The organism is Pseudomonas sp. NY11955, assembly GCF_048068035.1.
Lineage (GTDB): Bacteria > Pseudomonadota > Gammaproteobacteria > Pseudomonadales > Pseudomonadaceae > Aquipseudomonas.
This window is the reverse complement of the sequence record NZ_JBLUPS010000007.1, coordinates 281924-325796: the sequence shown is the minus strand read 5'-3', so window position 1 is coordinate 325796 and position 43873 is coordinate 281924. Positions and strand designations below refer to the sequence as shown.

Here is a 43873-nt window from a genome sequence, read left to right as displayed (position 1 = left end):
CGGGAGTACGCGCTGCAGGCCCCATCCATGGGGCCTCAGCGCTTGACGGGCATCCATGCCCGTCACCTCCCTCCGCAAGCCCTTCGCTCGGCCTCCTGAAGTCGCAATCGGCGTCGCCTGAACTACCGCGCGCTTAGAAGCCACAGCCACAGCAACAGCAACAGCAACAGCAACGACTGAATTTAATCAGCGATCCTTGAACTGCGCTTCGCGTTTGGCGATGAAGGCGGCCATGCCTTCTTTCTGGTCTTCGGTGGAGAAGGCCGCATGGAACACCCTACGCTCAAAACGCACCCCTTCACTAAGGGTCACTTCAAACGCTCGGTTGACGCTTTCCTTGACCATCATGCTCACCGGGATCGATTTGCTGGCAATGGTCGCCGCCACCTTCAGCGCCTCTTCCACCAGCTCCGCCTGCGGCACAATACGTGCAACCAACCCAGCACGCTCGGCCTCTTCAGCCCCCATCAGGCGGCCAGTCAGGCACAGTTCCATGGCCTTGGCCTTGCCTACCGCACGGGTCAACCGTTGGGTACCGCCCATGCCCGGCAGCACACCAAGGTTGATTTCCGGTTGCCCGAACTTGGCGTTGTCAGCAGCGAGGATAAAGTCACACATCATCGCCAGCTCACAACCGCCGCCCAGGGCGAAGCCAGATACCGCAGCGATGATCGGCTTGCGGCGGTTGGCAACACGGTCAGCATCGCTGAACAGGTCATCGACATAGATCTGCGGGTATTGCAGCTCGGCCATTTCCTTGATGTCGGCGCCAGCGGCAAAGGCCTTGGCCGAGCCTGTCAGCACCACGCAACCGATGTTCGGGTCGCGCTCAAGCTGGTCAAGGGCCTGGTTGATTTCCCCAACGATCTGCGCGTTCAGCGCATTCAGTGCCTGCGGGCGGTTGAGGGTGATCAGGCCGACCTTGCCGTGAATGTCCAACAGGATGGTTTCGAATGCCATGCAGTCTGCTCCTTCAAAGATTGCGCGCAATGACCATGCGCTGAATATCGCTGGTGCCTTCGTAGATCTGGCAAACCCGAACGTCGCGGTAGATCCGCTCCAGCGGGAAGTCGCTCAGATAGCCATATCCGCCCAGGGTCTGCAAGGCATCCGAACAGACCTTTTCGGCCATTTCCGAGGCAAAAAGCTTGGCCATCGACGCTTCTACCAGCGCCGGGCGCCCGGCGTCACGCAGCGCGGCGGCGTGCAGCACCATCTGCCGGGCCACGGCAATTTTCGTCGCCATGTCGGCCAGCCGGAAGGCCACGGCCTGGTGCTCGATCAGCGCTTTGCCAAAGCTTTGCCGCTCGTTAGCGTAGTCACGCGCCACTTCAAACGCCGCGCGGGCCATGCCAACGGCTTGAGAGGCGATGCCGATGCGGCCACCTTCAAGGTTGGCCAAGGCTATCTTGTAGCCCTCCCCTTCTGCACCCAGGCGGTTGGCCAGCGGCACACGCACGTTGTCGAAGACGATTTGGCAGGTGTCAGAAGCGTGCTGACCGAGCTTGTCCTCCACCCGCGCCACCTGGTAGCCCGGCGAATCGGTAGGCACGATGAAGGCGCTGATCCCGCGCTTGCCGGCATCCGGGTCGGTCACGGCAAACACGATCACCACCCCGGCGTTCTGCCCGGAGGTAATGAACTGCTTGCTGCCATTGAGCACATAGTGGTCACCGTCCAGACGCGCACGGGCCTTCAGGCTACTGGCATCGGAACCCGCCTGCGGCTCGGTCAGGGCAAAGGCGCCGAGCATCGCGCCGCTGGCCAGCGGGGTGAGGAACTGTGCTTTCTGTTGCTCGGTGCCAAAACGCAGGATCGGCACGCAACCTACCGAGTTGTGCACGCTCATGATGGTCGAGCAGGCGCCATCACCGGCGGCGATCTCTTCCAGGGCCATGGCATAGGCCACATAGCCGGTGTCGCTGCCGCCCCACTGCTCCGGCACCAGCATGCCGAACAGGCCCAGTTCGGCCATCTCGTCGATGGCCTCTTTCGGGAAACGATGCGCTTTATCCCATTGCTCGGCGAACGGCTTCAAACGCTCTTGGGCGAAGGCTCGTACCGCGTCGGCGATCTGTTGTTGCTCGTCAGTTACCGGCATGGTTCACCTCAGTACAAGCATTCGACAGCCATGGCCGTGGCCTCGCCACCGCCGATGCAGATGGCCGCCACACCTCGGCGCAGGTTGTTCTGGCGCAGGGCCGACAACAGGGTTACCAGGATGCGTGCGCCAGAAGCGCCGATTGGGTGGCCGAGCGCACAGGCGCCGCCATGGATGTTGACCTTTTCGTGTGGCAGGTCGAGGTGCTTCATGGCCGCTAGAGTGACCACGGCGAAGGCCTCGTTAATCTCGAACAGGTCGACTTCGGCCAGGCTCCAGCCGGTGCGTTTCAGCAGTTTGTCGATGGCTCCGATCGGCGCGGTAGGGAACAGCGCCGGGGTGTCGGCGAAGGCGGCATGGCCGTGGATGACAGCCAGCGGCTTGAGGCCGCGCTTGTCGGCTTCGGAGCGGCGCATCAGCACCAGCGCCGCAGCGCCATCGGAAATCGAGCTGGAGTTGGCCGCGGTCACCGTACCGCCTTCGCGGAAAGCAGGCTTGAGCTGCGGGATTTTGTCCAGGCGCGCCTTGGGCGGCTGCTCGTCATCCTTGATGACGCGCTTTTCCTTGCCCTCGGTGACTTCCACCGGCACGATCTCGGCGGCAAAACGGCCGCTGCTGATGGCATCCTGGGCGCGGGTCAGCGAAGCGATGGCGAACTGGTCCTGGGCTTCACGGCTGAAGGCATTGGCCTGGGCGCAGTCTTCGGCGAAGGTGCCCATCAGGCGGCCCTTGTCATAAGCGTCTTCCAGGCCGTCCATGAACATGTGGTCGATGATCCGGCCATGGCCCATGCGGTAACCGCCACGGGCTTTGTCCAGCAGGTACGGGGCGTTGGTCATGCTCTCCATGCCCCCCGCCACCACCACGTCTGCGCTGCCGGCCAGCAACAGGTCATGGGCCATGATCGCAGCTTGCATGCCCGAGCCGCACATCTTGTTCAGGGTGGTGCAGGTGGTGTGCTTGTCCAGCCCGGCGCCCAGCGCAGCCTGGCGTGCCGGGGCCTGGCCCTGCCCGGCCGGCAGTACACAGCCGAACAGCACTTGCTCGACACTGGCTGCATCGATGCCGGCGCGCGCCACGGCGCCACGAATGGCCGCACTGCCCAGTTGTGGCGCGGTCAGGCTCTTGAGGTCGCCTTGCAGCCCGCCCATGGGCGTGCGCACGGCGCTGACGATAACGATCGGGTCATTGGCGAGGGTCATGTTCGTTCTCCTTACTTGGCAGCCATGCGCAGCGCGCCGTCGAGGCGGATCACCTCGCCGTTGAGCATGCTGTTCTCGATGATGTGGCGGGCCAGTGCGGCGTATTCCTGCGGGCGGCCGAGGCGCGGCGGGAACGGCACGCCGGCAGCCAGCGAAGCCCGCACTTCCTCGGTCATGCCGGCCATCATCGGCGTTTCGAAGATGCCCGGGGCGATGGTCATCACGCGGATACCGAAGCGTGCAAGTTCACGGGCGGCCGGCAAGGTCAGGCTGGCAATGGCACCCTTGGAGGCCGCGTAGGCGGCCTGACCGATCTGGCCATCATAGGCAGCGATGGAGGCCGTGTTGATGATCACGCCACGCTCGCCACTTTCATCGGCCGCCCCTTCGGCCATGGCCGCCGCCGCCAGACGCAGCAGGTTGAAGCTGCCGATCAGGTTGACGTTGATGACCTTGGCGAAGCTGGCCAGGCCATGTGGGCCCTGCTTGCCCAACACCTTCTCGGCACCGACGATGCCGGCGCAATTGACCAGCCCCTGCAAGCTGCCAAAGGCGCTGACGGCCGCATCGACCGCCGCTTGGGCAGCCTGCTCGTCGCTGATGTCGGCCACCGCGAAACGGGCGTTGTCGCCCAGCTCGCGGGCCTTGGCTTCGACGGCCTGGGCATTGAGGTCGACCAGCATGACCTTGGCGCCGGCCTCGACCAGCATCTGGGCAGTAGCGGCGCCCAGCCCGGAAGCGGCTCCGCTGACGATGAAGTGTTTGTTGGCTATGTGCATGATCGGTTCCTTTCAGGCGCTGGCAGGGGTGGCCTGTTGCGCGTTTTGTTTGGCGACTTCCTGGTTGCGCAGGATGAAGCGTTGCAGCTTGCCGCTCGGGGTCTTGGGCAGCTCGCTGACGAATTCGATTTCTCTGGGGTAGGCGTGTGCATAAAGGCGCTGGCGCACATGCTGGCGCAAAGTTTCTTCCAGCTCGGCGCTGCCGGCGAAGCCGCTGGCCAAAACCACGAACGCCTTGATCAACTCGGTGCGCTCCGGGTCCGGTTTGCCGATCACCGCCGCTTCGATCACCGCCGGGTGTTCGATCAACGCGCTTTCCACATCGAACGGCCCGACCCGGTAGCCAGAGGTGGTGATCACGTCGTCGCTGCGGCCGACGAAGCTGATGCTGCCATCCTGGTTCAGCTCGACGGTGTCGCCGCTGAGGTAGTACTTGCCGACGAACGATTTGGTCGGCAGCCCGTGGTAACCACCGAACCAGCACAACGGCGACCGCTCGCGGTCGACCGCAAGGATGCCCGGCTGGCCGGCGGGTAGTTCGTTACCCTGCTCGTCCAGCACGACGATGCGGTGACCGGGGATGGCGAAGCCGGCCGAGCCCAGATGCACCGGGTGCTGCAGGCCATGGTGGTTGCACAGCACCATGCCCAGTTCGGTCTGCCCGTAATGGTCGTGGATGGTGACCCCCAGCTCGTCGGCGAACCAGCGGATCACTTCCGGGTTGAGCGGTTCACCGGCACTGCTGACGACGCGCAGGCAGCCTTTGACAGGGGCCGAGAAAGCGCTGCCGGCGGCTATCAGCAGGCGGTAAGCGGTGGGCGAGCCTGCCAGGTTGGTGATGCCCAGCTTGTCGATTACCCGCGCGCAGCTTTCGACGCTGAACGGGCCATCGTAGAACGTGGTGGCATGGCCCAGTGACAGTGGGCCAGTGACCGCGTAATACAGGCCATAGGCCCAACCCGGGTCGGCCAGGTTCCAGAAGTTGTCTTCGGGGCGCAGGTCAATGGCATCGCGCATGTATCCCTGAAACGCGACAATGGCACGCAGGGGCACTTCCAGCGGCTTGGCCGGACCGGTGGTGCCTGATGTGAACATCAGCAGGAACGGGTCGTTACCTGAGCGCATTACCGGCTCGCAGTCGTGCGCGGCGCTGTCCAGACACTGCTGGAAGTCCAGCTCGCCAACGCGGGCCTTGACCGTGATGATGGTCGGGCAATCATGTACATCGTCCAGCTTGCCACGGTTGTGGCTGTCGGTGACGACTACACGGGCGTGCGACTGCTCGAGGCGATGCTCGATGGCCTTGGGGCCGAACGCAGTGAACAAGGGCTGATACACCGCCCCCAGCCGCCAGGTGGCAAGGATGGTGACAAGCAACTCAGGTGTACGTGGCATCAGACCCGCCACACGGTCCCCGGCGCACACACCTTGCGCCTTGAGTACATTGGCAAAACGGGCAGCCTGCACCTTGAGCTGATCGAAACTGTACCGCGCACTGTTGCCGTCACGGTCTTCGTGGATCAGCGCCAGCTTGCCGTCACCGGCATGGCGGTCGCAGCATTCGACACAGGCATTGAGGGCTTCGAGGTTGCCATGCAGTGCCGCAGTAGCGGCCTGCGCAAGGTCGAACGCTCGAGCGGCCTCGGCGTAATCACGCATCGTCGGACTCCTGGTTTCTTGTTTTTGGAGTTAAACCATCGGTCCGACGATGTTCGCGCCGCTCAAGCACGGCGGCAATGGCCAAAGCTGTCAATCTCGATGACCGGTTTGGCCGCCTTGCAGGTCAGCCTGCGCCTCGGCCCAGGCCTCGCAAGTAGGACTCGGTCAGGCCCGCCAGCAGTCGTACTCTATCGCCTTGTTCCTGATCCTCCAGGCCTGCGACCCGCGCGCGGAGCTGTTCAGCCGAGAGCGGTGGCTGGATAACGCGCAAGTTTGCCCTGCGCTGGAGATAGTCGATTCTGAGCGCCTCGAACAAGGTCCGGTGCTGCTCACCAAGAAAAGTCTCCCAGAACGTTCGACTTACCAGGCTTTGAGTCTGCGCCTCGATCGTTTCGCTGGCGAGGACAGCCGCGGCCACATCGTTGATTTGTTGATCGCTCAGCGCAACAGCGTTCGGGTAACGCATCGCCCATGGCTGACCAGGCAAATCAAGGCGCTCGCGCAGGCGCACACGGTATGCCAGTGACCAAGCCGAGCGCCCCACCTGCTCACCCTCGACAGCCTGGCGCAGTATCACCTGGCTGGCCTTCTGCTGTACTTGATCAAGCCGAAACAACTGCCGGCCGAATGCCATCAGTTGCGCCCGTTGCGTCGGGTCTCGCGCATCGGTCTCGGCCTTGGCCAGCAAGACCTCGACATTCATGCGACTGAAACGATCGCTGACCATGTCCGAGCAGGAAATCGGTTGGTTGGCCGCTTCAAACAGGCGTAACCGCAGCGCTGGGCTACGGTCAATCGCCTGCAGCATGGCCCATACATCACGCACAAGCGCTTCCCGGCTGCCCCCGACAAGTACCGAGGTGTAATCAGCCGTCTGCTCCAACCACGCCAAGATGCGGAACAGACCTGAACTGCCTGGTTCAGCCAGCAGACCGTCCCAGAGCACCGCATGCGCAGCGCGGTCGTTCTGAGCCACATGCTGCAGCCACAGGGAACGCGCATGAGGCAGGTCGGCCTTGCTCATCGGCTCGGGCAAATGTCCATGTTCCTCAATGGGATCCATCGCGTACAAGCGTTGCAGTTGAACCCCGCGCAGCGGGTTGCGGTCGACGATAAGCGCCCGGCGCCAGGCGTAGGGCATTGCGACTACCGAATCTGGTGGGGCCGGTAACTGGTTGTCGCGCAGGTCACAGTGCACCAGCAGGCCGCACAGCTCGATCCGGTAGGGCCAGGCCCCCAGCCGGCAGTGACGCAGGTTCAGGTGAGTCAGGGCCGAGAGATGGTTGAAGCGCAGGTCGAGGTCTTCCAGCCGGTTGTAGCTCAAGTCAAGATGCAACAAGCCAGGCAACGCCTGCAGAATGTCGACTGTTTGCGCGTCGAGGCGGATCTGGTTGTGTGCCAGGCGCAAACGTTGCAGCTTCGTCAGGTAAGCAACCCCGAGCGGAATGTTGCGCAGTTGGTTGGAACTCAGGTCCAACTCGGTCAGCGCGGAAAACGGGCACAAGAAATCCACGGGCACCGTATCAACCGCCGACTCCTGCAAGCGCAGGCCAGTGATACGGTGGAAACGGACGACTGCCGGTAGCTCCGGCAAACTCTTGAGCTGCATGCCACTCAGCGACAGGCGCTGGCCTGTCACTGTGCCCGCATTGTCGTAGATCCAATCGCCCTGCAAGCGCCAAGCACGCAGAATAGCGTCAGCTGCTCGCTGACGAAATCGCTGACGCCTTTCGCTCAGTTCTGAGCCTACCCAGCGGTTGAGGTGGCGAATCAACTGATCATGGTCGTCCTCGAGCTCGACGAGGCGCTCATAGGGAGGCTGCTGCCCATTCATCAGCAGTGCCTGTTCCTGATCCAAATGCGCCTCATCCAACCCTGGATAAAGCTGGCGCAAGCGCTCACGAACACGTGCAGCCAGTGAACGGCTGTCGCCCGTACCATGGCCACTGAGCAGATAACCGACCCGCCCGTCTGCCAGGCGTCGCCCAAGGTTAAACCACTGCACCTGGGTCGGCCATTGCAAGAGTTCAGCGATGCCCTGGTGCGTGCCCGGCAGTCGGGCCAGGAGCCGTTCGCGTAGCTGCGCGCCCATATCGTCGTGAGCCATGCCGAGCGCCGTGCGATGCTTGGGCGCCAAGGCCGCAGCAAGCACTTCGTAGAGGTCAGCCGGGTTACCAGAGCCGAGCGGCAACTCACGCCCTCGTCCATCATAGACATTGAATCGCCCCGCTTCGCGCACCACTACCCTGCGCACACGGGGGTCGACAGCGGTGCCCAAGGCTTTTATCAAACGCCCGCCCGCTCCACCTTCGCGCAACTCCAGACTGAGCGTTTCGGCAGGCACGTCTGCGCAACTTTCCACTTCACCCTGCAGCAGCGCAAGAGCCAGTTCGCCGGTTTCGTTGCAGTAGCTGGCGGGCAGGTAAAGCCCCTCGACTGAACGGTTCAATTTGGCCAGGCGCAACAGCGAGCGGGCCTTGTTCGCCAGCCCCAACGGCACCCGCCCACCTAACGTTGCCAAAAAGCGTTCGCCCTCGCTGGACTGCTCGACCAGCGCCTGCGCATAGGCTTCCGGCAAGCCGGCGAAGTCACGCTTTATCAACGTCAGCAAAGCGTCGTCAGCTGTTGGCGAACTGCTCAGGTGATCGAGAAGAGGGCCCTGCAGGGCAGCTCGCTGGCGCAGCAGGGCGTCGCTGTTGGTGCTGGCAGAACGCGCCTGACACCACTCCAGCAATGCACTGTCTTGCGTGGCAAGCGAGTAGCTGGCCAAGCGAGTGAAGAACGCCTCGATACGAGCATGGGCCTCGAAGCGCCGCAAGGTTTCTCGCAGGTTGACAGGCGCCGGCCGGTTTTCCACCAGCACGCCCCGCAACTCCTCGGCATCCACACCGGCTACCCTCAGCACTTGCGCCGCCCGCTCTGCGTCAATGGCGGGATGTTGCGGCCACAGGGTATCGAGCATCATGGCCACATCGCTCCAACGTTGCGGCTGGTCCCGCAGCAGGCGCCAGCCGCGTTCGCCGTTATGCAGCACGGCCGGCCCGTAAGCCTTGTCGCCACCTGGATGACGCAGGCGGTAAGGGGCTTCAGGCTCGCTGCGCTGCACCTCATAATACCGCTGGCCCCTGCGCATCCAGCGCCGGCTCTCATCGCCGTAGAGCCCATCGTCACGCAGGGCGATGGTGCTTGGCGTCGACTCATAGGCCGTGACGTCGTCGGAACACAACAGCGCACGCCGCCCACCCACGCTTACCGGCTGCAAGCCCTCGACAAAAGTGCTGCGCACAACACTCACACCGGCTACGGTCAATGCCGTCGCGGCCGCCGCCTCGGCAACGCCCAGCATATGCTCCAGGGCTTCGTGCTGATGCCCCCGGGCCCAATCCTTGACCCCCTCGAAAACCTCACCAAGCGTCTGCACCACCAGCTGGCCAAGCAGTAGCGCCCCTACGACAGGGATGAAAAGCCCCGCCAGATTGAGTAGATCGAGGCCGGCGGCACGCCAGGCAGCATGACGCGCACGGGCGGCGGCGGCATCGGCATCCGCGGTAGGTACCAGCAATAGGCGAGCATCATCCTTGACCCGCTGAAGCTGTTGCGCAGCCAACGCAGCGAACAGGTCCCCAAACGCCGTAGGGCCCTTCATCGCCAGGTCGGGCTGCTTATCCTTGAGGCGCATATCCAAAACACCTGCAAAGTTCGCACGCTGTCGCAAGCTGATCAGCTGGGTGAAATAGTCACGGTACCCCTTCTGTTGCAATGCTTCAGCCATCGCGGCGTTCATGGCCTCTGTGGAGTCGAAGCGGCGCAGCGCCTGCACGGGATCGCTGGGCAGGTACAGGACCACACCTCGATTCTGGCCAACACGGTCTCGCAAGCGAATGAACAGCCCGTCAGCCACGCGTTGGCCCAACATCTCCAACAAGCCAGGGTAGCCCTGCAGGTCAGTATCGGGATGGGGGCCGCTACCCACCACCTTGCGCAAGGCATGCTGCACCTCCTCATCGATATCACCCTTGAGCGTCGCGACCTCCGCAGCCAATGCCAGGCCCGAACGTTTGTCCTGAGCAAGGATGTGTTCTGTGGTCGCATTGAAGATCTGCTGCAGCTCGGCCTGGTAGAGCCCGCCCACATCCAGCGCACGGCAGGTTGCAACCACTTGCTCAGGCGTGCCGGTCAGCAAGTCATCCCGGCCTGGAGATACCAAACCGGTGCCCAGGAAAAAAGATTCGTCAGGGCCAAAATTGCCCATCAACCTCAGCAATCCATCCTGCCGAGTTGCCGAATAGTGGTAGGTCTGCAGAAGCGTCCCGGGAAACGTACCGATGCGCGGTGCTACCTGCAGCCATTCCAGCTCTGCGAGGGTCGCGCCTGCGGGCAGTGGCTTTACCAGTACGTCCTGCAGATGCTTTTGGGCGAACACATGCAGGGGTTGCAGGGCCAGCGTGAGCCCACGCAGGCGGGCCTGGCTGGCCTGATGGGCGTTGAGGCTGGCGCGCAGGGCAATGATCTGGGCCTGGCTAGCCCGCTTCAGCCAGTCAGGTAGCCTGGCGGCGATGAAATCATCAATTGCTTTTTGATGACTGGTCTTTGGCTTGGAGGTGCTGGACGTCATGGAGGCCCCGGGAGTGAAGAGTGAGGTTGGCATGCTCGCCAACCTGCTCTGGGCAAGGCACAAGGAAATGCAACCGTGCCCGTGGTACGCCCCCGGTTGTACTCAGGCGTGCTCCAGCAGCACTTCACGAGTCAAACGCAAGGCCAAGGCCTCCAGCGCCGCTTCGCGGTCCTTGCCTATCTTGTTGGCCTTTAGCACGTACGCTGCACTGCTGAGAGTCTCCTTTTGCGCATCCAGTGTTTGCAGCTTTGTGTCGAACTGCTCCTCCAACGCCTCGAAATCTTCGGCCCGCAGCGCACGCAGTACGGGCAACCAGAAATCACGTTGACTGATGAAGACCGCAAGTTCGTCGCTGGCTTCAGCCTCCTGCACAGCCTGATACACCCTGTCCAGGTCACTGCGGCTCACCCCGGCAAACGCGCGAAACTGCATGGTTCGTGGCTGACCGATCAAATCGAGCGGCACCGATAGACCGGTTCGATAAGCGAGGCTGATTTCCACCTCGTCCACAGCTTCAGCGTTCGCGGATTGCGACCGGGATTGAAAATCCTGCCGTGCCAACGCTTCCACTCGGTCCAGCCGGAAGAGGCGACGAGCCAACGACAGCCGCGCCTGCCGTGTACTCAGTGGGTCACCACCATGGGTGGCCTGGAGCACCTGTTGGCGCACCTCCAGGTGAGCGAAGCAACTGGCAACGCTGTCTACGCAGGTGCGCGGATCGGCGGCCAGTTCGAACAGTTCTTCACGCATGTGCATGTCCTGGTTGAGCGCCTCGATCATGGCCCAGACACGCCGGCTCAGGTCAGCGCGCACCAGACGATAGTCCGAGCCTTCTGTAAGCTCATCGAGCAGTTGGAAGAATGCATTGCTTCCCGGCTCCCGCTGCAAAGCTTGCCATTGGCGGCGGCGACTTTCGGTATCCTCCCCCTCCAGGGTAGAAAGCCAGCGGATATCGCCATCCCTGGCTTCTACCCCTTCGCCGCCTACGTGCACATGCACAGCATGGGCATACAGGCGTTCGGTGATCGGCGCAGGTAACGCATTCCCTTGTATAACTATCGCTCGACGCAGAGACTCCGGGGCGTTTAGCAAGGTTTCCGGTAGGTCGTCGAGCAGGTTGTTACGCAGGTCGACATGCTGCAGCATGCCCAACCACTCCATCCCTGCCGGCACCCGCTGCAAGCCGCAGCGGAACAGCCGCAACTCACACAAGCGGGACAATTGATTCAAATGAAGGCTGGTCGTACCCAGCGGATTCTCACTCAGATCAAGCGTTCGCAAATGGGGCAGCACGGCCAAGGCGTTGGACTGATTTGCCGCCACGCGGATTCTGTTGCGCCGCAGGTTCAAGTGCCGTAGGCCAGGGAGCTGGCGCAGTTGCTCAGGTAAAGCGCTCAAGCGATTGTTGCTCAGGTCCAGACGCCGCAGGCCTGGAAAGCTGCGCAGAAAACCTGCCGGCAGGTCTTGCAGGTGCAGGCCAACCAGCAGCAGATCAATCACATGAGCAAAGTCTGAACCAGCAGGTAAAGTTGGCAACTCACCCACCGGCAATCCGACGATACTCAGGCGCAACCCGGCCGTCTCACCGTGGCTATCGACTACCTGCTCGCCCTGCAGCCTCCAGGCACGCCGGAAAGCATCGGCAACCTCCCGCCGAGTGTTTCTCGCACGCCCCAGCACCGCCCTCACCCAGGTATTCAGATGCTCATCAAGGTACACATAGTTCAGTTCCATGCGCAGCAGGCTGGAGTAGGCCGAGCCGGGATATCGCATGAGAACTCGTAAGGTGCGCTCGACCTCCTGTTCGTCGAAGCCAGGGTAAAGGCTGCGAATCCGCCGACGCAAAACCTGCCCTGACGGCACGGGCGATGTGACCCGCCCACAGAGCAGGTAGCCGACCCGGCCATCGGCAAGGCGCTGCAAGGACGAAGGTAGTGCACGCGCTTCGCGCCAGCCAAGCAGGCTTAGCAGGGCCTGCCGTTGCGCGGGTACCCAACCCTGCATCGCCACCCGGATACGTGCCGGGGCATCTTCGCCAACCCAGCCCTGACGCTGCCGATAGTTTTCTGGAAGGCAAGCTGCCAACACTTCGAATATGCCTTGCGGCTCTGCCACCTCCAGCTCACTGCGCAGCCCGTTTTCGTCATAGAGATCGAACCCGCCGGCTTGCCATACCAGCACCACGCTGCGCAGACCACGTGCTTCGGGATACAACCTCGCCAGCACCGGCCCGAACTCGGACTGGTCACGCAACATCAGGTTGAAGGGAGGCTGCCCAAGCCCATGGCGCCGTAACAGCGCAAACAACAGTTCAACCATATCGCTACGGTAGCTGCCCTGCAGGTACAGCGCCTCGCGCAGCCTCACCAGTCGGGCTTCCTGCAGCAGGCTCCGTGCCCGCTCCATCAGTGCCAGTGGCAGCCGCCCTTCTGTGCGTATGCGCGTGCGCATGGTTTCATCGGCCTGTTGCAACACTTCCAGCGCATAGGCATCAGGCAATGTCGAGAAGTCTCGCTTCACCAGGCTCAGCGCCTCGTCATCGGCGAGGTACCGGGTGGAGAAATGCTCCAGCAGAGGCTGGCGCAGGGTGACTATATTGGCACGCAGCGTTGCGAGCTGTTCATCCTGGGGCAAACTTGCCAATGCCAGCCTATCGACACACCACTGCCAGAGCTCGCTATCGCTCTCGTTCGGTGTCGTCGCCTCGAAGAAGCGTTGTGCTCGCGCTTCTACCGCGAACCGTTCCAGCGTATCGCGCAAGCTGACTGGCAGGCGTCGCCCCTGCACCAGCAAGCCACGCAGGTGTGCCTCATCGACATCGGCAACCTTGAGAATCTGTGTAATACGCTCGCTGTCCAAATCCCTTGCCGATGGCCACAAACGGCTCAGCAGTTGCCGCTCGCCCTGCCATTCCAATGGGCGCTCGAAGCTCAAGCGCCAGGCGCGTTCGCCATTGCCTTGCAAGACAGGCCCATAGGTTTCCGGGTCGTTCGGATGCAAAAGACGCCAGTTACCCTTGGCATCCTGTCGCACAGGGTAAAAACCATGCTCGTCACGCCACCAATGGCCGCTACCATCGCTGTACAGCCCGTCATCCTGCTCAATCAGCGGCACGCTGGGCTTGGCCTGGCGATAGGGTTGCAGATCGTTGCGCCACAAGCGTTGCGCGCCCGCTTCGGTAGTGACCGGTTCCAGCGCATCGAAAAACGCACTGCGGGCCAGGGTTGTACCGCCTGTCACCAGCCCCGCCGTGGCAAGTTCGGTGGCCAGTTGCAGCAGGTGTTCAAGGGCTTCGTGCTGATGACCTTGGCTCCAGTCCTTGACGCCTTCATAGACCTGGCCAAGCAACCTGCGCCCCCAATCGAGCAGCAACAGCTCGCCAATGCCAGGCACAAAAAAACTCGCCAGGCCAAGTAATGCAAGGCCTGCGTTTTCAAGGTCACGCTGGCGCTGGGCAGCTGCGCCGGCATCGGCCTGCGCCGTGGGCACGGCCATGAAGCGTGCGTCGTTCTTGATGCGCTGCACATGCCAGGCAGCCATGTCACGGATTCCAGCCACCGACGCCTGTTCCACCGCAGGCTGCAGGTCGGGGCTGGTATCGAGGAGGCGCTTGCCAAGCAGTGTCAGGTACTTCACCCGGTCGTCAAGGGCGATACGGCGCTCGATAGCATGCCGGTAACTGTCATCTGCAAATGAGGCGACCAATGCCTGATTGGCCGCCTGCCACCCACCGAAGTAACGCAAAGGCTGCCCTGCGTCGTCAGGCAGGTACAGCAACACCCCCACGGTCTGTTCCGGTGCTGGAAACGGGCTGCTGGGCCGCCCCCACGAATAGAGCAGCTCAATTGCCAGCGCGCCATCCACACGGCATCCCAGCACCTTGAGCCCACCGACCACCACGCGAGCGCTACGGGAGTGAGTGACGGCTGTTTCCGCTATCACCTGGCGCAACATGCGCAACTCATCGTCACCCAGCTGTCGTTTCATGGCCGCCACCTCGACCGCCAACGCCAATTCGCAGCGTTTGTCCGCGACCAGATCACGCTCGAAATCACTGGTCAATACCTGTGCCAAATGCCGCTGGTAGGCAGCGCCTACATCGGTTTCCCGGCACAGATCGACAAGGCCTGCGATATCACTGACCCGTGTTGCTTCGGTGCCTGCCCCTACAGGGGCAGCCTGTACCAGCGCGGTGTCTGGGAAGAACGACTCAGCCTCCTTGAAGTTCTGAATCAGTTTTTGCAGCGCAGGCACTCTGACGAAGTAAGAGGTGAACTCCCTCACCGTCCCGTGCACGATATTCAAGCGCCTGCGCTCTTCTCGCCAGATCGCGAGGTCAAGGTCGAGCGTCAACCCCATCCGGGCCTGCATGGCCTGTTCGAGATGATGCTTGGCGAACCTGTGCAAAGGCTGGAGTTGCTGCGTCACGGCAGACACACGTCGCTGGCTCGCATGGTGCGCTGCCACTTTGCTGCGCAGTGCATTGAGTTGCCGTGGGCTGGCACTGCTCAGCCAGGCTGGCAGTTGCTCGGCAATGAACTCCCCAGCGGCATTCTGTTCCTTGGTATTGACTTGAGTCTGCGGCATGTCGGTCTCCTTGAGATGGAAAGACCGACAACCTGCCTGCACGCCAGCGCCAGCGGCACTGGGAATCAGCACCCTTCAGCCAGCCGCCCCCCGGGCCTGGATCAATGCACGGTAGTGCCCAGGGTTGCAACCGAACCACTTGCGAAATGCCTTGTAGAACGAACTGCCATCGGCAAACCCAAGGCGCTCGGCAATTTCCCCCATGGGCACTTCGACCTGGCTCAACCAGGCGATGGCGAGCTCACGTCGGACGCTGTCCTTGAGTACCTGGTAGCTTTGCCCCTCCTCCGCCAGCCGACGTCGCAAGGTCGACGGCGACAGGCACAATTGTCGTGCCAGGGCATCGGCATCCGGCCAACGGGACGGGTCCAATTGCAGCAAGTCGGCGCGGATACGCCGTGCCAGGCTGGCCGGATCACGGTACTTGACCAAGATGTTGCCGGGCGCCTCGGCCAGAAAACGCTGCAGGTCCTCTGGGCTACGGCGCAGCGGCAGGTCGAGGCAATCCGCACTGATGATCATGCGGGTGCGCGGCCGCTCGAACTGCAGGTTTTCCGAGAACATCACCCGGTAATCGTCGCAAAACGGTGGCTCGGCACAACGCAGCTCAATGGCCAGAATGGCAATGCGTCGCCCGGCCAGCCAGCAGGCCACACCGTGCACGATCATCCAGAAGGTGAAGTAGGTGAACGCGCGCCGTGGCTGATCACGCGGCTCATTGATGACAATTTCGGCCAAGCCCTGTTGACGCACCAGGCTCGGCTGCAGGTCCTCGAGCATCAGCGAAAGAAACGCCAGCGCGGTGTCCAGGCCCTCGCCCAAGGTTGGCTGGGCCATGCTCGCTCGGCACAGGAACGCCAGGCTGCCGCTGCGCAGGCCGCGCGGGTCCATGGCAAAGAACTCGTCGTTGCAACGCCGCGCCAGCAAGCGCCACAGCCGGGCATAAGCCTCGGCGCTGACCCGTGCATCCGGGGCTTGCAACTGCTTAGCGTCGATACCGGCGCGGGCCAGCAACGCGGCATCCGGCTCACCTGCCGGGCAGGTCTGCAACAAGGCCTCGCGCACCAGTTGCATGGAAATGGTGTCTTTCTCGCTCATCAGCAGTCCATCCGGTTAGGCCGGCATATTAGGCCGGCTCAGAGGCTGGCCGCCAGGCCCAGGAATGCCTGGATCAAGCGTAACTCACGACGCCGTTCGAGGCAGCCGACCATGTGCTGGTTGACCAGGCCCTGCCCGGCTAGCGGCCGCGCCACCACCCGTGGGTCGTTGGCCACTTCCGTGGACGACACCACACCAATGCCCAGCTGCGATGCCACCGCCTCGGTGACCGCCTCACGGCTGTCCAACTCCAGTTGCACACGCGGCTGCACAGCGGCGGTGGCGCAGGCCTTGTCGAACGTGCGCCGGGTGGTCGAACTGGGTTCGCGCAGCACCATGATCTGCTGGTGCAACGCGACCAGGGGCAAGTCGCCTTCTTCGTTAGCCCAGGCATGCCCCGCTGGTAACAACGCGCAGAGGCGCGATTCGCACAGGTTTTGCAGATACAGGCCTTTGCGCGCTTCGATTTCGGTCAGCACCGCCACATCGGCATGTTCGGACAGCAGTGCCGCCAGCGTTTCCTGCGCGTTGCCCAGGCGCAAATTGACCGTGATGCCGGGGTAGCGTTCGCGCAACTGCGCCAGCATGGGCATCACCCGGTGTGGGCCGTCGGCGGCTACCTCCAGGCGCCCGGTCAGCAACTGGCGGTTGGCCTCGAGCATGGCCTGCGCTTCTTCGGCCAGGCCGAACATGGCACGGGTGATGGCCGCCAACCGGGTTCCCTCCTCGGTCAGCTCCACTCGCCGGGCGGTACGGCGCAGCAAGGTGATCTGGTAGTGCTCCTCCAGTGCCTTCACATGCCCTGTCACCGCCGGCTGGCTGATGAACAGGCGCTCGGCTGCACGGGTGAAGCTGCCCTCACGGGCCACGGCATCGAAGGCGCGTAGCTGGAACAGGTTCATATTTATCGGCCTGACTTATAGCTGGGATAACAACAAACAATTTGATTGATGGCAGCGCGAATTGCAACCTAGGCCCCGTAGTTTCAGCCCACCGCTTGTGAGGAATAACGGAATGAGCAACGCCCCGATTCTGCTGACCCCAGGTCCCCTGACCACATCAATCCGCACCCGCCAAGCCATGCTGGTGGACTGGGGCTCCTGGGACCGTGACTTCAACCAACTGACGGCCAGTGTCTGTGAGCAACTGCTGGCGATCATCGACGGCAGCGCCAGCCACCACTGCGTGCCGCTGCAAGGCAGCGGCACCTTTGCCGTGGAGGCCGCCATCGGCACCCTGGTGCCGCGCGACGGCAAGGTGCTGGTACTGATCAATGGCGCCTATGGCCAGCGCCTGGCGAAGATCTGCAAAGTGCTGGGCCGTACCTACAGCACCTTCGAAACTGCCGAAGACCAGCCGACCACCGCCGCCGATGTCGACCGCCTGCTGGCTGCCGACCCGGCCGTGACCCATGTGGCGCTGATTCACTGTGAAACCAGCACCGGTATCCTCAACCCGTTGCCCGAGATTGCCCAGGTCATCAAACGCCATGGCAAGCGCCTGATCATCGATGCCATGAGCTCGTTCGGCGCATTGCCGATCGATGCCCGTGAAATCCCCTTCGAAGCGCTGATCGCCGCCTCCGGCAAATGCCTGGAAGGTGTGCCAGGCATGGGCTTCGTCTTTGCCGAAAAAGCCGCCCTGGCCGCCGCCGAGGGCAATGCCCACTCGCTGGCCATGGACCTGCACGACCAGCACGCCTACATGGCCAAGACCGGCCAGTGGCGTTTCACCCCGCCTACCCACGTGGTCGCAGCCCTGCATGAAGCGCTGCAGCAATATAACGAGGAAGGTGGCCTGCCGGCCCGCCACCAGCGCTACGCCGACAACTGCAAGACCCTGCTCGACGGCATGGCCGCCATCGGCCTGCGCAGCTTCCTGCCGGCTGATATCCAAGCGCCGATCATCGTCACCTTCCACGCGCCGAACGACGCCCGCTACCAGTTCAAGGACTTCTACGAGCGGGTCAAAGCCAAGGGTTTCATCCTCTACCCAGGCAAGCTGACCCAGGTCGAAACCTTCCGCGTCGGCTGCATCGGCGTGGTCGGGGCGGACGGCATGCAAGCCGCCGTGAATGCCGTGGCCGACGTGCTGCGGGAAATGGAAGTGCTGGACATCTGACCCTTTGCCCACCCGAATTCAGGAATTAGCGCACATGAACTACAGCAACCCAACCCAGCTGCAAGCCGCCATCCTCGACTGGGCAGGCACCGTGGTCGACTTCGGCTCTTTCGCGCCAACCCAGATTTTCGTCGAAGCCTTCGCCGAATTCGATGTACAGGTGACCATCGAAGAAGCCCGTGGCCCGATGGGCATGGGCAAGTGGGACCACATCCGCACCCTGTGCGACGTGCCGGAAATTGCCGAACGCTACCGCAAGGTGTTTGGCCGCACCCCGACCGACGATGACGTCACGGCTATCTACAACCGCTTCATGCCGCTGCAAATCGAGAAGATTGCCGTGCATTCCGCACTGATCCCTGGCGCACTTGAGACCTTGACGGGGCTGCGCGGGGACGGACTGAAGATCGGTTCGTGCTCGGGCTACCCGAAAGTGGTCATGGACAAGGTAGTGGAGCTGGCGGCGCAGAATGGCTACGTGGCCGACCACGTGGTGGCTACCGACGAAACCCCGAACGGCCGACCTTGGCCGGCCCAGGCCTTGGCCAACGTGATCGCACTGGGGATTGACGATGTGGCGGCCTGCGTGAAGGTTGACGACACCGTGCCAGGCATTCTCGAAGGCCGCCGTGCCGGCATGTGGACCGTAGCGCTGGTGTGCTCGGGCAATGCGCTGGGACTGACCTGGGAAGGCTTCCGGGCGCTGAGTGCGGAAAAACTGGAAAGCGAGCGCCAACGCATCCATGCGCTGTTTGCCGGCTCCCGCCCACACTACCTGATCGACACCATCAACGAACTGCCCGAAGTGATTGCCGACATCAACCGCCGCCTGGCCAAAGGCGAGATGCCACAAGCCTTCTGACCCAGCGATTGGCGCCCATCGACGGGCGCCGTACCTGTAGGAGCAGCCTTGTGCTGCGAAGAGGCCGGTAAGGCTGAAGACCCTCTTCAGCTGCAATGGCCTCTTCGCAGCACAAGGCTGCTCCTACAGATTCCGCGCTGTTTTGCATAACAGTGTCGGTAACACCATTGACCCCAACCTTGGACACGTCGGTAAACCGCTACTGCGGCAATTGCACCTGCGGTTTGCTCGCCGCGAAGATCGCCCAACTGGACACGAACAGCGCCGCAATCAATGGCCCGATCACGAAACCATTGAGGCCGAACACCGCCAGCCCGCCCAGGGTCGACACCAGGATCAGGTAGTCGGGCATGCGCGTATCCTTGCCCACCAGGATCGGCCGCAGCAAGTTGTCCACCAGGCCGATCACCAACACCCCGAATGCGGTCAGGATCACCCCCGGCAGTATCGCCCCGGTCAACAGGAAATACGCGGCCACCGGCGCCCAGACGATGCCCGCGCCCACCGCCGGCAGCAGCGATAGAAACGCCATCAGTACCGCCCACACCAGCGCGCTGGGGATATCCAACGCCCAGAAGATGAAGCCGCCCAGCGCCCCTTGGGTAATGGCCACCAGCACGTTGCCTTTCACCGTCGCCCGCACCACGCGGTTGAACTTCAGCTGCAAACGGCGCTTCTGGTGTTCGGGCAGCGGCACGGCCAGCCGCACCCGCCGGGCCAGGTCGGCCCCTTCACGCAGAAAGAAGAACAGCAAGTACATCATGATGCCAAAGCTGATCACGAACTCGAACGTGCCCTGACCAAAGCTGAACGCCTGGCTGGCCAACACCTGGCTACCTTGGGTTGCCCACTTGGTGATCTTTTCGCGCAAGCCATCGAGGTTGCCCATGCCCATGTTGTCCAGCCCATGCTGGGCGAAGGCCGGGAGCATGTCCTTGCCGCGCTCGACGTAACCGGCGATGTCCAGTTGCCCACTTTCGATGCGCTGGTACAGGGTGGCGCCCTCTTGAACCAGCAGCGCACTGGTGATGATCACCGGCAGGATCGCCACCAGCAGGCACACCAGCGTGGTCGTGGCCGCGGCCAGGTTGCGTCGCCGGCCGAAGCGGATCAGCAGGTGGCGCTGCAGCGGGGCAAACAGGATGCCGAGGATCACCGCCCAGAAGATGGCGCCGTAATACGGCAGCAGGATCCAGAAAAAGGCAATGGTCACCAGCGCCAGGAGCACTGCCAGGGCCCTGTTCTGTAGCGCGGTTTCGTTCATCGCAAGTCCTCAAGTGGCTTCTGGGATATTAGTGCTCGCCGCTTGGCTAAAAGTGCCGTTACTCCCTTGATGCAAATCAATACGCGGGTTTGCCACTGGCCCTAGGATCCGCGCCTTTTGCCCCGGTGCGCACATGAACACTACCGCCAAGCCCGAACTGCTGGCCCCCGCCGGCACCCTCAAGACCATGCGCTACGCCTTTGCCTACGGTGCCGACGCGGTCTACGCCGGCCAACCACGCTACAGCTTGCGGGTGCGCAACAACGAATTCGACCACGCCAACCTGGCGCTGGGCATCCAGGAGGCGCATGCCCTGGGCAAGCGCTTCTACGTGGTGGTCAACATCGCCCCGCACAATGCCAAGCTCAAGACCTTCCTCAAGGACTTGGCGCCCGTGATCGAGATGGCGCCGGATGCGCTGATCATGTCCGACCCCGGCCTGATCATGCTGGTGCGCCAGCACTTCCCGCAGATGCCGGTGCACCTGTCGGTGCAGGCCAACACGGTCAATTGGGCCAGCGTGCAGTTCTGGCAGCAGCTGGGCTTGAGCCGGGTGATCCTGTCGCGGGAGCTGTCGCTGGAAGAAATCGAAGAAATCCGCCAGCAGGTGCCGGACATGGAGCTGGAAGTGTTCGTCCACGGCGCCCTGTGCATGGCCTATTCCGGCCGTTGCCTGCTGTCGGGCTACCTCAACAAACGTGACGCCAACCAGGGCACTTGCACCAACGCCTGCCGCTGGAAATACGACGCCACGCCCGCCACCGAGAATCTCACTGGCGACATCGTGCGCGAAGTGCAGCCCACCCTCGGCCTGGGCGCCCCGACCGAGCAGGTATTCCTGCTGCAGGAAAGCAACCGCCCTGGCACTGAAATGCCGGCGTTCGAGGATGAACACGGCACCTACATCATGAATGCCAAGGACCTGCGCGCCATTCAGCACGTCGAGCGCCTGGCCGGGATGGGCGTGCATTCGCTGAAGATCGAGGGCCGCACCAAATCGCACTTCTACTGTGCTCGCGCGGTGCAGTCCTATCGCCAGGCGATCGACGACGCGGTGGCCGGGCGGCCATTCGACCGCGCCCTGATGGGCAACCTCGAATCCCTGGCTCAACGCGGCTACACCGAAGGTTTCCTGCGCCGCCACGTGCACGACGAGTATCAGAACTACCAGCGCGGCAATTCGGTGTCCGAGCGCCAGCAGTTCGTAGGCGAGCTGACCGGCGTGCGCGTCGACGGCCTGGCCGAAGTCAAAGTGAAAAACCGCTTCGCCGTGGGCGACCACCTGGAGCTGATGACCCCGCGCGGCAACTACCACTTCGACTTGCACCGCCTGTGCAACCGCCAGCAGCAGGCCATCGAGGTGGCGCCGGGCGATGGCCATGTGGTGTATCTGCCGATTCCGGAGCAGGTTGCCCTCGACTACGGCCTGCTGATGCGCGACCTCGGCGCCGACGAGGCCGCAAGCTGACAACGCTGTAATGTGCGCCTCAGCTACCTGACAGGCGGCGGCAGCGAACATCGTGGCTCACCCGCATGAGGCCACGCCATGTTGCGCAACCCCACCCGCCGTACCTTCGTCAAAGGCCTGGGCGCCGCCAGCACGCTGGCGGGCCTGGGGCTGTGGCGCCCGCTGGCCCAGGCCGCCGAAGGCCGTGACCTGGCCGGCCAGCACTTCGAGCTGTTCATCGGCCAAACCCCGGTCAACATCACCGGCCGCCCGCGCACCGCCCTGACCATCAACAACAGCCTGCCTGGCCCGCTGCTGCGCTGGCGCGAAGGCGACACCGTGACCCTGCGCGTGCGCAACCGGCTGGCGCAGGACACCTCGATCCACTGGCACGGCATCATCCTGCCAGCCAACATGGACGGCGTACCGGGCCTGAGCTTCGCCGGCATCGAGCCCGGCGGCGACTACCTGTACCAGTTCACCCTGCGCCAGAGCGGCACCTACTGGTACCACAGCCATTCGGGGCTGCAGGAACAGGCCGGGGTCTATGGGGCGATCGTGATCGAGCCACGCGAGCCCGAAGCGCACCGCTACCAGCGCGACCACGTGCTGCTGTTCAGCGACTGGTCGGACCAGGCGCCGGAGCAGCTGATGGCCACCCTGAAGAAACAGTCCGACGCGTACAACTACCACAAGCGCACCGTTGGCGACTTCATCGACGACGTTGCCGACAAGGGCTGGAGCCCGACCGTGGCCGAGCGCACGGCCTGGGCACGCATGCGCATGAGCCCTACCGACCTGGCGGATATCAGCGCCGCCACCTACACCTACCTGCTCAACGGCCAGCCGCCGGAGGGCAACTTCACCTGCCTGTTCCAGCCGGGCGAGACCGTGCGCCTGCGGCTGATCAACGCCTCGGCCATGACCTATTTCGACTTCCGCATCCCCGGGCTGAAGCTGACGGTGATCGCCGCCGACGGCTTGCCGGTGACGCCGGTTAGCGTGGACGAGCTGCGCATTGCCGTGGCCGAGACCTATGACGTGCTGGTGACCGTGGGCGACCAACCCGCCTACACCCTGTTCGCCCAGAGCATGGACCGCACAGGCTTCGCCCGCGGCACCCTGGCCCGCGCCGCCGGGCTGCAGGCACCAGTGCCCGCACCCGACCCGCGCCCGGTACTGACCCTGGATGACATGGGCCACGGTGGCATGGGCGCCATGGCAGGCATGGACCACAGCAACATGGCCGGCATGGACCACGCCGCCATGCCGGCCATGCAGCAACACCCGGCCAGCGAAGCCGACAACCCGCTGGTGGACATGCAGACCATGGCCCCACGCCCCAACCTGGCCGACCCTGGCATCGGCCTGCGCAACAATGGCCGCCGCGTACTCACCTACGCCGACCTGCGCAGCCCCTACCCCGACCCGGACGGCCGCGCACCGTCACGCGACATCGAACTGCACCTGACCGGCCACATGGAGCGTTTCGCCTGGTCGTTCGACGGCATCAAGTTCAGCGATGCCGAGCCGTTGCGCCTGACCTACGGCGAGCGGGTACGCATCACCCTGGTCAACGACACCATGATGACCCACCCCATCCACTTGCACGGCATGTGGAGCGACCTGGAAGACGAGCACGGCCAGTTCCTGGTGCGCAAGCACACCCTCGACATCCCGCCCGGCAGCCGCCGTTCCTACCGGGTGACCGCCGATGCCCTCGGCCGCTGGGCCTACCACTGCCACCTGCTCTACCACATGGAGACCGGCATGTTCCGCGAGGTACGCGTCGATGAATGACACTCGCAACCGCAGCATCGTGGCTGGCGTGACGCTGTTGACCTTGCTCGCCAGCGAGAGGGCGATGGCTGCAGGCATGGACCACATGAACCACGCCAGCATGGACCACGGCGCCATGAACCATGAAAGCATGGGCCATGGCCAGGCAGCCCTCAGCCAGCCTCGTACGCCCCTGTCTGCCATCACCGACGCCGATCGTCGCGCCGCCTTCCCGCCACTGCCTGGGCACCAGGTGCATGACCGGGCGCTGAACTGGGCAGTGATCGTGGACAAACTCGAATATCAAAACTTCGAGAGCAGCAGTGCCCTGAACTGGAATGCCACCGCCTGGGTCGGCGGCGATATCGACCGCCTGTGGCTGCGCACGGAAGGCGAGCGCGAACAGGGCAAGACCCACAAGGCCGAGCTGCAGGCGCTGTGGGGCCATGCCGTGAGCCCGTGGTGGGAGCTGGTGGCCGGCCTGCGCCAGGACTTCAAGCCCGCCAGTGGCCAGGCCTGGGCTGCCTTCGGTATCCAGGGCACGCCGTTGTACGGCCTGGAGTTGCAAGCCACCGCCTATGCCGGCGAGCGGCAACAGACCGCGCTGCGCCTGGAAGCCGCTTACGCTATGCTGCTGACCAACCGCTGGATACTGGAACCGACCCTGGAGGCCAACCTCTACGGCCGCAACGACGCCGGGCGCGAGCAAGGCGCGGGGCTGGCCGACAGCGAGGTGGGCCTGCGCCTGCGCTACGAGATCACCCGCGGCTTCGCGCCCTACGTCGGGGTCAGTTTCAACCGCCTGCACGGCACCCGTGCCGACCAGGCCCGCGAAGACGGCGAAGACCTGGGCCAGACCCGCCTGGTCGCCGGTATCCGCCTGCGTTTTTAAAGGAGTGCTTCACCATGCTGCGCAAACACCTGCTGACCCTGGGCCTGCTGGCCGTCACCGGCCTGGCCCAGGCCGCCGAAACCATCGACGTCTACCGCGACCCCAACTGCGGCTGCTGCAAAGCCTGGATCAGCCACCTGCGTGACAACGGTTTCACCGTCAACGACCACGTCGAGCCGAACATGAGCGCGGTCAAGCAACGCCTGGGCGTGGCGCCACGCCTGGCGTCGTGCCACACCGGGGTGATCGACGGCAAGTTCGTCGAAGGCCATGTACCGGCTGAGCAGGTACGGCTACTGGCCAAACGCAGCGACCTCAAGGGCCTGGCCGTGCCGGGCATGCCCATGGGCTCGCCGGGTATGGAAATGGGTGACCACAAGGATGCCTACCAGGTCATCGGTGTGACCCAGGATGGCCAGGACACCGTTGTAGCCAACTACTGATGCTCAGCCTGTGGGCACTGTTCCTCAGTGCCTTTGGTGCCGCCACCCTGCTACCGCTGCAATCGGAGGCCGTGCTGGTCGGCCTGTTGCTGCGCCAGCCCGAGGCCTGGGCGACGCTGCTGCTGGTCGCCACCCTGGGCAATGTGCTGGGTTCGGTAGTCAACTGGCTGCTGGGTCGGGCCATCGAGCACCTGCGTGACAAGCGTTGGTTCCCGTTCAGTGCAGCCCAGTTGGCGCGTGCGCAGCAGCGCTACCAGCGCTGGGGGCAATGGTCGCTGTTGCTCAGCTGGATGCCCGTGATCGGTGATCCGCTGACACTGATCGCCGGGATCATGCGTGAACCATTCTGGCGCTTCCTGTTACTGGTGACCTTGGCCAAGGCCGGCCGCTATGCGGTGCTGGCCATGATCACCCTGGGCTGGTTTCACGCCTGGTAACACCTTTCACGTTCCCGTCGCACGCCTGGCTGCTAAAGTCGCCCATTCCTACATGGCCCTACACGGAGTGCCCCCATGCTGCGCGCAACCGCCCTGGCCCTGGCCTGCCTGGCTGGCAGTTCGGCCATCGCCGCCGAGTCGCCCACCTATGGCCCCCAGCTCGAAGGCTTCAGCTACCCGCACCCACTCAAGCATTTCGACTTCAACTCACAGGGCCAGGCCCTGCAGATGGGCTACATGGACGTGCCTGCCCAGGGCCAGGCCAACGGCCACAGCGTGGTGTTGATGCACGGCAAGAACTTCTGCGCCGCCACTTGGGAAACCACCATCGACGCCTTGAGCAAGGCTGGCTACCGGGTCATTGCCCCAGACCAGGTCGGTTTTTGTACCTCCAGCAAACCGGCGCATTACCAATACAGCTTCCAGCAGTTGGCGGCCAATACCCATGCCCTGCTCGAACAGTTGGGGGTAAAGCAAACCATCGTGCTCGGCCACTCCACCGGTGGCATGCTCGCCACCCGCTATGCACTGATGTACCCACAGCAGGTAGAACGCCTGGCGATGGTCAACCCGATTGGCCTGGAAGACTGGAAAGCCCTGGGCGTGCCCTACCGCACGGTGGACCAGTGGTATGCCCGCGAGCTCAAGCTGGATGCCGAAGGGGTGCGTGAGTATGAGCGCAAGACTTATTACGCCGGGCGCTGGAAGCCAGAATACGAGCGCTGGGTGCAGATGCTGGTGGGTCTGAACAAAGGGCCGGGGCATGAAGTGGTGGCGTGGAACTCGGCGTTGATCTACGACATGATCTTCACCCAGCCGGTGTACCACGAGTTCAAGGACCTGCAAATGCCGACCCTGCTGCTGATCGGCGACAAGGACACCACGGCCATCGGCAGCGATATTGCACCGCCGCAGGTGAAGGCGAAGCTGGGCAAGTATGCAGCGTTGGGGCCGCAGGTGGCCAGGCTGATCCCCAAGGGCGAGCTGATCACCTTCGAAGGCATGGGGCATGCGCCGCAGATCGAAGAGCCGATACGGTTCAATCGCACACTGATCGAGTGGTTGGGCAAGTAAGCCAATCTTTGGGGGCTGCGTTGCAGCCCCCTACACTCTCCAGACCTGCGCCTCAGTCCAACCCAGCTCGGCAAAGTCGTCCGCCCGCAACCCGGCCTCTTCCTCGCAGAAAAACTCATCCAATTGTGGCGGCCTGACCGCCGTATCACTGAGCATCGCATGCACCTGGCCACGGTGATGCACCTGATGTTCGAACAGATGTGCCAGCAAGCGCAGCCGCTGCTCGCGCTGCACCCGCTCAGGCCGCACGATGCTCACATAACGGCCCAGTTCGCCATCGCTCAGCGCCTGGCAGTAGGCGATCAACCGATGGTCGGCCTGGGCCTGCTCGGCATACAGATCGGCACAGGTGGCAAACGGCTCCAGCGGGTCGAAGAAGCGCTCGCCATCGGCATCGGGCTGCTCGCCGCGCTGCTCGCACTCGAGCATGTGCAGGTAGAACCAATCCACCGTCAGCAGGTGGTTGAGCGTGGCCTTGATCGACGGGAAGAAGCTGCAGCGCGGAGCGACGAACTCATCCTGGGTCAGCTGCAGACAGGCTTTGTACAGGCGGTGGTTGGCCCAGCCATTGTTGTAGGCTTGGGTCAGCAAGTGATGCGACAACGGCTGCATGGTTCGGCTCCTTTTCAGGCGAAGCGTTGCAGTTGCATCTCCCGTAGCCGGCTCAGGGTCCGTTGGTACGGGAACGCCAGATACCCTTGAGTGTAGAGGGCATCGAGCGGCACCTGTGCCTCCAGGTACAGCGCCACACGGCGGTCGTAGCATTCGTCGACCAGGGCAATGAAACGGCGCACCGCATCGTCCTTGGGCGACAGCGCTGGCAGTTCGCGATCGCCTGCCACCACTCGGGCCGCGCCATCCTCGGTGCCACGGGCAATGCGCCCCGCCCGCTGTTCACCACCCAGCGCCGGAATGCCGGATAGCAGAATCGCCGGAAAACGGTCGCACAAGGCCATGAACTCCATCGCCGCCAAAGGTTGTTCGCACAAATCGGTGAAGCGGCACCAGATGGCCTGCTCACTGCGGCGTACTACGTGAATGTGCCTGGAGCCGATCACCAAGGGCTGATCGGTGCCGCCGTCATCCGGGCTGAGCTGGCGGAACACCTCGTCCAGCTGGCTGGCCTTTCCCAGCTCTGCCACCCAGTAGCGCTGCCGCGCTGCGCCAGGGTGCAGGCGGTGGTCCTGCTCGCCTGTTACCGGCAATACCTGCATATGCCGCTCGATAGCCGCGATGGCCGGCAGGAACCGCTCGCGGTTGAAACCGTCGCGGTAGAGCTGCGCGGGTGGCTGGTTGGAGGTGGCGACGATTACCACGCCCTGGTCGAACAGTACCTGGAACAGGCGGCCAAGGATGATTGCATCACCGATGTCGCTGACGAACAGCTCATCGAAGCACAACACGCGGATCTGCCCGGCCAGTTCCCGGGCCAAGGCCAGCAGCGGGTCGGCAGTGCCTTTAAGCTGGAACAGGCGCTGATGGACCCAGGCCATGAAGTGATGGAAGTGCTGGCGCCGACTGGGTAGGCGCAGGCAGCGGTGGAACTGGTCCATCAGCCAAGTCTTGCCACGGCCGACCGGGCCCCAGAGGTAGACGCCCTGGGCGGGACGGCCCTGTTCGACAACCTCGAAGCAGGCTTGCAAGGCCTCGACGGCGCGGGCCTGAGCAGGGTCGGCGACGTAACCCTGAGTGGCGAGGGCTTGCTGGTAAAGGGATTGGGGGTCGATAGCCATGCGCCATTCTACACGTACCGCTGTGCCAGCGAGTCAGGCCCCGTCGCCCAGGCCCACTTTCAATAGCGCGCCGTCCTTGTCATCGGTCAATACATACAGGTAACCATCCGGCCCCACCCGCACATCGCGGATACGCGCCTTCAGCTCACCGAGCAAGCGCTCTTCATGCACCACCTTGTCACCGTCCAACTGCAAGCGGATCAATTCCTGGGTGGCCAGCGCGCCAATAAACAGGTTGTGGTCCCAGGTCTTGAACGTCGGGCTGTCGTAGAACGCCATGCCGCTGATGCCCGGTGACTTTTCCCATACATGATGCGGGTCGACCATGCCATCGACATGCTTGCCCTTGGCCTCAGGGATCGGCAGCAGCGAATAGTTGATGCCGTGGGTCGCAATCGGCCAGCCGTAGTTCTTGCCAGGTTCAGGCATGTTGATTTCATCCCCGCCACGCGGGCCGTGTTCGTGGGTCCACAGCTTGCCGGTCCAGGGGTTGAGCGCAGCGCCTTGCTGGTTGCGGTGGCCGAACGACCAGATCTCTGGCCGCACGTTGTCCTTGCCGACGAAGGGGTTGTCCTTGGGCACTTCGCCGTCCGGCAGAATGCGCACGATCTTGCCCTGCAGCTTGTCCAGGTCCTGAGCAGTGGGGCGCTGGTTGTTCTCGCCCAGGGCGATGAACAGGTAGCCGTTGCGGTCGAACACCAGCCGCGAGCCAAAGTGGTTACCCACCGATAGCTTGGGCTGCTGGCGAAAGATCACGGTGAAGTTCTCCAACCGGGCACGGTCCTCGGACAACTGCCCGCGGCCGACCGCCGTGCCAGCCTTGCCGTCACTGCCCTCCTCGGCGTAGGACAGGTAAACGGTGCGGTCCCTGCCGAACTCCGGCGACAGCACTACGTCCAGCAGGCCGCCCTGGCCTTCGGCCCAGACTTTGGGCAGCCCACTGATTGGCGGGCCAACCTTGCCTTCGGCATTGACCAGCCGCAGGTTGCCGGCGCGCTCGGTCACCAGCATGTCCTTGCCGCCCGGCAGGAACGCCAGGGCCCAGGGGTTGCGCAGGCCATCGGCAAGCGTATCGACGGTCAAGGTGCCTTCTTCACTGCGAAACTGCTGCTCCCCCGCCGCATGCGTCAACAAGGGCAGCAACGCGGCGGCAGTCAGGGTGGCTAGCCAGGGTGCTCGAAGCATGCAGAATTCCTTTCGGCTGGACTTACGGCGCACGCGGGTTGTCGCGCGCAGGCCGGGTGGGTTCAAGGTTCGGGGTTTGCTGCTGGCGGCGCAAGTTGTCGCCATTGCCGATACCGCGGTTGTCCAGCGTAGGCGTGCGCTGGTACGGATCGGTGGACGGGCCGCGTACCGGTGGCGTGGCCTGCATGCTGCCCTGCCGGCTATTGGGGTTGGCGCGCTGGATCGGGCTGTTGTAGGGGTTGTTGTTGCCGGCGGCCAGTTGCAGGGGCTGCTGCGGGGCAGCGTGCGCGGGCAGGCACAAAGCCAGGCCTAGGGCCAGGATGGGCAATGTCGGGGTCATGCTTCACCTCCTGTACGAAAATGCCGCGCCTGGTGGGTTTGATAGCCTAAGGCGCGAGGGGTTCGCGGCAAAAGTGTGAATATGAATCGAGATGATTCCTGATGTTTCAGTATGCGCCCATTCGCAGCACAAGGCTGCTCTTGTAGGAGCAGCCTTGTGCTGCGAATGGGCCGCAGAGCGGCCCCAAATCACTGCCCCTTGTCCACCTTATGCCGCGCCGCATACAAGCACAGCATCTCCATCGCCAAAGTCGCCCCCGCCAGCGCTGTGATATCGGCATGGTCATAGGCCGGTGCCACTTCCACCAAGTCCATACCCACCAGGTTGATCCCACGCAGCCCGCCCAGAATCTCCAGCGCCTGCACCGTGCTGAGCCCGCCACACACCGGCGTACCCGTGCCAGGCGCATAGGCCGGGTCAAGGCAGTCGATGTCGAAGGTCAGGTACACCGGCCGCTCGCCCACTCGCTGGCGTATCGCTGCAATCACCGCCTCGGTACCCTGGCGGTGCACCTGGCGGGCATCGAGGATGGCAAAGCCCTGGCTGTCGTCATTGGTGGTGCGCAAGCCAATCTGCACCGAGTGAGCCGGATCCACCAGGCCTTCGCGGGCGGCATGCCAGAACATGGTGCCGTGGTCGATGCGCTTGCCCTCCTCGTCCGGCCAGGTGTCGCTGTGGGCATCGAAGTGGATCAGCGCCAGCGGGCCATGGCGGCGGGCGTGAGCCTTGAGCAGTGGGTAGCTGATGAAATGGTCGCCACCGAGGGTGAGCATGGCGCAACCCGCCTGCAGAATAGACTCGGCATGGGCCTCGATGCTGTCCGGTACCGACTGCGGCGTGCCACTGTCGAAGGCGCAGTCGCCATAGTCGATCACCGCCAGGTGGTCGAACGGGTCGAACGCCCACGGCCAGTGGCGGGCCCAGGCCTGCTGCACCGAGGCGGCGCGGATCGCCCGTGGGCCGAAACGCGCGCCAGGGCGGTTGCTGGTGGCGGTGTCGAACGGCACCCCGCTGACCACCACATCCACACCGCGCAAGTCGCGGCTGTAGCGGCGGCGGGAGAAACTGGTAATGCCGGCATAAGTACTTTCTGCGGCAGTGCCATACAGGCTGTCGCGCGTGATCGCCTGGTCGTTGCTTGCGGCTTGCTCCACGGTCGGGCTCCTTGGTTGTCATCAGTCACTGACGGCTGCGAAAGGCCGTCCACAGGCGGTTGCGCTGGCGCAGGTCGGCCAGAGCCATGCTGCGGTCGGCGAACAGACGTTGGCGCACCTCGGCGGGCGGATAGATGTCCGGGTCATTGCGCACCGCCTCGTCCACCAACGGCGTGGCGGCCTGGTTGGCGTTGGCGAAGAACAACGTGTTGGTCAGCGCCGCCACCGACTCGGGCTTGAGCATGAAGGCGATGAACGCCCGCGCAGCCTCGGGGTGCGGGGCATCCTTGGGGATGACCAGGTTGTCCTGCCACACCAGCGTGCCTTCGCGGGGGATGCGGTAAATCAGCTCGAACGGCTTGCCGGCACGGCGGGCCTGGTCGGCGGCCATGGCCGCATCACCGTTGTAGGTCAGCGCCAGGCACACGCTGCCATTGGCCAGGTCGCTGATCTGCCGGCCGTTGGCGACGTAGCTGATCGACGGTTGCAACTGGCTGAGCAGGGTCTGCGCGGCAGCCAGATCATCCTTGTTCTGGCTGTAAGGGTCCTTGCCCAGGTAGTTCAGGGCTACACCAATCACCTCCTGTGGCGAATCGGGCATGGCAATGCCGCAATCCTTCAGACGGCTGGCGTACTCGGGCTTGAACAGCAGGTCGAGGCTATCCAGCGGCACATCGCCCAGGCGCTGGCGTACGGCCTCCACGTTTACCCCCAGGCCCAGGGTGCCCCAGGTGTACGGCACCGCATGGCGATTACCAGGGTCTGCCTCGGCCAGCTTGGCCAGCAGGTCTTTGTCGAGGTTGTCGTAGCCAGGCATGGCCTGGGCGTCCAGCGGTTGCAGGGCATTGGCTTTCAGCGCCCGGGCCAGCACGGTGGATGACGGCACCACCACGTCGTAGCCGCTGCCACCGGTCAGCAGCTTGGTTTCCAGTACCTCGGTGGTGTCGAACGTGTCGTAGCGCACCTTGTAGCCGGTTTCCCGTTCGAAGCGCTGGAGGGTTTGCGGGGCGACATAGTCAGCCCAGCTGTAGAGATTGACGACCTTTTCTTCGGCCTGCAGCGGCAGGGCCAAAACCAAGGACAACAGGCACAACGATCGACGCATGGCGGACACCTCGGCAAATGGGTGGATGCCGCGAGCATGCCAGCCGGGTTACATTGCTGAAATGGCAAGTTTGCAAAGCTAACATTCATCGGGAGCAATGTAATGCTGGGACAAGTGCACGACCCCGACCTGCACCTGCTGCGGCTGTTCGTCACTGTAGTCGAGGCCGGTGGCTTCAGCGCCGCGCAGGGCGTGCTGGGCCTGAGCCAGCCCACCATCAGCCAACGCATGGCACAGCTGGAGGCGCGCCTGGGTTACCGGCTGTGCAGTCGCGGCAAAGGCGGTTTTCGCCTGACGGAAAAAGGCGAACTGTTACTGGAGGCGGCACGTGGGCTGTTGCTGAACATCGAACAGTTTCGCCAGCAGGCCAACGGCGTTGCCGGGCGGTTGCTGGGTACCGTGCGCATTGGCATGGCGGAAAACCAGGACAAGGCGGTGAGCCTGAAGCTGGCGGCGGCCATCGCGGCGTTTCGCAGGCGAGAAGAATCGGTGCAGTTGGAACTGATCAGTGCACCGCCGGCCGAGCTTGAACGGTTGTTGCTGGAGCAGCGGCTGGATTACGCCATCAGCTACTTTTCCGGCAACCAGGCGGCCTTCGATTACCAGCCATTGTTCGAAGAGCGGCAACGGCTGTATTGCGCCAAGGGGCATGTGCTGTTCGGCGAGTCGGGGGTTGGGCTTGAGCGGCTGCTGGACATGGACCAGGTGCGCCATCCGTACCGCTTTCTCAAGAGCGGTGAGCCGTTCCAGAGCCGGCGCAGCATGGCGGTGGCAGAGCAGATCGAAAGCGTGCTGACGTTCATTCTGTCGGGGCGGCATATCGGTTATCTGCCCTGCCATTGCGCCCTGGGGTGGGAGGCCGAGGGGCTGCTGTGGGCGCTGGATACGGGGCTGGACTTCGTGGTGCCGTTTACCCTCGCCCGGCACCGGGCACAGGGGGTGAGCGAGGCCCAGCAGGCGTTCGTGCAGGATCTGCTGGCGGCGTTTGCCTGAGCCGGCCTGTTCGCGGGCACGCCCGCTCCCACAAAAATGGTACCTGTGGGAGCGGGCGTGCCCGCGAACAGGCCGGATCAGGCGGCAACAATCAGTAAGCCATGCTCCAGGTCAGCGTGTAGGTGCGCCCACGCCCTTGGTAGTCATACAGGTACGCTGGCCCGTAGGTCGGTGAATAGAACAGCGTCGCACGCTGCCCCCAGACCGTGCTGTACTGCTTGTCCAGCAGGTTCTGGATGCCGGCGCTGAAGGTACCGAAACCGGTGTCCTGGCTGCCCAGCAGGTCGAAGGTGGTGTAGCCGTCGATTTCGTGGTCGGCATCGTCCTTCAGGCTGAAAGCATGGTTGGCCTGCAACCGCGCGCTGCGGCCATCGCCCTTCCAGCCGACGAACGCGGTGGCCTTGGACAGCGAAGCATAACGGGCGTCGCGCTTGATCCAGCCACCGTCTGCAGCCTCTTCTTCGGAGCGGGTCAGGTGCAACGTGCCGCCGGCTTCCCAACCGGTCTGGAAGTGCCGGGTCAGCGCACCTTCAAAGCCGAAATCGCGGCTTTTCTGCTCTTCCACGTTGATGGTCAGCGTTTGCGAATCGACGTTGATGATCTTGTCCGACCAGATGTAGTACAGCGCTGCCTGCGCATCCCAGTCCAGGTCGGCATAGCGCCAGCCCAGCTCCACCTGGCGGCTCTTGATGCCGGCCAGCGGGTTGTCGGCTACGCTCAGGCCCGGCTTGCCGTAGTACTTGGCCGGGTCGGGCAGGTCGAAGCCTTCGCCATAGTTGGTCCACACCTGGTGGCCGTTCTTGAAGTCGTAGATGGCACCGACGTTGAACAGGTTGACCTGGTAATCGTTGCTGCCGCCGGGCACGCCCTTGAAATCGCTGACATCCACGTCCATTTGCTGGCGCCGGGCGCCGCCCGAGAAGGTCAGGTTGTCGGTGGCGTGCCAGTCCAACTGGGCATACACCGACACACCATCGACCCGATAGCTGGGGTAACGCGCGGCCTTGCTGTCTTTGTCCATCTCCAGGCCGCCCGATTCGGACGAGGTCAGGGCGTTGAACGTGGTCTGCTCGGCATTGAAGCGCTCACGGTCAAGGTCGACGCCGTAAGTCAGCTTTAACGTGTCCCACTGCTTGGCGAACAAGCCTTTGAGGCTGGTGACCTCGAAGTTCTGCTGCGAGGCTGCGAAATACACCCCACGCGACCCGGTGGGCGTGGCGCGGTTGTAGTACGGGAACGGGTAGAAGTTGTCGTCTTCCTTGCGGTACGACGCCTGCAGGTAAAAGTCTTGCCCCAACACGTCGGTGTTGTGGTAGTTGGCATTGAGCAGCAGGCGCCGGGTACGCGGCTCCAGGTCCGACGAATAGCCGCTGCGCAGCTCGGCGTCTTCCAGGTCGGATGGCGCGTTGTAGTTGAGGTTGGGGAAGTAGATACCCGTGCTGCCGTGGTTGCCCGAATCGTAATACTGGGCCAACAGGTCGAGGCTCTGCTGATCGTTCAGCTGCAGGCCCAAGGTACCGAGCACGTCGATGGTGCGGTTGTACTGCAGGTCGGTCTGGGTGTTGTCGATGAAGATCTGATCGCCAGCGCCATCGTAAAAGGCTTCGTTCTGCTCGCCGGAAATGCCCAGCCGGGCATTGACCCTCTCGTTGCCGCCGCTGATCGACTGGGCAAAGCGGGTAGCCAGGTCGTCGCTGTTGTTGAAACCGCTGCTGGCGCCGAGCTGGGTCTCGAAGCGCGCCGGGCCGGGCTCGCCCTTCTTGGTCACGATGTTGATGATACCGCCGGTGGCGCCGCCGCCGTAGATGGCGCTGGCCCCCGACAGCACTTCGACGCGCTCGACGTTGAACGGCGAAATGCTGTCGAACTGGCGCGACAGGCCGCGCGAGCTGTTCTGGCTGACCCCGTCGATCATCACCAGCACGTTGCGCCCGCGCATGTTCTGGCCGTAGTTGGTGCGCCCTTCCGGCGCCAGGTCGAGACCTGGTACCAGCTTGCCGATGGCTTCCTTCAAGCTGACACCGCTGTCGATCTGCTCGCGCAACTGCTGCTGGTCGACCACCCAGACGGTGCCGGGGATTTCGCTGATGGCGGTGCTGGTGCGCGAGGCCACGCTGACTTCGATCGGTTTGAGGTTGACCGCCTGCGGCACGGCCTCGGCTTTACGCAGGGTGACCGTACGGGCATCGCTGAACTGCCAGCTCATGCCGCTGCCGGCCAGCAGCTGCTGCAGGGCCTGCTCGACACTGTAGCTGCCCTGCAACGCTGGGCTGGTTACGCCTGCGGCATCGCCCGTGGTGTACAGCAGGTGCAGGCCGGCCTGGTCGGCGAAGGTGGTCAGGGCCTGGTCCAGTGGCTGGGCTGGCAGGTCGAGCTGGACCTGGCGAGCCTGCATCTGGGTCTGTTCGGTGGTCGTCGCGGCCCATACATGCAGTGGACCGACCAGCATGGCCAGGGCACTGCAGGACATCAGGGCGTGGTGAAGAGGACCGCGACGGCGGTGCAAGGGCTTGAGCATCAGAGGCACGAATGAGCTTCCTGACAAGTCGTAAATGAGAATGGGTTGCTGATCAGTCCCACTACGACGATCTGGCTTGCAGGAACTTGCAGTGCCAAATGGAAAATATTTTTATTTGTGTGCCGGCCGCTTCGCAGCACAAGGCTGCTCCTACAGGGATCGCACCCGTCTGTAGGAGCAGCCTTGTGCTGCGAAGAGGCCGGCACAGGCGGATCAATGAACCACAGCCAACCACGGCAAATAGGTAACCTTCAGCCCATAGCGCTGCTCCAACGTGCGCAGCAGCGCCTCTGGCTCGTCAAGGTCGAACACCCCGCTCACCTCCATCGCCGCCAGCTTGCTATCCGACAACACGATGCGCCCATGCCGATAGCGCTCAAGCTCCGTCAGCACCTGCCCCAGCGGCTTGCCGTTGAAGATCAGCTTACCGCGCTGCCAGGCCATCTGCGTGCCGGCATCGGCCGCCACTGCCAGTTCACGCTCACCCAGCTTGGCTTCACCACGTGCCAACACCACGCGGCCATCGCGGCGCACGCTGAAGGTAGCGGCAGTGCCCTGCACCCGCTCACCGCCCGTATCGACCACAAATGGCCTTGCATCATCAGCGGTTTCGAACAGCGCTTCGCCGGCATTCACCACCACCCGCCGCTCATGCTCGCTGAACACCACGCTCAAGGCACTGGCGCTGTTCAGCGTCACCCGCGTGCCATCGGCCAGGGTAATGACTTGCCGCTCGCCCACTGCGGTGTGGTAATCCGCCAGTAGCATCGGGGCCTGCTGCCAACCCGCCACAGCGGCGACCAGGAGCACCACGGATGCCGCCACACCCGCCTGTTTCAGCCAGCCGCGGCAATGGCGCAAGGCCTGGCCAATGTACTTTGCCACCATGCTCTCGGAAACACCCAGGTGTTGAGCAATCTGCTTCTGGGTCAGGCCCTCGATGCGGTTGAGCAACAGCGCCTGGCGGGCGTTGTCGGGCAACTGCAACAGCGCCTGGTCGAGAATTTGCAGGCGTTCACGGGCCAGCAATGCCGCCTCGGGTGCTGGTGCCGGGCAGGCCACCTCACAGGCTCCGTCGCTGTCGTCGTGACAAGTGGCGATGCGCTGCTCGCGGCGCAAGGCATCGATCGCCAGGTTACTGGCCACGCGGAAGATGAAACTGCGCGCATGCAGCACCGGCACCGCCTGCTCGTCAATGTTCACCAGCTTCAGGTAGGTTTCCTGCGCCACGTCGGCCGCGCGCTGGCGGTCGCTCATGCGCCGAGTGAGAAACCGCAGCAGGTCGTCGTAGTGCTCCTGGAAACTCGCCAGCAGGCCCGACATGGGTGAGGTCAGCATGGGTTGGGGAACAGCCAGTAAGAGAAGTTATCGGGCGTTAATGAGAAACAGTATCTTTCATATGAGCCGATACTTTCAACGCCGACGCGCATTTGCCACACTGCCAGTTCGTCCAATCCGGCAAGGTCGCACCTCATGACTGCCCGCCTGTACCGCTACACCCGCCTGTACCTGATCCTGCTGCTGACCAGCGGCCTGGCGGCCTGCGCGCTGTTCCAGCCACGCGACCCAGTGAACATCAGCGTGATCGGCATCGAGCCACTGCCCGGGCAGGAGCTGGAATTGCGCATGGCGGTAAAGATGCGGGTGCAAAACCCCAACGAGGCGCCGATCGACTACAACGGTATCGCCATCAACCTGGAGGTGAACGGCCAGCCGTTGGCCGCCGGGGTCAGCGACCAGCAGGGCCACATTGGCCGATATGACGAGGCGGTGATCGTGATGCCGGTAAGCATCACGGCGTTTTCCTTCCTGCGCCAAGCCTATGGACTAGGCAAGGTAGATTCGCTGCAGGGGTTGCCCTATACGCTGCGCGGCAAGCTGGCCGGCGGGCTGCTGGGGACCGTGCGGTTCACCGACGAAGGCAAGCTGGATCTGCCCAAGGGCACTTACTGGTAAGCGCCCTGCGCGGTGCGCTCAGCGGTTGGCGCTGGCCGCGGCCATCAGCTTGTTGACTTCGCTGCGCACCATGCTGGCGTACTCGGGCGGCGTCATGCCGTCCAGTTCGGCGCGTACCCACTCGGCCCATTTACCCTTGCGCCGTGGCTTTTCGGCGATCAGCCGCGCCGCTTCGCCCTTGGCCTTGCCCAGGTTGTTCTGCCACATCTCGAACAGACGGGCCTTCTCTGCCTCGATCTGCGCCCGTTCCTCGAAGCTCATGTTGGCCAGATTGAAACTCATGAAGGTACCTGCAGGTTTGAAAATGGCCGCTATCTTACACCCAGGCAACGCCACATCGGAAAGCCGCCGCAACTTTCCCGACGCGGCGGCATCCATTGTTCACACCCCCCATCGACGAGGACGAGTTCATGGCCCGGAAAAACGCCACGCTGGCGGATAGCGATCAGATCAAGGACCAGGTATTCAGCGAACTGCAATCGCTGATCGAAGAGTCGGAAAAACTGCTGAACGACAGTGCCGCCCTGGTTGGCGACGAAGCAGAGACGTTGCGTGCGCAGGTAAGCCTGAAGCTGCGCCAGGCCCGCCAGGCGGCCAGCAATGTGCGCAGCAGGGCGCAACCGGTGGTGGACGCCACACAAGACTACATCGGCGGCCACCCCTGGCAGACCGTGGCCATTTCCGCCGGCCTCGGCCTGGTGGTAGGCCTGCTGTTGGGCCGGCGCGGCTAAGGCCTGGGCCGCCTGTTGCGAATCAGGCGGCCAGCGCCTGCGGGATGCCGCTGTGGAAGCGCAGTTCCTGGTCGGGTGACTGGATCAGTTCCATTTCCGCAGCCCGCACCAGTTCCACCCGGCGGGCGATGTCCGCCTCATCACCGTAGTTGTGCGCCAGTTTCAGGTAACCCTGGTAGTGGCGCGCTTCACTTTTCAGCAGGCCGTGGTAGAAGCGCCCCAGCTCTTCATCCAAGTGCGGGACCAGTGCAGCGAAGCGCTCGCAGCTGCGCGCCTCGATGAACGCCCCCACCACCAGCGTGTCCACCAGCTTGACCGGCTCGTGGGCGCGCACCAGGCGGCGTAGCCCCGACGCATAGCGCCCCGCCGACACCGGGCGCAGCGGCACGCCCCGGCGCTTCATCAGGCGCAGCACTTGCTCATGGTGCACCAGCTCCTCGCGGGCCAGGCGCGACATCATGTTGATCAGGTCGAGGTGGGTGTTGTATTTGGCGATCAGGCTCAAGGCTGTGCTGGCGGCCTTGAACTCGCAGTTCTTGTGGTCGATCAGCAGGGTTTCCTGGTCGGCGAGCGCCGCTTCGATCCAGGCGTCTGGCGTCGGGCAGCCAAGAAAGGCGTCGATTTCGGGGATCAGGGACATAAGCGTGCAACCACACAGAACTGGCAGGGCCGGCGATTATACCGGCGGCGGCGGGCGGCGCCAGTGACTATGCTTGATGCATATCAAGCGCCAGCGGGGGGAGTGCCGACTATAGTCAGGCATTGGTCGCCACCTTTGAAGGGAGCTAACGCCCATGCAAGCCGTCCGCAGCATCCTTGTCGTCCTCGACCCCGAGCACGCCCACAGCCGGGCGCTGACCCGGGCCAAGCTGATAGCCGGCGTCACCGGCGCACGCCTGCACCTGCTGATGTGCGACAAACGGCATGATCACAGTGCGCTGCTGAGCCTGCTGAGCAGCCAGTTGCATGATGACGGGTACGACAACATCACCCATGAAGAAGCCTGGCGTGACAACCTGCACGACACCATCATCTATGTGCAACAGGCCGAAGGTTGCGAGCTGGTGATCAAGGAACACCGCCCGGACAACCCGCTGAAAAAAGCCCTGCTCACCCCCAGCGACTGGAAGCTGCTGCGCCAGTGCCCGTGCGCCGTGCTGATGGTCAAGAGCGAGCGGCCGTGGACCGGGGGCAAGATCCTGGCTGCGGTGGACGTGGGCAACCAGGACGAGGACCACCGCCGCCTGCACGCGAGCATCATCGATCATGGCTTCGAGATTGCCAAACTGGCCAAGGGCGAACTGCATGTCATCAGCGCCCATCCGTCGCCGATGCTGTCAGCCTCGGACCCGGCGTACCAGTTGAGCGACACCATCGAGAAGCGCTACCGCGAAGCTTGCAAGGCGTTCCAGGCCGAGTACGACATCAGCGAGGATCGCCTGCATGTGGCCGAAGGGCCGGCGGATGTGTTGATTCCACATACCGAGAAAGTGCTCGATGCCGTGGTGACGGTGATCGGCACCGTGAGCCGCACGGGGATTTCCGGGGCATTGATCGGCAATACGTCGGAGGTGGTGCTGGATGCGCTGGAGGGGGATGTGCTGGTGCTCAAGAGCGAGGAAGCCATCGCACACCAGGCCGAGTTAGCGCGAGGCTGAATCCCTTTTCCGCCTCACTGCAGGTTTATCGGGGCCGCCTTGCGGCCCCGATCAGTACCGACCGCTAGGCCAACGCCTCCCGCACCTTGGGGTCCAGCCCCTCCCCCGCATTGGCCTCGATCCACTCCGCCAACTGCCGGCGCATGGCCGGTGTCCAGAAGCTCTGCAAATGCTGCCTTACCCCCTGCACCGCCAGCGCCCGGTCGGGCTCGCTGTCAAAGTAATGGGCAATCTGGTTGGCCATCTTGACCAGGTTGTCGCTGCTCATCGGCGTACCTCGGCTTTCTCCGCTGATCGGCGCTCTTTCAACAGCCGCCGCTGTTCATCGCTGAAGTCCTGATAGCGCTTTTGCCATTGCGAAGGCTGGAACACCTTCACCACCTCCACTGCCGTCACCTTGTACTCAGGGCAGTTGGTGGCCCAGTCGGAATTGTCGGTGGTGATCACGTTGGCCCCAGACTCGGGGAAGTGGAAGGTGGTGTACACCACACCGGGCGCCACCCGTGCACTGACCTTGGCACGCAGCACAGTCTGCCCGGCGCGGCTGCCGATGCCGACCCAGTCACCGTCCTGGATACCACGGGTTTCGGCATCGGTCGGGTGAATTTCCAGGCGGTCGGCATCATGCCAGGCGACGTTGCCGGTACGCCGGGTCTGGGCGCCGACGTTGTACTGGCTGAGAATGCGCCCGGTGGTCAGCAGCAGCGGGTAGCGGTTGTTGACCTTTTCGTCGGTGGGCACGTAGCCGGTGAGCATGAAGCGGCCCTTGCCACGCACGAACTGGTCGATGTGCATGGTCGGCGTGCCGTCGGGCGCAGCGTCGTTGCACGGCCATTGCAGGCTGCCATGGCGATCGATTTCGGCGTAGCTGACGCGGCGGAAGGTCGGCGTCAGGCGGGCAATTTCGTCCATGATCTGCGACGGATGGCGGTAGTTCATCGGGTAGCCCAGGGCGTTGGCCAGGGCCACGGTGGCTTCCCAGTCTGCCTTGCCGGCCAGCGGCTCCATGACCTTGCGCACCCGCGAAATGCGTCGCTCGGCATTGGTGAAGGTGCCGTCCTTTTCCAGGAACGAACTGCCCGGCAGGAACACATGGGCGAACTTGGCGGTTTCGTTGAGGAAAATGTCCTGTACCACCACGCACTCCATGGCAAGCAGGGCTGCCGTGACGTGCTGGGTGTTGGGGTCGCTCTGGGCGATGTCCTCGCCCTGGCAGTACAGCGCCTTGAAGCTGCCATCGAGCGCCGCCTCGAACATATTGGGAATACGCAGGCCCGGGTCGGGTTGCAAGGTCACGCCCCAGGCCCGTTCGAACTCGGCGCGTACGCCCTCGTTGGAAATATGCCGGTAGCCGGGCAGCTCGTGGGGGAACGAACCCATGTCGCACGACCCCTGCACGTTGTTCTGCCCGCGCAACGGGTTCACCCCCACCCCTTCGCGGCCGATGTTGCCGGTCGCCATGGCCAGGTTGGCGATGCCCATCACTGCGGTACTGCCCTGACTGTGCTCGGTCACACCCAGGCCATAGTAGATGGCCGCGTTGCCACCGGTGGCGTACAACCGGGCAGCGGCGCGGATCTGCTCAGCTGGCACGCCACAGACAGGGCCGAGCACTTCAGGGGCGTTTTCCGCCAGGCTGACGAAATCGCGCCAACGGGCGAAGTCTTCGGTTTCGCAGCGCGCGTCGATGAAGCGCTGGGCCAGCAGGCCTTCACTGACGATCACGTGGGCCAGGGCGTTGAGCATGGCCACGTTGGTGCCCGGGCGCAGTTGCAGGTGCAGCTCGGCGCGGGCGTGCGGCGAGTCGACCAGGTCGATGCGCCGTGGGTCGATCACAATCAGCCGCGCGCCCTGGCGCAGGCGGCGCTTGAGTTGCGAGCCGAACACCGGGTGGGCGTCGGTAGGGTTGGCACCGATCACCAGCACCACGTCGGCCTGCATCACCGAATCGAAGCTTTGCGTGCCGGCCGACTCACCCAGGGTTTGCTTGAGGCCATAGCCAGTAGGCGAATGGCACACCCGCGCGCAGGTATCGACGTTGTTGTTGCCGAACGCCGTGCGCACCAGTTTCTGCACCAGGTAGGCTTCTTCGTTGGTGCAGCGGCTGGAGGTGATGCCGCCAATGGAATCGCGCCCGTACTTGAGCTGGATGCGGCGGAACTCGCTGGCGGCATAGGTCACCGCCTCGTCCCAGCTCACTTCCTGCCACGGGTCTTCCAGGCGCTTGCGGATCATCGGCTTGGTGATGCGATCCGGGTGGGTGGCATAGCCCCAGGCGAAGCGGCCCTTGACGCAGGCGTGACCGTGGTTGGCGCCGCCGTTCTTGTCCGGGACCATGCGCACCAGCTGGTCGCCCTTCATTTCGGCGCGGAACGAGCAACCCACGCCGCAATAGGCGCACGTGGTAATGACCGCACGCTCTGGCTGGCCAAGTTGCACCAAGCTCTTTTCCGTCAGGGTCGCGGTCGGACAGGCCTGCACGCAGGCGCCGCACGACACGCACTCTGAAGCGAGGAAATTGTCACCACCCGCGGCCGCCACCCGCGATTCGAAACCACGCCCGGTAATGGTCAGGGCAAATGTCCCCTGGATGTCCTCGCAGGCACGCACGCAGCGGCTACAGACGATGCACTTGCTCGGTTCGTAGTCGAAATAAGGGTTGGAAACGTCCTTTTTCTCGGCCAGGTGGTTGGCGCCGTCATATCCGTAGCGCACCTCGCGCAGGCCCACCTGGCCGGCCACGGTCTGCAGCTCGCAGTTGCCGTTGGCCGAGCAGGTCAGGCAGTCCAGCGGGTGGTCGGATATGTACAGCTCCATCACGTTGCGGCGCAGGCCGGCCAGGCGTGGGCTTTCGGTGCGCACCACCATGCCTTCGCTGACCGGCGTGGTGCAGGACGCCGGGTAGCCGCGCATACCTTCGATTTCCACCATGCACAGGCGGCACGAGCCGAAGGCTTCGAGGCTGTCGGTGGCGCACAGTTTGGGGATGCTGGTGCCAAGCAGGGCGGCGGCGCGCATGACCGAGGTGCCGGCGGGCACGCTGACGGTGCGGCCGTCGATGCTCAGGCTGACCTGTACGTCGCTGTCGCGGGCCGGGGTGCCGAGGTCGCTGCTTTTATCAGAAGCGGGGTCGAAGAAATTGATCACTGCGCGGCCTCCGTGGTGGTCAGCCCAAAATCGGCGGGGAAGTACTTGAGCGCGCTGGCTACCGGGTAGGCAGTCATACCGCCCATGGCACACAGCGAGCCGTACTGCATGGTGTCGCACAGGTCGCGCAGCAACAGCGCCTGGTCGTGGCGTTCGCCGAGGTCGCTACTGGCGATCAGCCGGTCGACCACTTCCATGCCTCGGGTCGAGCCGATACGGCACGGCGTGCACTTGCCGCACGACTCTTCGGCGCAGAACTGCAGGGCGAAGCGCGCCATGCTGGCCATGTTCAGGGTGTCGTCGGCCACCACCACACCGCCGTGGCCGAGCATCGCGCCCATGGCGGCGAAAGCTTCATAGTCCAGTGGGGTGTCGAAGTGGCTGGGCGGTACCCACGCGCCAAGCGGGCCACCGACCTGCGCGGCTTTCAATGGCCGACCACTGGCCGTGCCACCACCGTAGCCTTCCACCAGCTCGCGCAGGGTCAGGCCGAACGCGCGCTCCACCAGCCCACCCTGGCGAACGTTGCCGGCCAACTGGAACGGCATGGTGCCCAGCGAGCGGCCCATGCCGAAATCGCGATAGAACGACGCGCCCTTGGCCAGAATGGTGGGTACCGAAGCCAGGGTGAGCACGTTGTGCACCAGCGTCGGCTGGCCGAACAGGCCTTGTAGCGCGGGCAGCGGTGGCTTGGCGCGAACGATGCCGCGCTTGCCCTCGATGGATTCGAGCAGTGCGGTTTCTTCGCCGCAGATGTAGGCGCCGGCCCCCACTCGCACTTGCAGGTCGAACGCCTGACCGCTGCCGGCTACATCAGGGCCGAGGTAACCGGCGTCACGCGCGATGGCGCAGGCCTGGTCGAGCACGCGGATGGCGTCGGGGTATTCCGAGCGCACATAGATGTAGCCCTTGTCGGCACCCACGGCGAGGCCGGCAATGATCATGCCCTCGATCAGCAGGAAGGGGTCGCCTTCCATCAGCATACGGTCGGCG

35 protein-coding genes (1 of these 35 only partly in view) are annotated in these 43873 nt (G+C 63.7%); 12 read left to right on the top strand and 23 right to left on the bottom strand.

Going from position 1 to position 43873, the window contains the following annotated elements; genetic code table 11:
- Positions 1-186 precede the first annotated feature (186 nt).
- The 9 genes from ACNFBR_RS16145 to ACNFBR_RS16105 all read right to left on the bottom strand — a co-directional run bounded on the left by ACNFBR_RS16145 (position 187) and on the right by ACNFBR_RS16105 (position 16943).
- The gene (locus ACNFBR_RS16145; RefSeq protein ID WP_416735829.1) at positions 187-960 is read right to left on the bottom strand and encodes an enoyl-CoA hydratase; all 774 of its coding nucleotides are present in this window, start codon (positions 958-960) and stop codon (positions 187-189) included.
- A 13-nt stretch (positions 961-973) separates the two neighbouring features.
- A complete protein-coding gene (locus ACNFBR_RS16140; protein ID WP_416735828.1) occupies positions 974-2101 on the bottom strand; it encodes an acyl-CoA dehydrogenase in 1128 nt (375 codons plus the stop codon).
- Between the two features lie 8 nt (positions 2102-2109).
- Positions 2110-3303 carry an acetyl-CoA C-acyltransferase gene (locus tag ACNFBR_RS16135; protein ID WP_416735827.1) on the bottom strand — a complete coding sequence of 398 codons (1194 nt, stop codon included), beginning with the start codon at positions 3301-3303 and terminating at the stop codon, positions 2110-2112.
- Between the two features lie 11 nt (positions 3304-3314).
- Complete coding sequence (locus ACNFBR_RS16130) at positions 3315-4082, bottom strand: SDR family NAD(P)-dependent oxidoreductase (RefSeq protein WP_416735826.1); 768 nt, start codon at positions 4080-4082, stop codon at positions 3315-3317.
- Between the two features lie 12 nt (positions 4083-4094).
- Entirely contained in the window at positions 4095-5741 is a 1647-nt protein-coding gene (locus ACNFBR_RS16125; protein WP_416735825.1) for an acyl-CoA synthetase, read from the bottom strand.
- A 124-nt stretch (positions 5742-5865) separates the two neighbouring features.
- Positions 5866-10389: an NEL-type E3 ubiquitin ligase domain-containing protein gene (locus ACNFBR_RS16120; RefSeq protein ID WP_416735824.1), complete on the bottom strand. Its 4524-nt coding sequence runs from the start codon at positions 10387-10389 to the stop codon at positions 5866-5868.
- A gap of 69 nt (positions 10390-10458) precedes the next feature.
- Positions 10459-14943, bottom strand: a complete 4485-nt coding sequence (locus ACNFBR_RS16115) for an NEL-type E3 ubiquitin ligase domain-containing protein (RefSeq protein WP_416735823.1) — start codon at positions 14941-14943, stop codon at positions 10459-10461.
- A gap of 75 nt (positions 14944-15018) precedes the next feature.
- Entirely contained in the window at positions 15019-16041 is a 1023-nt protein-coding gene (locus ACNFBR_RS16110) for an AraC family transcriptional regulator (RefSeq protein WP_416735822.1), read from the bottom strand.
- 38 nt (positions 16042-16079) lie between these two features.
- Positions 16080-16943 (bottom strand): LysR substrate-binding domain-containing protein, encoded by an 864-nt coding sequence (locus tag ACNFBR_RS16105; protein ID WP_416735821.1) that lies wholly within the window; start codon positions 16941-16943, stop codon positions 16080-16082.
- A gap of 112 nt (positions 16944-17055) precedes the next feature.
- On the opposite strand from ACNFBR_RS16105, the gene ACNFBR_RS16100 reads away from it, so the two are divergent.
- Complete coding sequence (locus tag ACNFBR_RS16100; RefSeq protein ID WP_416735820.1) at positions 17056-18162, top strand: 2-aminoethylphosphonate--pyruvate transaminase; 1107 nt, start codon at positions 17056-17058, stop codon at positions 18160-18162.
- 34 nt (positions 18163-18196) lie between these two features.
- The gene (gene phnX / locus ACNFBR_RS16095) at positions 18197-19024 is read left to right on the top strand and encodes a phosphonoacetaldehyde hydrolase (RefSeq protein ID WP_416735819.1); all 828 of its coding nucleotides are present in this window, start codon (positions 18197-18199) and stop codon (positions 19022-19024) included.
- Positions 19025-19223: 199 nt separating this feature from the next.
- On the opposite strand, the gene ACNFBR_RS16090 is transcribed toward phnX, so the two are convergent.
- Positions 19224-20288, bottom strand: a complete 1065-nt coding sequence (locus ACNFBR_RS16090) for an AI-2E family transporter (protein ID WP_416735818.1) — start codon at positions 20286-20288, stop codon at positions 19224-19226.
- A 133-nt stretch (positions 20289-20421) separates the two neighbouring features.
- On the opposite strand from ACNFBR_RS16090, the gene yegQ reads away from it, so the two are divergent.
- The 6 genes from yegQ to ACNFBR_RS16060 all read left to right on the top strand — a co-directional run bounded on the left by yegQ (position 20422) and on the right by ACNFBR_RS16060 (position 26360).
- Positions 20422-21756 (top strand): tRNA 5-hydroxyuridine modification protein YegQ, encoded by a 1335-nt coding sequence (gene yegQ / locus ACNFBR_RS16085; RefSeq protein ID WP_416735817.1) that lies wholly within the window; start codon positions 20422-20424, stop codon positions 21754-21756.
- An 81-nt stretch (positions 21757-21837) separates the two neighbouring features.
- Complete coding sequence (locus ACNFBR_RS16080; protein ID WP_416735838.1) at positions 21838-23535, top strand: copper resistance system multicopper oxidase; 1698 nt, start codon at positions 21838-21840, stop codon at positions 23533-23535.
- The gene (locus ACNFBR_RS16075; protein WP_416735816.1) at positions 23528-24406 is read left to right on the top strand and encodes a copper resistance protein B; all 879 of its coding nucleotides are present in this window, start codon (positions 23528-23530) and stop codon (positions 24404-24406) included. Before ACNFBR_RS16080 ends, ACNFBR_RS16075 begins: the two co-directional genes overlap by 8 nt.
- Positions 24407-24420: 14 nt before the next feature.
- Positions 24421-24849: a DUF411 domain-containing protein gene (locus ACNFBR_RS16070; RefSeq protein ID WP_400621174.1), complete on the top strand. Its 429-nt coding sequence runs from the start codon at positions 24421-24423 to the stop codon at positions 24847-24849.
- Positions 24849-25286: a YqaA family protein gene (locus ACNFBR_RS16065; protein WP_198753064.1), complete on the top strand. Its 438-nt coding sequence runs from the start codon at positions 24849-24851 to the stop codon at positions 25284-25286. Before ACNFBR_RS16070 ends, ACNFBR_RS16065 begins: the two co-directional genes overlap by 1 nt.
- 75 nt (positions 25287-25361) lie before the next feature.
- A complete protein-coding gene (locus ACNFBR_RS16060) occupies positions 25362-26360 on the top strand; it encodes an alpha/beta fold hydrolase (protein ID WP_416735815.1) in 999 nt (332 codons plus the stop codon).
- Positions 26361-26390: 30 nt separating this feature from the next.
- Here ACNFBR_RS16060 and ACNFBR_RS16055 read toward each other — a convergent pair whose 3' ends face one another.
- The 6 genes from ACNFBR_RS16055 to ACNFBR_RS16030 form a co-directional block, all read right to left on the bottom strand.
- Complete coding sequence (locus tag ACNFBR_RS16055) at positions 26391-26972, bottom strand: DinB family protein (RefSeq protein ID WP_416735814.1); 582 nt, start codon at positions 26970-26972, stop codon at positions 26391-26393.
- A 14-nt stretch (positions 26973-26986) separates the two neighbouring features.
- Positions 26987-28093, bottom strand: coding sequence for a cell division protein ZapE (zapE, locus tag ACNFBR_RS16050; protein WP_416735813.1), 1107 nt, complete (start codon positions 28091-28093; stop codon positions 26987-26989).
- A gap of 33 nt (positions 28094-28126) precedes the next feature.
- A complete protein-coding gene (locus ACNFBR_RS16045; RefSeq protein ID WP_416735812.1) occupies positions 28127-29278 on the bottom strand; it encodes a PQQ-dependent sugar dehydrogenase in 1152 nt (383 codons plus the stop codon).
- 22 nt (positions 29279-29300) lie between these two features.
- Positions 29301-29618 (bottom strand): hypothetical protein, encoded by a 318-nt coding sequence (locus ACNFBR_RS16040; RefSeq protein ID WP_416735811.1) that lies wholly within the window; start codon positions 29616-29618, stop codon positions 29301-29303.
- Between the two features lie 188 nt (positions 29619-29806).
- The gene (speB, locus tag ACNFBR_RS16035) at positions 29807-30772 is read right to left on the bottom strand and encodes an agmatinase (RefSeq protein WP_416735810.1); all 966 of its coding nucleotides are present in this window, start codon (positions 30770-30772) and stop codon (positions 29807-29809) included.
- A gap of 25 nt (positions 30773-30797) precedes the next feature.
- Positions 30798-31877 carry a polyamine ABC transporter substrate-binding protein gene (locus ACNFBR_RS16030; RefSeq protein ID WP_416735809.1) on the bottom strand — a complete coding sequence of 360 codons (1080 nt, stop codon included), beginning with the start codon at positions 31875-31877 and terminating at the stop codon, positions 30798-30800.
- 102 nt (positions 31878-31979) lie between these two features.
- Between ACNFBR_RS16030 and ACNFBR_RS16025 the strand changes: the two genes are divergently transcribed.
- Complete coding sequence (locus ACNFBR_RS16025; protein WP_416735808.1) at positions 31980-32870, top strand: LysR family transcriptional regulator; 891 nt, start codon at positions 31980-31982, stop codon at positions 32868-32870.
- 91 nt (positions 32871-32961) lie between these two features.
- On the opposite strand, the gene ACNFBR_RS16020 is transcribed toward ACNFBR_RS16025, so the two are convergent.
- Together ACNFBR_RS16020 and ACNFBR_RS16015 are read right to left on the bottom strand one after the other, a co-directional pair.
- Positions 32962-35388, bottom strand: a complete 2427-nt coding sequence (locus ACNFBR_RS16020; RefSeq protein ID WP_416735837.1) for a TonB-dependent receptor — start codon at positions 35386-35388, stop codon at positions 32962-32964.
- A gap of 213 nt (positions 35389-35601) precedes the next feature.
- Positions 35602-36726: a sigma-70 family RNA polymerase sigma factor gene (locus ACNFBR_RS16015; protein WP_416735807.1), complete on the bottom strand. Its 1125-nt coding sequence runs from the start codon at positions 36724-36726 to the stop codon at positions 35602-35604.
- A gap of 135 nt (positions 36727-36861) precedes the next feature.
- Between ACNFBR_RS16015 and ACNFBR_RS16010 the strand changes: the two genes are divergently transcribed.
- Complete coding sequence (locus ACNFBR_RS16010; RefSeq protein WP_416735806.1) at positions 36862-37344, top strand: LEA type 2 family protein; 483 nt, start codon at positions 36862-36864, stop codon at positions 37342-37344.
- Between the two features lie 18 nt (positions 37345-37362).
- Here the strand turns inward: ACNFBR_RS16010 and ACNFBR_RS16005 are convergent, their stop codons facing one another.
- Positions 37363-37626, bottom strand: coding sequence for a hypothetical protein (locus tag ACNFBR_RS16005; protein ID WP_003248880.1), 264 nt, complete (start codon positions 37624-37626; stop codon positions 37363-37365).
- Positions 37627-37754: 128 nt separating this feature from the next.
- On the opposite strand from ACNFBR_RS16005, the gene ACNFBR_RS16000 reads away from it, so the two are divergent.
- Positions 37755-38075 carry a DUF883 family protein gene (locus ACNFBR_RS16000; protein ID WP_416735805.1) on the top strand — a complete coding sequence of 107 codons (321 nt, stop codon included), beginning with the start codon at positions 37755-37757 and terminating at the stop codon, positions 38073-38075.
- 22 nt (positions 38076-38097) lie between these two features.
- Here ACNFBR_RS16000 and ACNFBR_RS15995 read toward each other — a convergent pair whose 3' ends face one another.
- A complete protein-coding gene (locus ACNFBR_RS15995; RefSeq protein WP_003248869.1) occupies positions 38098-38715 on the bottom strand; it encodes a tRNA-(ms[2]io[6]A)-hydroxylase in 618 nt (205 codons plus the stop codon).
- Positions 38716-38869: 154 nt separating this feature from the next.
- On the opposite strand from ACNFBR_RS15995, the gene ACNFBR_RS15990 reads away from it, so the two are divergent.
- Complete coding sequence (locus ACNFBR_RS15990) at positions 38870-39733, top strand: universal stress protein (protein WP_416735804.1); 864 nt, start codon at positions 38870-38872, stop codon at positions 39731-39733.
- A gap of 64 nt (positions 39734-39797) precedes the next feature.
- Here ACNFBR_RS15990 and ACNFBR_RS15985 read toward each other — a convergent pair whose 3' ends face one another.
- The 3 genes in view from ACNFBR_RS15985 to ACNFBR_RS15975 are tightly spaced (each overlapping or abutting the next) and all read right to left on the bottom strand, a layout consistent with a single transcriptional unit that may run on beyond the window.
- Positions 39798-40001, bottom strand: coding sequence for a formate dehydrogenase subunit delta (locus tag ACNFBR_RS15985; protein WP_416735803.1), 204 nt, complete (start codon positions 39999-40001; stop codon positions 39798-39800).
- On the bottom strand, positions 39998-42880 hold the full coding sequence (fdhF, locus tag ACNFBR_RS15980; protein WP_416735802.1) for a formate dehydrogenase subunit alpha: 2883 nt from the start codon (positions 42878-42880) through the stop codon (positions 39998-40000). The genes ACNFBR_RS15985 and fdhF overlap by 4 nt, the downstream gene beginning before the upstream one ends.
- Positions 42877-43873: the 3' portion of a formate dehydrogenase beta subunit gene (locus tag ACNFBR_RS15975; protein WP_416735801.1), read on the bottom strand. 563 nt of this gene lie beyond the right edge of the window; only the last 997 of its 1560 coding nucleotides appear in the window; the start codon falls outside the window, past its right edge; it ends in the stop codon at positions 42877-42879. Before ACNFBR_RS15975 ends, fdhF begins: the two co-directional genes overlap by 4 nt.

Bases quoted from the DNA above. Each gene is read 5' to 3' on its own strand.
- ACNFBR_RS16060 (WP_416735815.1), top strand. From the start codon at position 25,362: ATGCTGCGCGCAACCGCCCTGGCCCTGGCCTGCCTGGCTGGCAGTTCG.
- ACNFBR_RS16010 (WP_416735806.1), top strand. From the start codon at position 36,862: ATGACTGCCCGCCTGTACCGCTACACCCGCCTGTACCTGATCCTGCTG.
- ACNFBR_RS16070 (WP_400621174.1), top strand. From the start codon at position 24,421: ATGCTGCGCAAACACCTGCTGACCCTGGGCCTGCTGGCCGTCACCGGC.
- ACNFBR_RS16065 (WP_198753064.1), top strand. From the start codon at position 24,849: ATGCTCAGCCTGTGGGCACTGTTCCTCAGTGCCTTTGGTGCCGCCACC.
- yegQ (WP_416735817.1), top strand. From the start codon at position 20,422: ATGAACACTACCGCCAAGCCCGAACTGCTGGCCCCCGCCGGCACCCTC.
- ACNFBR_RS15985 (WP_416735803.1), bottom strand. From the start codon at position 40,001: ATGAGCAGCGACAACCTGGTCAAGATGGCCAACCAGATTGCCCATTAC.
- ACNFBR_RS16090 (WP_416735818.1), bottom strand. From the start codon at position 20,288: ATGAACGAAACCGCGCTACAGAACAGGGCCCTGGCAGTGCTCCTGGCG.
- ACNFBR_RS16040 (WP_416735811.1), bottom strand. From the start codon at position 29,618: ATGACCCCGACATTGCCCATCCTGGCCCTAGGCCTGGCTTTGTGCCTG.
- ACNFBR_RS16015 (WP_416735807.1), bottom strand. From the start codon at position 36,726: ATGCTGACCTCACCCATGTCGGGCCTGCTGGCGAGTTTCCAGGAGCAC.
- ACNFBR_RS16000 (WP_416735805.1), top strand. From the start codon at position 37,755: ATGGCCCGGAAAAACGCCACGCTGGCGGATAGCGATCAGATCAAGGAC.
- phnX (WP_416735819.1), top strand. From the start codon at position 18,197: ATGAACTACAGCAACCCAACCCAGCTGCAAGCCGCCATCCTCGACTGG.
- ACNFBR_RS16140 (WP_416735828.1), bottom strand. From the start codon at position 2,101: ATGCCGGTAACTGACGAGCAACAACAGATCGCCGACGCGGTACGAGCC.
- ACNFBR_RS16115 (WP_416735823.1), bottom strand. From the start codon at position 14,943: ATGCCGCAGACTCAAGTCAATACCAAGGAACAGAATGCCGCTGGGGAG.
- ACNFBR_RS16100 (WP_416735820.1), top strand. From the start codon at position 17,056: ATGAGCAACGCCCCGATTCTGCTGACCCCAGGTCCCCTGACCACATCA.
- ACNFBR_RS16120 (WP_416735824.1), bottom strand. From the start codon at position 10,389: ATGCCAACCTCACTCTTCACTCCCGGGGCCTCCATGACGTCCAGCACC.
- ACNFBR_RS16025 (WP_416735808.1), top strand. From the start codon at position 31,980: ATGCTGGGACAAGTGCACGACCCCGACCTGCACCTGCTGCGGCTGTTC.
- ACNFBR_RS16110 (WP_416735822.1), bottom strand. From the start codon at position 16,041: ATGAGCGAGAAAGACACCATTTCCATGCAACTGGTGCGCGAGGCCTTG.
- ACNFBR_RS16030 (WP_416735809.1), bottom strand. From the start codon at position 31,877: ATGCGTCGATCGTTGTGCCTGTTGTCCTTGGTTTTGGCCCTGCCGCTG.
- ACNFBR_RS16130 (WP_416735826.1), bottom strand. From the start codon at position 4,082: ATGCACATAGCCAACAAACACTTCATCGTCAGCGGAGCCGCTTCCGGG.
- ACNFBR_RS16125 (WP_416735825.1), bottom strand. From the start codon at position 5,741: ATGCGTGATTACGCCGAGGCCGCTCGAGCGTTCGACCTTGCGCAGGCC.
- ACNFBR_RS16075 (WP_416735816.1), top strand. From the start codon at position 23,528: ATGAATGACACTCGCAACCGCAGCATCGTGGCTGGCGTGACGCTGTTG.
- ACNFBR_RS16055 (WP_416735814.1), bottom strand. From the start codon at position 26,972: ATGCAGCCGTTGTCGCATCACTTGCTGACCCAAGCCTACAACAATGGC.
- zapE (WP_416735813.1), bottom strand. From the start codon at position 28,093: ATGGCTATCGACCCCCAATCCCTTTACCAGCAAGCCCTCGCCACTCAG.
- ACNFBR_RS16020 (WP_416735837.1), bottom strand. From the start codon at position 35,388: ATGCTCAAGCCCTTGCACCGCCGTCGCGGTCCTCTTCACCACGCCCTG.
- ACNFBR_RS16045 (WP_416735812.1), bottom strand. From the start codon at position 29,278: ATGCTTCGAGCACCCTGGCTAGCCACCCTGACTGCCGCCGCGTTGCTG.
- ACNFBR_RS16005 (WP_003248880.1), bottom strand. From the start codon at position 37,626: ATGAGTTTCAATCTGGCCAACATGAGCTTCGAGGAACGGGCGCAGATC.
- ACNFBR_RS16105 (WP_416735821.1), bottom strand. From the start codon at position 16,943: ATGAACCTGTTCCAGCTACGCGCCTTCGATGCCGTGGCCCGTGAGGGC.
- ACNFBR_RS15990 (WP_416735804.1), top strand. From the start codon at position 38,870: ATGCAAGCCGTCCGCAGCATCCTTGTCGTCCTCGACCCCGAGCACGCC.
- ACNFBR_RS16135 (WP_416735827.1), bottom strand. From the start codon at position 3,303: ATGACCCTCGCCAATGACCCGATCGTTATCGTCAGCGCCGTGCGCACG.
- ACNFBR_RS16145 (WP_416735829.1), bottom strand. From the start codon at position 960: ATGGCATTCGAAACCATCCTGTTGGACATTCACGGCAAGGTCGGCCTG.
- ACNFBR_RS15995 (WP_003248869.1), bottom strand. From the start codon at position 38,715: ATGTCCCTGATCCCCGAAATCGACGCCTTTCTTGGCTGCCCGACGCCA.